The 51,206-nt window shown below is 68.7% G+C and carries 41 protein-coding genes and 1 pseudogene; 11 read left to right on the top strand and 31 right to left on the bottom strand.

Features of this window, described 5'->3' with window-relative positions:
- From ATO4_RS23535 to ATO4_RS23520, 4 genes and pseudogenes are all read right to left on the bottom strand, one after another.
- Nucleotides 1–1,202: pseudogene (locus tag ATO4_RS23535) on the bottom strand (hypothetical protein); the annotation flags it as partial.
- 397 nt (nucleotides 1,203–1,599) lie between these two features.
- A complete protein-coding gene (locus tag ATO4_RS23530) occupies nucleotides 1,600–3,465 on the bottom strand; it encodes a hypothetical protein (protein ID WP_083594214.1) in 1,866 nt (621 codons plus the stop codon).
- Between the two features lie 340 nt (nucleotides 3,466–3,805).
- Nucleotides 3,806–5,539, bottom strand: a complete 1,734-nt coding sequence (locus ATO4_RS23525) for a calcium-binding protein (protein ID WP_139802649.1) — start codon at nucleotides 5,537–5,539, stop codon at nucleotides 3,806–3,808.
- A 638-nt stretch (nucleotides 5,540–6,177) separates the two neighbouring features.
- Nucleotides 6,178–6,966 (bottom strand): ABC transporter ATP-binding protein, encoded by a 789-nt coding sequence (locus ATO4_RS23520; RefSeq protein ID WP_245308908.1) that lies wholly within the window; start codon nucleotides 6,964–6,966, stop codon nucleotides 6,178–6,180.
- A 68-nt stretch (nucleotides 6,967–7,034) separates the two neighbouring features.
- Between ATO4_RS23520 and ATO4_RS23515 the strand changes: the two genes are divergently transcribed.
- Both ATO4_RS23515 and ATO4_RS23510 read left to right on the top strand, forming a co-directional pair.
- Nucleotides 7,035–7,481, top strand: a complete 447-nt coding sequence (locus tag ATO4_RS23515) for a cupin domain-containing protein (protein ID WP_083594211.1) — start codon at nucleotides 7,035–7,037, stop codon at nucleotides 7,479–7,481.
- Between the two features lie 61 nt (nucleotides 7,482–7,542).
- A complete protein-coding gene (locus ATO4_RS23510) occupies nucleotides 7,543–7,770 on the top strand; it encodes a hypothetical protein (RefSeq protein WP_083594210.1) in 228 nt (75 codons plus the stop codon).
- A 12-nt stretch (nucleotides 7,771–7,782) separates the two neighbouring features.
- On the opposite strand, the gene ATO4_RS23505 is transcribed toward ATO4_RS23510, so the two are convergent.
- On the bottom strand, nucleotides 7,783–8,298 hold the full coding sequence (locus ATO4_RS23505) for an ankyrin repeat domain-containing protein (protein WP_083594209.1): 516 nt from the start codon (nucleotides 8,296–8,298) through the stop codon (nucleotides 7,783–7,785).
- Between the two features lie 281 nt (nucleotides 8,299–8,579).
- On the opposite strand from ATO4_RS23505, the gene ATO4_RS23500 reads away from it, so the two are divergent.
- The 3 genes from ATO4_RS23500 to ATO4_RS23490 are packed head-to-tail and all read left to right on the top strand — an operon-like array spanning nucleotide 8,580 to nucleotide 10,766.
- Nucleotides 8,580–9,497 carry a folate-binding protein YgfZ gene (locus ATO4_RS23500; protein WP_083594208.1) on the top strand — a complete coding sequence of 306 codons (918 nt, stop codon included), beginning with the start codon at nucleotides 8,580–8,582 and terminating at the stop codon, nucleotides 9,495–9,497.
- On the top strand, nucleotides 9,494–10,192 hold the full coding sequence (locus ATO4_RS23495) for an HD family hydrolase (protein WP_083594207.1): 699 nt from the start codon (nucleotides 9,494–9,496) through the stop codon (nucleotides 10,190–10,192). The genes ATO4_RS23500 and ATO4_RS23495 overlap by 4 nt, the downstream gene beginning before the upstream one ends.
- A gap of 58 nt (nucleotides 10,193–10,250) precedes the next feature.
- Nucleotides 10,251–10,766, top strand: coding sequence for a tyrosine protein phosphatase (locus ATO4_RS23490; protein WP_083594206.1), 516 nt, complete (start codon nucleotides 10,251–10,253; stop codon nucleotides 10,764–10,766).
- A 112-nt stretch (nucleotides 10,767–10,878) separates the two neighbouring features.
- Here the strand turns inward: ATO4_RS23490 and ATO4_RS23485 are convergent, their stop codons facing one another.
- The 8 genes from ATO4_RS23485 to ATO4_RS23450 all read right to left on the bottom strand — a co-directional run bounded on the left by ATO4_RS23485 (nucleotide 10,879) and on the right by ATO4_RS23450 (nucleotide 22,164).
- Nucleotides 10,879–12,108 (bottom strand): adenylate/guanylate cyclase domain-containing protein, encoded by a 1,230-nt coding sequence (locus ATO4_RS23485; RefSeq protein ID WP_083594205.1) that lies wholly within the window; start codon nucleotides 12,106–12,108, stop codon nucleotides 10,879–10,881.
- 107 nt (nucleotides 12,109–12,215) lie between these two features.
- Nucleotides 12,216–13,040, bottom strand: coding sequence for an MBL fold metallo-hydrolase (locus tag ATO4_RS23480; RefSeq protein WP_083594204.1), 825 nt, complete (start codon nucleotides 13,038–13,040; stop codon nucleotides 12,216–12,218).
- Nucleotides 13,037–13,507, bottom strand: coding sequence for a cyclic nucleotide-binding domain-containing protein (locus ATO4_RS23475; protein ID WP_083594203.1), 471 nt, complete (start codon nucleotides 13,505–13,507; stop codon nucleotides 13,037–13,039). Before ATO4_RS23475 ends, ATO4_RS23480 begins: the two co-directional genes overlap by 4 nt.
- Before the next feature lie 259 nt (nucleotides 13,508–13,766).
- Complete coding sequence (locus tag ATO4_RS23470; RefSeq protein WP_083594202.1) at nucleotides 13,767–16,469, bottom strand: ABC transporter transmembrane domain-containing protein; 2,703 nt, start codon at nucleotides 16,467–16,469, stop codon at nucleotides 13,767–13,769.
- On the bottom strand, nucleotides 16,466–18,475 hold the full coding sequence (locus ATO4_RS23465; protein ID WP_176223134.1) for an ABC transporter ATP-binding protein: 2,010 nt from the start codon (nucleotides 18,473–18,475) through the stop codon (nucleotides 16,466–16,468). The genes ATO4_RS23470 and ATO4_RS23465 overlap by 4 nt, the downstream gene beginning before the upstream one ends.
- Nucleotides 18,476–18,614: 139 nt before the next feature.
- Nucleotides 18,615–19,748, bottom strand: coding sequence for a glycosyltransferase (locus ATO4_RS23460; protein WP_083594200.1), 1,134 nt, complete (start codon nucleotides 19,746–19,748; stop codon nucleotides 18,615–18,617).
- Nucleotides 19,748–20,923 carry a glycosyltransferase family 4 protein gene (locus ATO4_RS23455; protein WP_083594199.1) on the bottom strand — a complete coding sequence of 392 codons (1,176 nt, stop codon included), beginning with the start codon at nucleotides 20,921–20,923 and terminating at the stop codon, nucleotides 19,748–19,750. The genes ATO4_RS23460 and ATO4_RS23455 overlap by 1 nt, the downstream gene beginning before the upstream one ends.
- Nucleotides 20,920–22,164: a glycosyltransferase gene (locus ATO4_RS23450; protein ID WP_083594198.1), complete on the bottom strand. Its 1,245-nt coding sequence runs from the start codon at nucleotides 22,162–22,164 to the stop codon at nucleotides 20,920–20,922. The genes ATO4_RS23455 and ATO4_RS23450 overlap by 4 nt, the downstream gene beginning before the upstream one ends.
- A gap of 348 nt (nucleotides 22,165–22,512) precedes the next feature.
- On the opposite strand from ATO4_RS23450, the gene ATO4_RS23445 reads away from it, so the two are divergent.
- Nucleotides 22,513–23,835, top strand: a complete 1,323-nt coding sequence (locus ATO4_RS23445) for an adenylate/guanylate cyclase domain-containing protein (RefSeq protein WP_176223133.1) — start codon at nucleotides 22,513–22,515, stop codon at nucleotides 23,833–23,835.
- 37 nt (nucleotides 23,836–23,872) lie between these two features.
- Here the strand turns inward: ATO4_RS23445 and ATO4_RS23440 are convergent, their stop codons facing one another.
- Complete coding sequence (locus ATO4_RS23440; protein WP_083594196.1) at nucleotides 23,873–24,874, bottom strand: GNAT family N-acetyltransferase; 1,002 nt, start codon at nucleotides 24,872–24,874, stop codon at nucleotides 23,873–23,875.
- 2 nt (nucleotides 24,875–24,876) lie between these two features.
- Nucleotides 24,877–25,686: a polysaccharide deacetylase family protein gene (locus ATO4_RS23435; RefSeq protein ID WP_083594219.1), complete on the bottom strand. Its 810-nt coding sequence runs from the start codon at nucleotides 25,684–25,686 to the stop codon at nucleotides 24,877–24,879.
- Nucleotides 25,687–25,985: 299 nt separating this feature from the next.
- Between ATO4_RS23435 and ATO4_RS27430 the strand changes: the two genes are divergently transcribed.
- The 5 genes from ATO4_RS27430 (at nucleotide 25,986) to ATO4_RS23415 (ending at nucleotide 33,356) form a co-directional block, all read left to right on the top strand.
- Complete coding sequence (locus ATO4_RS27430) at nucleotides 25,986–26,294, top strand: hypothetical protein (protein WP_139802648.1); 309 nt, start codon at nucleotides 25,986–25,988, stop codon at nucleotides 26,292–26,294.
- Between the two features lie 179 nt (nucleotides 26,295–26,473).
- On the top strand, nucleotides 26,474–28,201 hold the full coding sequence (locus tag ATO4_RS23430) for a DUF3369 domain-containing protein (protein ID WP_083594195.1): 1,728 nt from the start codon (nucleotides 26,474–26,476) through the stop codon (nucleotides 28,199–28,201).
- A 5-nt stretch (nucleotides 28,202–28,206) separates the two neighbouring features.
- Nucleotides 28,207–28,920 carry a response regulator gene (locus tag ATO4_RS23425; protein WP_083594218.1) on the top strand — a complete coding sequence of 238 codons (714 nt, stop codon included), beginning with the start codon at nucleotides 28,207–28,209 and terminating at the stop codon, nucleotides 28,918–28,920.
- A 250-nt stretch (nucleotides 28,921–29,170) separates the two neighbouring features.
- A complete protein-coding gene (locus ATO4_RS23420) occupies nucleotides 29,171–31,720 on the top strand; it encodes a HAMP domain-containing sensor histidine kinase (protein WP_139802647.1) in 2,550 nt (849 codons plus the stop codon).
- Between the two features lie 19 nt (nucleotides 31,721–31,739).
- Complete coding sequence (locus ATO4_RS23415) at nucleotides 31,740–33,356, top strand: ABC transporter substrate-binding protein (protein WP_176223132.1); 1,617 nt, start codon at nucleotides 31,740–31,742, stop codon at nucleotides 33,354–33,356.
- A gap of 25 nt (nucleotides 33,357–33,381) precedes the next feature.
- On the opposite strand, the gene ATO4_RS23410 is transcribed toward ATO4_RS23415, so the two are convergent.
- The 16 genes from ATO4_RS23410 to infB all read right to left on the bottom strand — a co-directional run bounded on the left by ATO4_RS23410 (nucleotide 33,382) and on the right by infB (nucleotide 50,974).
- Entirely contained in the window at nucleotides 33,382–34,368 is a 987-nt protein-coding gene (locus ATO4_RS23410; RefSeq protein WP_083594192.1) for a type II secretion system F family protein, read from the bottom strand.
- A 112-nt stretch (nucleotides 34,369–34,480) separates the two neighbouring features.
- Nucleotides 34,481–35,488 (bottom strand): type II secretion system F family protein, encoded by a 1,008-nt coding sequence (locus ATO4_RS23405; RefSeq protein ID WP_083594191.1) that lies wholly within the window; start codon nucleotides 35,486–35,488, stop codon nucleotides 34,481–34,483.
- A gap of 3 nt (nucleotides 35,489–35,491) precedes the next feature.
- On the bottom strand, nucleotides 35,492–36,958 hold the full coding sequence (locus tag ATO4_RS23400) for a CpaF family protein (RefSeq protein ID WP_083594190.1): 1,467 nt from the start codon (nucleotides 36,956–36,958) through the stop codon (nucleotides 35,492–35,494).
- A 24-nt stretch (nucleotides 36,959–36,982) separates the two neighbouring features.
- The gene (locus ATO4_RS23395; RefSeq protein ID WP_245308906.1) at nucleotides 36,983–38,245 is read right to left on the bottom strand and encodes a CpaE family protein; all 1,263 of its coding nucleotides are present in this window, start codon (nucleotides 38,243–38,245) and stop codon (nucleotides 36,983–36,985) included.
- A gap of 14 nt (nucleotides 38,246–38,259) precedes the next feature.
- Complete coding sequence (locus ATO4_RS23390; RefSeq protein WP_245308905.1) at nucleotides 38,260–38,997, bottom strand: CpaD family pilus assembly lipoprotein; 738 nt, start codon at nucleotides 38,995–38,997, stop codon at nucleotides 38,260–38,262.
- A 22-nt stretch (nucleotides 38,998–39,019) separates the two neighbouring features.
- A complete protein-coding gene (locus ATO4_RS23385) occupies nucleotides 39,020–40,621 on the bottom strand; it encodes a type II and III secretion system protein family protein (RefSeq protein ID WP_083594216.1) in 1,602 nt (533 codons plus the stop codon).
- Nucleotides 40,622–40,632: 11 nt separating this feature from the next.
- Nucleotides 40,633–41,454: a Flp pilus assembly protein CpaB gene (gene cpaB, locus ATO4_RS23380; RefSeq protein WP_083594188.1), complete on the bottom strand. Its 822-nt coding sequence runs from the start codon at nucleotides 41,452–41,454 to the stop codon at nucleotides 40,633–40,635.
- 342 nt (nucleotides 41,455–41,796) lie between these two features.
- On the bottom strand, nucleotides 41,797–43,167 hold the full coding sequence (locus ATO4_RS23375; protein WP_083594187.1) for an ammonium transporter: 1,371 nt from the start codon (nucleotides 43,165–43,167) through the stop codon (nucleotides 41,797–41,799).
- Between the two features lie 46 nt (nucleotides 43,168–43,213).
- Nucleotides 43,214–43,552: a P-II family nitrogen regulator gene (locus ATO4_RS23370; protein ID WP_083594186.1), complete on the bottom strand. Its 339-nt coding sequence runs from the start codon at nucleotides 43,550–43,552 to the stop codon at nucleotides 43,214–43,216.
- Nucleotides 43,500–43,787, bottom strand: coding sequence for a hypothetical protein (locus tag ATO4_RS27425; RefSeq protein ID WP_139802645.1), 288 nt, complete (start codon nucleotides 43,785–43,787; stop codon nucleotides 43,500–43,502). Before ATO4_RS27425 ends, ATO4_RS23370 begins: the two co-directional genes overlap by 53 nt.
- Before the next feature lie 48 nt (nucleotides 43,788–43,835).
- The gene (locus tag ATO4_RS23365) at nucleotides 43,836–44,810 is read right to left on the bottom strand and encodes an alpha/beta hydrolase (RefSeq protein WP_083594185.1); all 975 of its coding nucleotides are present in this window, start codon (nucleotides 44,808–44,810) and stop codon (nucleotides 43,836–43,838) included.
- Between the two features lie 4 nt (nucleotides 44,811–44,814).
- The gene (gene corA, locus ATO4_RS23360; RefSeq protein WP_083594184.1) at nucleotides 44,815–45,903 is read right to left on the bottom strand and encodes a magnesium/cobalt transporter CorA; all 1,089 of its coding nucleotides are present in this window, start codon (nucleotides 45,901–45,903) and stop codon (nucleotides 44,815–44,817) included.
- Nucleotides 45,904–46,005: 102 nt separating this feature from the next.
- Entirely contained in the window at nucleotides 46,006–46,992 is a 987-nt protein-coding gene (truB, locus tag ATO4_RS23355) for a tRNA pseudouridine(55) synthase TruB (protein WP_083594183.1), read from the bottom strand.
- Nucleotides 46,992–47,444 carry a 30S ribosome-binding factor RbfA gene (gene rbfA / locus ATO4_RS23350; RefSeq protein ID WP_083594182.1) on the bottom strand — a complete coding sequence of 151 codons (453 nt, stop codon included), beginning with the start codon at nucleotides 47,442–47,444 and terminating at the stop codon, nucleotides 46,992–46,994. The genes truB and rbfA overlap by 1 nt, the downstream gene beginning before the upstream one ends.
- Nucleotides 47,445–47,509: 65 nt before the next feature.
- Nucleotides 47,510–48,115: a malonic semialdehyde reductase gene (locus tag ATO4_RS23345; RefSeq protein WP_083594181.1), complete on the bottom strand. Its 606-nt coding sequence runs from the start codon at nucleotides 48,113–48,115 to the stop codon at nucleotides 47,510–47,512.
- A gap of 87 nt (nucleotides 48,116–48,202) precedes the next feature.
- The gene (gene infB, locus ATO4_RS23340; RefSeq protein ID WP_245308907.1) at nucleotides 48,203–50,974 is read right to left on the bottom strand and encodes a translation initiation factor IF-2; all 2,772 of its coding nucleotides are present in this window, start codon (nucleotides 50,972–50,974) and stop codon (nucleotides 48,203–48,205) included.
- Between the last annotated feature and the right edge of the window lie 232 nt (nucleotides 50,975–51,206).

The following is a 51,206-nucleotide window of genomic DNA, read 5'->3' as shown; positions in this document are numbered from 1 at the left end:
TCTGCCTGGGCCGCGCCGAAGAAGCTGTCGGAGAGATCGCCGCCGCGGAAGGTGTCGAAGCCCGCGCCGCCGTCGATCTTGCCGGTGACGACGCCGCTTCCGATGGAGGTGAAGACGTCGTTGCCGGTGCCGAGCGAGATGTTGCCGACGATGGTGCCGGCATTGGTCATCGTGTCGTTGCCGCCCTGCAGGAGCACGTCGCCCTGGACGTCGCCGGTGTTGGTGAAGACTTGGGCCTGCCCGGAAAAGTCCCAGACGGCGACGGCGGTGTTGGTGATCTCGGACACCGTGTCGGAAATCAGCGAGCCGTGATTGACGAGGGTGCTCGCGCCGCCGACGCCGTCGGCCGCGTCGCCGGCCTGGAAGGTCACCGCCGAGGTCAGGCCGCCGGCATCGCCGCCGCGCACGACGCCCGTCGTGCCGATGGTGATCTTGGCGCCGTCGCCGGTCGTGGAGATGCCGTTGAAGGCGCCGGCAACGCTCCCGTCGACCCGGACATCCAGGCCGTCACCGAAGGAATTGATGCCGTTCGACCGGGCCTCGACGTTGCCTGACACGGCCAGACGATTGTCATTGCCATTGAAACTGATGCCGTTCCCGTCGGCACTCACTGCGCCAGACACAGTGACCTCGTTGGCGTCGCCATCGACTTCGATGCCTTCATCATCGCCGCGGATGCTTCCGGAAACCGTGATGCGGTTCGCGCCCAGACCCCGGATGTCGATCCCGTCATCTGTGGTGGAAACGATGGTGCCCGAGACGGTGATCTCGTTTCCGCCCGCGTCGGCATCGATCCCCTCGTCTTCCGAGACGATGCTTCCGGAAACGCTGACGATGTCACCGCCCGCACCGTTCAGATCGATCCCCTGGTTACCGGCATTGATGCTGCCGGCCATGTCGATGGTGTTGTTCTCCCCGCCGGTGATGATTCCGTCACTGCCGGCGAAGATCGAACCCGATGCCGTGACAGTGACGGTGTCGCCCCCGTCCGAAACGAGGGTGTCGATGGCGTCCAGTCCCGATATGGCGAGGCCAGCGATGACGATCTCGGCGTCCTGGTCGACGAGGGTTTCGTTCACGACGATGAGGTCGCCGTCGGCGCTGCGGGCAACGCCCGGCGCCAGCACGAACGGACCGTCGGCAACGTTCGTATTGTCGATGGTACCGGTTCCGAGATCGCCGCCGGGGATGAAAGTCGTCATGGAAAGATCCTTTCCTTTGAGAGTGGTGTCCGTCTTGTCCAAGCCGTCCCGTCCAACCGGATGAAAAGGCGCGGTGCGGTGTGTCGATGGGACCGGTCGTCGACGCACGGCCCGTATGTGCCGGGATCCCGTGTCCTGCCGCGCCGTGTCGCCGGAGACAGCCTGACCCTAGGGCATTCGCCGCGAGACCACTGTGACGGAGGTCACACCCGGATCGGCCCCGACCGTCCGGCCATCGCCTGTCGCCGAGATCGCAAGGGTGGCGGGACGGCGCGGCGCGTCGGGCTGGCGGGAGCCGATGAAACCGGCCATCGATGCGACGGCCGATCTCGGGAGGTGATGATCCTCATGCGGCGCCGAACGGCCGCTCTCGAAGTGAACTTCGAAGGTTGCCCCGTCAGAAGACGAAGTCGCTCGCGTCGAGATCGGCGATCTGGACGTTGAGGATGGTGATGGTGTCGGCCCCGTCGATGATCACCGCACTGGTGCCGACCTGTGTCAGGTGGTTGGCCGCAAGATCGGCGAAGTCGATGATCTCGGTGACGCCGGCGAGATCGATCTTCTCGGAGTTGTTGAACTCGTCGAAGTCGGTGATCGTGTCCTTGCCGAAGCCGTTCGTGAAGACGAAGGTGTCGGCGTTGAAGTCGCCTGTGAGCCGGTCGTTGCCGGCGCCGCCCTCGATCCGGTCGAAGCCGGCAAAGCCGCGAATGGTATCGTTGCCATCGCCGCCCAGCAGCGTGTTGTTGCCGGTTCCCCCATCGATGACGTCGTTGCCGGCGCCCCCGTCCAGTCTCTGGGTCGACGCTGCGCCGATCAGGCTGTCGTCGCCGCGCCCGCCGGTGAGATTCTCGATGTTCTCCAGGCGGTCGACCCCGATGTCGGAGCCGAAGGCGAAGTTCAGCCCGAGATTGGCATTGATGCCGGCGACCGTCGTGACATAGCTGACATTGTCGATCCCCTCGCCGCCGTCATAGAGGTCGGCGACGCCATCGGCATCGCCGATGATGAGGTCGTTGCCGGCCTCGCCGAAGATCTCGTCGGACCCGCCGCCGCCGCGCATGTTGTCGGCCTGGTCGCCGCCGAAGAAGGTGTCGGCGAGATCGCCGCCGCGGAAGGTGTCGAAGCCCGCGCCGCCATCGATCTTGCCGGTGACGACGCCGGTTCCGATGGAGGTGAAGACGTCGTTGCCGGTGCCGAGCGAGATGTTGCCGACGATGGTGCCGGCATTGGTCATCGTGTCGTTGCCGCCCTGCAGCAAAACGTCGCCCTGGACGTCGCCGGTGTTGGTGAAGACTTGGGCCTGGCCGGAAAAGTCCCAGACGGCGACGGCGGTGTTGGTCACCGCCGACACCGTGTCGGAGATGATCGAGCCGTGATTGACGAGGGTGCTGGCGCCGCCGTCGATGCTGGCGATGACGTTCTGGAAGGTCACCGCAGAGGTCAGGCCGCCGGCGTCACCGCCGCGCACCACGCCCGTCGTGCCGATGGTGATCGTCGTTTCCTCGCCGGTGAGGGCGAGGCCGTTGTTGAAGCCGGAAACCGAACCGTCGACCCTGATGTCGTGCCCGTCGCCCTTGACCCCGATGCCGTCCGTTCGCGCCTCGAGCGTGCCGGTCACGGCGATCTGGCTGTTGTCGCCGGAGACGGAGATGCCGCGATCCAGATAGGAGACGATGTCGCCCGACACGCGGATCAGGGTTCCCTCGCCCGACACGGAGAGGCCGCTGGCGAGAGAGGTGACGCTTCCGGAGATGTCGACGAGGCTGCCGCTGCCGTCGATGTCCACGCCGTTGGCGAAGGCGGAGACGATCGCGCCCGACACCGTGACCCGGTTGGAATTGCCGTGCAATTGGAGACCGTCGTCATCGGCGGAGATGCTGCCGGACACGGTGACCTGGTTCTGGCCGGAACCGTTGAGGTCGATCCCCTGTTCGCCGGCTTCGATGCTGCCGGCGACGGTGACGAGGTTGCCGCCCTCTGCGGTAACGATTCCGTCGCTGCCGGCAAAGATCGAGCCGGAGGCGGTCAGGGTATAGGTGTCGGAACCGTCGGAGCCGGTGGCCTCGATGCCGTCCGCGCCGGCGACGGCGAGGCCGGCGAGGACGATCTGCGCATCGGCATCGGCGAGGCTTTCCGTCACCACGACGAGGTCGCCATCGCTGCTGCGGGCGACGCCTGGGGCGAGGACGATGGGATTGTCGCCGACCTGGGCATTGCCGACCGTGAAGGCGCCGAGATCGCCGCCGGAGATGAAGATCGTCATGGGATAGTACCTTTCTTGGGGGTGTGTTTGTGGATCCTTCAGCCGTGCGGTGGCTGCCGGCGGCCCCCGATGTGCGCAACCGTTCCGCTGCAAGGCCACGTCGGGTGATCCCGCGCGGCGACCGCGCGGGCCGGAGCCAGCCTCGGCGCAGGAAACGCCCGACTTCGGGTGACCGTGAATTGCGATGACGTTGGAGGGCCGACCGGTTTCGCTTCCATTCCGCGATCGGACTCAGTGTATTTGTCGGCAATCATGCGAAGAGGACACCGGCTGTCGGTGTGACGGCCGGTGTCCAGCCATGCTCATCGTCGCGGGAAACGGTCTCCCCGCGCCTGAAAACTCAGAAGATGAAGTCGTTGGAGTCGAGGCTGGTCGCCTGGACGCCGAGGAGGGTGATGGTGTCGACGCCGTCGGAGATCACCGCGTTGGCGCCCACCTGGGTGAGATGATTGAGGGCGAGATCGTTGAAGTCGGTGATGTTGGCGACCGCCGACAGGTCGATCTTCTCGGCCGAGTTGGATGAATCGAAGTCGGTGATGATGTCCTTGCCGAAGCCGTTGGCGAAGATGAAGGTGTCGGCATTGAAGGCGCCGGTCAGACGGTCGTTGCCGGTCCCGCCGGTGATCGTGTCGAAGCCGGCACCGCCGTTGATCGTATCGGCGCCGTCGCCGCCCAGAAGGACGTCGTTGCCCGACCCGGCGGAAAGGATGTCGTTGCCGGCGCCGCCACTGAACGTCCCTGCCGCAGTCGAACCGGTGAGACTGTCATCGCCGCTGCCGCCGGTGAGGCTCTCGACGCCGACGAGACGATCGACGCCGATCTCGCTGCCGAGTGCAAATTGCAGAGTGAGATTGGCCCGGACTGCCGATACAGCTTCCGCATAGCTGACCGTGTCGATCCCCGTGCCCCCGTCATAGAGGTCGTTCGCTCCGTCCGTGTCGCCGATGATGAGGTCGTTGCCGGCTTCTCCGAAGAGGCTGTCGATGCCAGCACCGCCGCGCATGTTGTCGGCCTGGTCGCCGCCGAAGAAGCTGTCGGAGAGATCGCCGCCGCGGAAGGTGTCGAAGCCCGCGCCGCCGTCGATCTTGCCGGTGACGGCGCCGGTTCCGATCGTGGTGAAGCTGTCGTTGCCGGTGCCGACCGAGATGTTGCCGATGATGATGCCGGCATTGGTCATGGTGTCGTCGCCGCCCTGCAGGAGCACGTCGCCCTGGACGTCGCCGGTGTTGGTGAAGACTTGGGCCTGGCCGGAAAAGTCCCAGACGGCGACGGCGGTGTTGGTGATCTCGGACACCGTGTCGGAAATCAGCGAGCCGTGATTGACGAGGGTGCTGGCGCCGCCGACGCCATCGGCCACGTCGCCGGCCTGGAAGGTCACCGCCGAGGTCAGGCCGCCATTGTCGCCGCCGCGCACGACGCCCGTCGTGCCGACGGTGATCTTGGCGCCGTCGCCGGTCAAAGCGACGCCGTTGTCGAGACCGCCGACCAGGCCGTCGATCTTGACGTTCTGGCCGTCGCCGACGAGCCGGATGCCGTCCAGCGTCCCCTCGACGCTGCCGGACACGACGACCGTGTTGGCATTGCCGTTGAACACCATGCCGTTCTGGCCGCCGGAGACGATGGCGCCCGAGACCGTCACCTTGTTCTGATTGCCGGCAGCCTCGATGCCGTCGAGGGCTGAGGAGATGATGCCGCTGAGCATGACGCGGTTGAGGCCGTCGCCGCCGAGAGCGACGCCGTCGCCATCCGCGGAGATCATGCCTGCGAGGGTGAGGGTGTTGTTTCCCGCGACCGTGCTGATCCCGTCTTCCGCCGCGAAGATGCCGCCGGTTGTGCCGAGGGTGATGCCCTCGCCGCCGTCGGACGAGGTGATCTCGACACCGTCGACCCCGCTGATCACCCGGCCATCGAGGATGAGCAAGGCGTCCGCATCGTCGCGATTCTCGTTGATGAGGATGGCCGAGACGGTATTGGTCGCGCGCACGTCCTCGGTTTCGAGGAAGAACGGGCCGTCCCGCACGTTCGAGTTGTTGATCTGGGCCTGGTTGCCTGACTGATCGAGGTCGACTGCCATGACGAATGATCCTTTGACCGGTGCGAAGCCTCGCTTCGCCGTGAAGATGAAAAGGCGCTCGCGCCGCACGTCGTCTGATCGCCATGGGCGAACGCCGGGTTTCGCGACGGATGCGTGGCCGTGAGAGGAGGCCGGGACAGGGGGTGCCGTCGCGCTTGCACTCTGTCCGCCGGACGCCGTCGAACCCTGTGACGCATGTCACACCGCAACCACAATTTTCATGATGGCCATTATTATCTGGGTTGATGACCAATCGAGATCTGGTCCCCGTCAGCAACCGGCATGACGCTCATCGAACGACGCCCGCGGTATTCTGGAATTCTTCCAGGGAACAGCGTGACGCTCCGGCGCCGGCTGCGGCTAAGCCTTTCCGCCGGCCGCAACGGGCCGAGAACCGCCATCCCTGACGTGTTCGCGATCAGACACTTGCTTGTCGGGATCGGCGCGTACGAGACCGGCCGTCATCGCGGCCAGTGACGGAACGTCAGCGGTCGGGACCGTGCGATGCGCCCACCGGGGGCTGGTCCATGTGCCGGATAATGATCCCCGACCCGGCGGGTCGTCACTTCGTGCGGATGGCTTATCACGTTCCCGTGATCGCGCGCGTGCCTTTGCCGACGGCTATCGGATGGGCTGGCTCAGTCGTAGCCGTGTCCGGCCCTGAGCCCCTCGCGCACCCGGTGGGCGATCGCCAGGAATTCCGGCGTGTCGCGGATGTCGAGCGGCCGGTCGGAGCCGAGGTCGCAGTCGATGATCTCGTGGATGCGGCCCGGCCGCGGGCTCATGACGACGATGCGGGTCGACAGGAACACCGCCTCGGGGATCGAGTGGGTGACGAAGACGATCGTCTTGTTCGTCTTCGCCCAGAGCTTCAGGAGTTCCTCGTTGAGATGATCGCGGACGATCTCGTCGAGGGCGCCGAAAGGCTCGTCCATGAGCAACAGGTCCGGATCAAAGGAGAGCGCCCGGGCGATCGAGGCGCGCTGCTGCATGCCGCCGGACAACTGCCAGGGAAACTTGCCGCCGAAGCCCGAGAGGCCGACGAGATCGAGGCCGTCGGCGACCCGCCTCGCCCTCTCCGCCGGCTCGACGCCCATGATCTCCAGCGGCAGGGCGACGTTCTTCTCGATGCTGCGCCAGGGATAGAGCGCGGCGGCCTGGAACACGTAGCCATAGGCGCGCCGGCGCCTGGCCTCGTCGGGGCTCATGCCGTTGACGCCGATCGTGCCGCCGGTCGGCCGCTCGAGATCGGCGATGACGCGCAGGAGCGTGGTCTTGCCGCAGCCCGACGGGCCGATCAGCGAGACGAACTCGCCGCGATGGACGGTGAGGTCGATGTCCTTCAATGCATGGACCGGAGCATCCGCCGTCGCAAAGACGAGGTCGAGGCCGCGCGCCGCGATGACCGGGGCACTGGTTCCCGCCAGCACTTTCGCGCTATTTTCCCCGGGCGGGAAAGCATGGTCTTCCCCCACCGACGACGGGAGATTTTTCGATGGACGCATCCTCGAACCCTCACACTGAATGCACCCTCATAAGGCCTGCTTCGACCTATGACGGCAAGCAGGGATTCCGCTATTTCGAGGGGATAGCCAGGGAGACGGTCGGTTCGACCGGCCTCTGCATGCACCTTCTGACGATCCCGCCGGGCGGCCGGGCGAAGGCGCATCTGCACGAGAGCCACGAGACGGCGATCTACGTGATCAGCGGCGTCTCCGGCACCTATTACGGCGAAAGGCTGGAGCACCACGCGACGGTCGCGGCGGGCGACCTGTTTTACATCCCCGCCGGCGTGCCGCATCTTCCCTATAATCCCGGCACGGAGCCGGTCGTCGCGGTGATCGCCCGGACCGATCCGAACGAGCAGGAGAGCGTGGTGCTGCGGCCCGATCTCGAGGCGCTGGTGCCCGATGTGCCCGGAGAGACCGCCCCGGCGTCGTGAGTCTCGATCTGGCTCCTGATCCGAGAGGCGGGCATGATGCAACCCATGGAAGGCAGAGCCAATGTCGACCACGCAGCTCGTGCTCTGGATCGCGCCGGGCGCCCTGCTCGTCCTGGCCGTGACGACGGTTGTCGCAAAGTTCGCCAGAAGCGATCGCCGCTTCACCGATGACGGCGAGGCTGCCGGCGACGGCGGCCTGTCCGGCTGGTTGGGCGGCTCGGACGATTCGTGTCACGCCGGCTCGGCCAGCGATGGCGGCGGGGGCGGCGATGGCGGCGGCGGCGACTGACCGCGAAGCGGCTCAGTCCGACAGCCGGGCCAGGTGGTCGGCGGCCCTTTGCGCCCCCATCGTCTCGGCGGCGGCGAGCGCCGTGCCCCCGTCGGCGGCTCTCGCTCCGACATCCGCGCCGCGCTCGACGAGAAGGTCGATCATCTCCACCCGGTCGAACATCGCGGCGATCATCAGCGCCGTGCGCCCGTCCTCGCCGGCTCCGTCGACGGCGGCGCCATGGTCGAGAAGCAGCCGGGCGATCGCCATCTCGCCCTTGAAGGCGGCACCCTGGAGCGGCGTCTGGCCGCGATCGTTGCGCCGCTCGGGATCGGCGCCGCGCTCCAGCAAGAGCCGAGTGGCCTCCAGATGCCCGTGATAGCTCGCCAGCATCAACAGGCTGTCGCCCTTGCCATTGGTGAGATTGGTCGGAATGCCGGCATCGAGATAACGCGCCAGTTCCCCGGCATCGCCGGCCCGCGCGATGTCGAAGACGCGGGTCGCGATCTCCTGGAAGGCGGCATATTCCTCGGGGGTGAGCTCGCTCATGACGCATGGCTCCTTTCGGTGCCAGGAGTTGGCGCAGAATTGCGCATCTGCAAGATGCCGCCAAGCGTCACTCACCAGATAAGGCGCCACTCGAGACGGCGGAGAAAGCTATCGTGTGAACGAGGCGGGGGCGAGTCAGCCCCCCGCAACCGGCTTGTCCTGTTCAGCTGATGGTCTTACGTAATTGCGACGCGTCCACTCAGCATGTCGGCCCGCACGGCTTGTTCCGCGGCGAAATCCGGCGAGGACAGCGCCAACTCGACCACAGACGAGCTCCCCCCATGCCCTTCACGCCCCTTCCCGATCGCGCCACGCTGCATCTGACCGGGGCCGAGACCGAAGAATTCCTGCAAGGGCTGGTCACCGCCGACGTCGGCGCCGTCAGTGCCGATGCGGCGAGCCCGGCGGCCCTGCTGACGCCGCAGGGCAAGGTGATGTTCGAGTTTCTCCTCAGCCGGCTCCCGGACGGCTTCCGGCTCGACACGCCCGCCGGCTTGCGGGCGGATCTGAAGAAGCGGCTGACGCTCTACCGGCTGCGGCTGAAGATCGCCATCGAGGCGAGCGAGGAGGCCGTCTTCGCCGTCTGGGGCGAGGATGGCGGCGCTGCCGGCGTCCTCGGCCTGACCGATCGCCGCTTTCCCGGCGAGCCGGTGCTCCGGGCCTATGGCGATGCGCCCGCCGGCGTCGGCGAGGCTCCGGCGGAGGAGTTTCGCACGCTGCGGATCGCCTCGGGCGTTGCCGAACTCGGGTCGGACTATCCGCCCTCGGAGGTGTTTCCTCACGACGTGCTGATGGATTATTCCGGCGGCCTGTCGTTCCGGAAGGGCTGCTTCGTCGGCCAGGAGGTCGTCTCGCGGATGCAGCATCGCGGCACCGCCCGGCGGCGGCTGATGCTGGTGAGCGCCGCGGCGCCGCTGGGTGAGGCCGGCGAGAACGGGATCAACAGCGAAAACACGACGAGCATCGAGATCCGGGCGGGCGACAAGGTCGTCGGCGAGATCCTGTCGACAAGGGACGATCGCGGCCTCGCCATCGTGCGGATCGACCGGCTGGCGAATGCGGCGGCGAGCGGCGAGGCGATCACCGCCGGCGGCGTGCCGGTGGCGCTGTCGATCCCCGCCTATGCCGGCTACACCCTGCCCGAGCGCCGCGACGGCGAGGCGGACACGGCCGGCGACCTGGCTGGCAACTCGGCATGAGCGAGCAACGTCCGATGCCTTCGCGCAAGGGCGCCAAGGCCGCGCCGCGCGTCTGGCAGCGCATGCTGTCGGGGCGCCGGCTCGACCTCCTCGATCCCTCGCCGCTGGACGTCGAGATATCCGACATCGCCCACGGCCTTGCCCGCGTCGCCCGCTGGAACGGCCAGACCCGCGGCGACTTCGCCTTTTCCGTCGCGCAGCATTCGCTGATCGTCGAGGAAATCGTGGCGGCGAAGGAGCCCGACCCGCGCTGGCGCATGGCGGCGCTTCTCCATGACGGGCCGGAATACGTCGTCGGCGACATGATCTCGCCGTTCAAGGCGGTGATGGGCGGCGACTACAAGGCGGTCGAGAAGCGGTTGCAGGCGGCGATCCATCTGCGCTTCGGCCTGCCGGGGCATCTGCCGCCCGCGGTGGAGAAGGCGATCAAGGCCGCCGACCGGATCTCGGCCTATTTCGAGGCGACGCTGCTGGCCGGCTTTGCGGCGAGGGAAGCGGCGAAGTTCTTCGGCGAGCCGGGAAACGCCGCCTGCGAGAGGGAGGCGTTCACGCCGCGCCCGGCCCGCGAGATGGAGGCGGCCTTCCTCGCCCGCTTCGCCGCCCTCGACGCCGAGCTCACCGGCGCCCGCGGCCCCGCCTGCCGGCTCGCGGATCAGCCGGACGCACAGGGATCGCCCGCCGCCTCGAAGTCGTGATCGCGCCGCCGCCGCCCCGGCTCTGGCCAGATGCGGCCGATCGACCTATAGCGGGACGATGAGCTATCTCGTCGTCTCCTCCCTCGCCGATATGCCGAAGACCGTCGCCGAACATGGCGCGCTCGATCTCGTCACGCTGATCAACGCCGAGACGGCGGTGGCGCGGCCGACGACGATCGAGGCGCCGCGCCACCTGTTCCTCGGCTTCAACGACATCGCCGAACCGATGGAGGGCTTCACCGCCCCCTCCAGCGACCATCTCGACCAGATGATCGCATTCGGCAGCCGCTGGAGCCGCGACACGCCGCTGGCGATCCACTGCTGGGCGGGGATCAGCCGCTCGACGGCGGCCGCCTACATCCTGGCGCTCGCCATCAATCCCGATCTCGGCGAAGAGGCGCTCGCCCGCGAGCTTCGCCGCCGCTCGCCCTCGGCGACGCCCAATCCCCGGCTGATCGCGCTCGCCGACGAACGGCTGCAGCGGGGCGGCCGGATGGTCGCGGCGATCCGGGCGATCGGGCGCGGCGAAGACGCCTTTGCGGGCCGATCCTTCGTGCTGCCGCTGACCCTCTGAAGCCTGGGTTTGCAGGTCCCGGCAAGCGTGTCGGGACCGTTTCGCCCGGCCTGTCGCCGGCCGGTCGTCCCCTGTCCTGTCGAAAGATTGCCCGAAGGCGAAGGCCGGGCGGCTATTCCGCCGCGGCCCTCAGGGCGGCCTCGTCGCTGCCGCGGGGGGTGAAGAGTTCCATCTTGGCGTCCACCCCGGCCAGCTCATGGGCTCCCACCGACGACCAGCGGCCGGGCAGGAGTTCGGCGACGCGAGCGGTGGCCAGCACCGCGACGCCCAGCGTCTTGGTCAGCTTCTCGATCCGCTCGACCTCGGTGACGCTGGAGCCGATGACGGTGAAGGCGAGACGCTCCGGCACGCCGATGTTGCCGAACACCACCTTGCCGACATTGAGGCCGATGCCGAAGGCGATCTCGGCCTCGCCGCGTTCCCGCCGCACGGCGTTCACGGCGTCCCGCATGGCGAAGGATTCGGCGGCGGCCTGCAGCACCTTCCCCGCCAGCTGCTCGCCCTCGGCCCGCGTCTCCATCGGAAAGACGATCAGGACGGCGTCGCCGATGAAGGCCAGCACCTCGCCACCGGCGGCGATCGCAGGGCGCGCGGCGCATTCGAAATAGTCGTTGAGAAGGGCGAGGAAGTCGTCGCTGGGAAGGGTCGCGGTCAGATGGGTCGAACCGCGCAGGTCGGAATACCAGACGAGGGCCTTGGTGGTCGCCCCGTCGCCGAGCCGGATGTTGCCTTCCAAAACGCTGCGGCCGGCCTCCCGGCCGAGATAGGTCTCGACGATGTTGGTGGTGATCTGCTGCTGGATGATCGACTTGCAGACGAGGGCGAGGCTGCGCTGGATCTCCTGCAGGATGGAGAGATCCTCCTCGGTGAAGCCGCTGTCGCGATCACAGGCCCAGATCACGATGATGCCGGTTCCGCGGAATTCGGTCCCCTTGCCGGGCTGCTTGAACTCGGTGCGCAGCGCCAGATAGTCGCTGAAGCCATCGGCCGACAGCTCCTCGAGGAGCTTGAAGTCGGTGAGCTTGCCCGGCCCGGTCAGGCGCCGGCGCAGGATCTTCAGGTCGTTCGCCAGCATGTGGCGCAACGGGCTGGCCTGCCAGGCCTCGGTATTGGAATCCTGGTGGTTGAAGTGGCCGAGCGTCGCCTCCCGCTCCTCGCGATCCCAGGAGATCATCTCGGCCCGGAACAGCGGGTGCAGCGTCGGCCAGTTCAGCCGCGCCCGGGAGATCGGCACGCCGATGCCCAGGAGCTTGATGCAGAGGCGGTAGAACAGCTGCTCGAGCTTCGGCTCGCCGAGCGCCTCGCTCAGGAGCCATTCGTTGACCTGGTCGGCGAGCCCCATGGGCGGCCCTTTCGCTAGGATCCTCGGAAGGCCCGGGGGACCGGTCCCCCGAGAGATGCATGCCCATCCGGCTACTTCAAGGCGGACTTTGCCGACGCCCGGACCGGTCAGATCGCGATCGTCAGCCCCGTGCGCGCCACCTGGGCGCCGGCAAACTCGGCTGCCGCCTCGGCCGCCAGTTCCTCCAGCCACATGTCGGTTCGCGACACGTCGTGGTGGTAGATGAGCAGTTGCGGAACCTTCGCCGCGCGGCAGAGGCGCACCCCCTGCTGCCAGGTCGAATGGCCGAAGCCGACGAAGCGCTCGAAATCCTCGTCCGTATAGGTGGAATCGTAGATCATCACCGCGGCCCCGGCGATGAATTCGACCAGCGCCGGGTCGATCGTGCCCGGCTGGTGCTCCGTGTCGGTGATGTAGCAGACGGCCCGGCCGTCATATTCCACCCGGTACCCCACCGCCCCGTTCGGATGATCGAGCCGGAAGGTCTTCACCGCGATGCCGTCGCCGAGATCGAGCGGCTGCGGCGGACGAAAGTCGCGATAGTCGATCTTCGCCGCGAACTGCTTCGGCTTCACCGGGAAGTAGGGCGGGCACATGAAGCCCTCGACCATCGCCTGGCAGGTGGTGTCGTCGAGGAAATGGCCGGCAAAGATCCGCGCCGAGACGTGATCCTTGTAGAGCGGGATCAGGAAGGGCAGGCCCATGATGTGGTCGAGATGGCAATGGGTGAAGAGGATGTCGAAGTCGCTGACCTTCTCCTCGTAGAGCTTGCGCCCGGCGGTGACGATGCCGGTTCCGGCATCGAGGAAGATCAGCCTGTCGCCGCAGCGCAGCTCCACGCAGCTGGTATCGCTGCCGAAGATCTGGTTCGCCGCCGCCGGCGCGGGGATCGAGCCGCGCGCGCCCCAGACGGTCAGCTCGAAGCGGTTCATCGTGGGCGCCCCTGCCCCGCGGCCAGATTGCGCGCCCGGACCAGCTCCTCGTTGGTGTGGGAGAGACGCTCGGCCAGTCCGCGCATCACCTCGGTGGCGATCTCCGGGAACTGCCGCACCAGCTGCAGGAAGGCCTCCTTGCGCACCCGGAGCGCCGAGAGCCTCGTCGTCGCCGTCACCGTCGCGGTGCGCGGCACGTCGCACAGGATCGAGATCTCGCCGACGACGTCGCCGGTCTTCAGCGTGGCGACGACGAAGTCGTCCGTCTCGGTGGCGATCGAGACGTCCGCCTCGCCCTCCATCAGCACAAAGGCCGCGTCGCCGGTCTCGCCCTGGCGGCAGAGCACCTGGCCCTGCCGGTAGGTGACGGTCTCGGCCGTATAGGCGATGAGCTTCAGCCGGCTCGGCTCGATCCCGGCGAACAACGGCACCGCCCTCAAAAGGTCGATTTCGGATTTCAGAAGCATCGTCCCCGACCCTTGCCTCTCGCAATCTCTCGGGCGCCCGCCAACGCCCGGTGCCCAGTCTCGTGCCCGGTCTTGCGCCCGGCGTGGTGCCCCGCGTCGTCGACCGCGGCGAGCGGATCGTCCGAAGCCAGCCCGCCGGACGGCTGGGAGCCCGTGCCCCGCGCACGTTCCGTCGGCAGAGCTTGGCACGTCTTTGCCGGCCGCATCAATAGCATGGCGCCCGGCCCGGCGCCCAGCGACCCGGCGAGAGGGTAAACGCTCACATCACCTCCTGCGGCGGCGAGGCCTCGCTCTCGCCCCCTTGCATGCGCCCTTCGCGGAATTCGACCACCCGGTCGAAGAGATCGGCGTGATCGGCAATGCCGAGGACCCACAGGATGGTCTGGCGCGGCGTTGCGAGCGTGTTCCGGGCCTCGATGACAGCGCCGGCGATCCGGCGCTGGGTCTCGCCGTCGAGCGCCGAGAGCGGGCGGTTGAGGACGAGGAGGTCGGGCCGTTTCACCAGCGCCCGGCCGAGAGTCAGCTTCTGCTGCTGGCCGGAGGAGAGGCGCTTGGCGCCGCTGCCGATGTCGAAGCCGAGGCCGAGGTCGAAGACCACCTCGAACAGGCCGGTCGCGTGCAGCGTTTCCGAGAGCACCGTGTTGATCCGCCCCGACGCCTCGGCGTAGCGGGTGACGATGCGGCCGAAGAGGATGTTGTCCTGCAGGCTGGCTGCCCGGTTGATGCCGGCCGCGTCGTGGCGGAACACCGATGTCGAAAGGTCGGGGCCGAGATCGTCGGCGAAGTGATCGCGCGCCGAGACGACCTGGCTCTTCAGCGTCTCGTCGAGCAGGCCGAGGCGGTGGCGCGGCTCGACATAGCCGAAGGCCAGCCGCTGGAAGGCCTGGCGATCCTTGTCGTCGCGCTTGCCGTCGCCGTCGGTCCGGCGCAGCGCCGCCCGGTAGAGCTCCACGTCGTCCGGCGACATCAGATCGATGTCGTCGAGCAGCGGGTTGTCGGCGGCCAGATCGCCGAAGATCTCGATCAGCGTCTCGGCGATCTGCCGACCCATCAGATAGAGCCGTTCGTCGAGACCGGAGGCCCGCAGCGCCGCCTGGACCGAGGCGCGGCCGGCCATCGGAGCCTCGGCCTCGGCGTCCGGGTCGGCGGTGCCGAAGACGAGGTTCTCGAACACCGTCGCGTAGTCGGAGTAGCGGCTCTTGTCGAAGCTCTCGAAATAGTCCTCGTCGCCGCCCTCGATCAAAAGCTGGCGAAACCGCGCGCGGGCGTCGAGAATCCGGTCGGGGACGCCGTCGGCCAGCCTCTCGGGAAGCTTGCCGCGCAGGCCGAGGCGCGCGATGTCGGACTTCAGCTCGACGATGTCGAGCACCTCGGCGAGCCGCGCGGCCAGGTCCTGCGGACCCTCGACGCCGGCGGCCTCGTAGTCGATCCAGTCGTCGCGGATGTCGAGGTCGAGATTGCCGGAGAGCCGCGCCTCCTCGAGGCGCATGACCTCGGCCCGGTCGGTGCGCTCGACATGGCGCGTCGGCACATGCTTGAGCCCATAGGTCAGGACATCCCGCACGCTCATCTGCGGCAGGTAGAGGCCCGAGGCCGAGTAGCCGAGCCGCCGGCCGGGAATGGCATCGGGCATCGTCTCCAGCGCCGAGCCGGCAAAGGCGATGCGCCCGCCCGCCGGCTGGATCAGCCGCACCAGCGCCTCGGCGAGATATTCGCCGCCGCCGCCCGGCGGCCCGACGACCGCCACCGTCTCGCCAGGCGCAAGCCTGAGCGTCGTCGGATAGAGGAGTTCGTTGCCGGAATCGTCGCTGACCTTCAGGCCCGATACCGCCACCTCGCCGTCCAGCTTCGGCGCCGCGTCGAAGCTCACCCTCTGCAGATCGGCCGGGACCAGATCCGGCATGACGAACTGCTCCCGGATCTGGAGATATTTCGACTGGACGTCGACCCGGTTCTGATCCCAGGCGATCAGTTCCTTCAGCGGCGCCGGCAGGTCCTTGTAGGCGGCGATGACGGCGACCAGCTGGCCGATGTCCAGCCGCCCGGTGATCACCAGATAGCCGCCGCCGAGATAGAAGATGAACGGCGTCATCTGGGCGATCAGGTTGTTGAGGAAGTTCACGAAGAACTTCCACTGGTAGAAGTCGTAGCGGATCTTCAGGATCTTGCCGAGCCGGTCGCCGAGCTCGGCCCGTTCCCAGTTCGACGTGTCGTTGGTGCGGATCGACGGGATCGCCTCGACCACCTCGCCGATGCGGCCCGACAACAGCCGCGCCGTCAGCTGGCGCGAGCGTGCGAGAACCACGAGCCGCCGGCGCATGCGGGGAATGAGGATGATCTGGAACAGAACGATGCCGCCGGCGACGAGGCCGAGCCAGAAGTTCTGCAGGACGATGAAGAACAGGGCCGTCAACGCCTGGCTCAGGAGAAGGGCCGGATCGGCGAAGGCACTGCCGCCGAAGCCGCCCACCGGCTCGGTCTCGTCCTTGATCATCGAGGCGATCTCGGAGCCGCGCACCTGCTTGAAACGGCCGGAGGGAAACCGCAGCACCCGGTCGACCAGCTGGAAGCGCAGGCGCCGCAGGAGCCGCTCGCCGAGCTTGCCCTTGTAGGTCGACAGATAGAACTTGAAGAGACCGTTGACGATGACGAAGAACAGGAAGGTCAGGGACAAGGCGATCAGCACCCCGAACCGGTCGAGATCGACGCCGTCGGAGATGCGCAGCTCGCCGCCGCCGAGAAACTCCGGCACGGGCAGGCTGAAACCGAACAGCGTCTGGGTCTGCCCGGGCTGCCAGTCGCCCGAAATCGGCCCGTTGACGATGCGCTTCGGCAGGTCGAGGGTCAGATAGTAGAGCGGCAGCGACATCGCGAGGACGGCGAACAGCCACAGCTGCTGGCTGCGGGTGTAGCGCCAGACATAGCGAAAGACGCTTTCGTCGAGCTCGTCCGAAGACGTCATGCCTGCGTCTCCAGCGCCGGCACGGCACTTTCGGCAACGGCACTTTCGGCAGGCGCGGCGCGGCGGCCGGGTGCGGGCCCGAGAAAACCGAGATCGGCGGCGCGGACGAAATGGCCGGGTCGGGCTTCCAGGAGCGGCGGCATCGACAGGCCGGGCCGGACGGTGAAGGGCGCCGGCCAGTCGCGGCGACCGATCAGTCCGGCCTCCGGCAGATGCGAGAAGTCCAGCGGCCGGGACAGATCGGCATGGGGCACCGCCTCGATCAAAAGGCGGGTGTAGGGATGCAGGGGCTCGCGGAAGAGATCGGCCCGCGGCGCCATCTCGACGACGGTGCCGTCGCACATCACCACGATCCGGTCGGCGATGTGGTTCACCACCGCGAGGTTGTGGGTGATGAAGACATAGGTCAGGCCCGACAGCCGCTGGAGATCGCGCAGGAGATTGAGGATCTGCGCCTGGACCGAGACGTCGAGGGCGGCGACCGGCTCGTCGCAGATGAGGATTTCCGGCTCCAGCGCGAGAGCCCGGGCGATGCCGATCCGCTGACGCTGGCCGCCGGAGAAGCTGTGCGGATAGCGCGCCGCGTGGCTCGGCTCCAGCCCGACCGCGGCGAGCAGCCGCTCCACCCTCGCCCGCCTTTCGCCCGCCTCGCAGAGGTCGTGGATCTCCAGCGGCTCCGACAGGATCGCGCCGACGGTCATGCGCGGATCGAGGGAGGAGAACGGATCCTGGAAGACGTATTGCATCCGCTTGCGGACCTTGAACATCGTGTCCCGGTCGGCGGAGACGAGGTCGACGGGTCCGTCCGCGCCGTTGATCACGATCGAGCCGGCATCGACCGTCACCGCCCGCATCAGGGCCCTGGCCAGCGTCGTCTTGCCGGAGCCGGATTCCCCGACGAGGCCGAGGCATTCGCCGCGCCGGACGGTGATCGACACGTCGTCGAGCGCCCGGATCACCTGCGCCGGCGCCCGCCCCACCAGCCTTCTGTCACCGCGCAGGGAGAAGCTCTTGGTCAGGCCCCGCGCCTCGACCAGCGGCTCGCCGACGGGGCCGCTCGCCTTCGGCCGGATCAGGACGTCGGCGTCGATCTTGATCTCGCGGATCGGCGTCAGCCGCCGGCGCTCCGAATCGGAGAAATCCGGCACCGCCTTCATCAGGGAGACCAGATAGGGATGGCTCGGCCGCGTGAAGATCGTCTCGACCGGTCCGGATTCGACGATCCGGCCGTGATGCATCACCACCACCTCTTCCGCCAGATTGGCGACGACGCCGAGATCGTGGGTGATCAGAAGCAGCGCCATGCCGAGCTCGGCCTGGAGATCCTTCAGGAGCTTCAGGATCTGCGCCTGGAGAGTGACGTCGAGGGCGGTGGTCGGCTCGTCGGCGATCAGGAGCGGCGGCCGGCACATCAGCGCCATGGCGATCATCGCCCGCTGGCGCAGGCCGCCGGACAGCTCGAAGGGATACATGCGCATCGCGCGCTGCGGTTCGGGAAAGCGCACCAGCCGCAGCGTCTCGGCCGTCAGCTCGGCGATCTCGGCCTTCGAGGCGCGGCGATGCACCGCCGCCATCTCGCCGATCTGGTCGCCGAGGGTGTGGAGCGGCGAAAACGCCGTCATCGGCTCCTGGAACACCATGGCGATCGAGCGACCGCGGATCGAGCGGAACTGCGGCGAGGCGCGGGGGATCGTCGCAAGATCCACCTCCCCCATCTCGCCGTCGCGAAACAGGATGCGGCCGGAGGTGATCACGCCGTTCTTCGGCAAAAGCCCGAGGATCGCCTGGGAGGTGACCGACTTGCCGGAGCCCGATTCGCCGACGAGGGCGACGGTGCGCCCCGGCGCGACCGCCATGGAGAGGCCGGCCACCGCCTTGGTGGTGCCGGCCATGGAGCGGAACTCCACAGACAGATCCTCGATCGACAGAAGCGCCGTCGCCGCCCGGTCGGCATCGACCGGAACCGCCTGCGATGCCGAGGACGAAAGCACCGCTGCGTCACTCATCGACCCGTTTCCCATTTGCGCCGTCGCACGGCTGAACGCCCTGCCTCTCTCTGCCGAGGCTTTCGTTGCATTATCACGACAGCGGCACCGCTTCGCCAGTGATTTCGTCGCGCATCGCCGTTGCGAGCAGACGCGGGCCTCATCCCCCGATCAGCCGGGCGATCGCCGCGGCCGTCGCCTCGGCGCCTTCGAGGTCGATCGCAGGAGCGGGGCGGTCGCGCCGCGCGTCGGCCCGGACCATCGCCGCCGCGAGACTGTCCGGCGACAGCGCCGCCCCCGGCACCACCTCGAGGAGACCCATCGCCTCCATCCTCGCCGAGCGGAACGCCTGCTCGGTCTCCTCGCCGTCGTCATAGGGCACGACGACCGCCGGGATCTGCGCCCGCATCAGGTTCATCACCGTATTGTAGCCGGCCTGGGAGACCGACAGGGCCGCGCCGTCGAGCAGCGCCTGGAAGCGGGGCGAGAAGCGCTCGACGATGGTCCGCTCATTCGCCAGACCGGCCAGCCGGGCGAGCTGCGCCTCGCTGGCCCGGGCGCCGGCGAGGAAATGCCACACCCGGTCGCGGATGTGCGGCGGCGCCAACTCGCGCGCCGCGACCGCGGTATCCAGCAGCGCGCCGGCGGCGGCACCGCCCCCCGCCGAGACCACGACCCGGTCGTTCCGCTCGACCGCGCCGCGCTCCGCCGCCTCGGTGACATAGCCGGTATAGGCGACGAGGTCGGCGATCTCGCCGGCATGGGGATAGGTCTCGCCGAAGGTGAAGAGGGCCGGATCGGAATGGACGAGCACGGCCGCAAGACGCTCGCGCGCCAGTTCGGCGGCGTATTTCGCCCGCTCCGGATGCTTGGTGGCGACGAGGATGTCGCGCACCGAGGTGACGCATTGCGCCCCGTCCCGCGTCGCCCGCTCGATCAGCGGCACGAGCTCGAACTTGAAGCGCCAGCGGCCGAAGGGGAACATCTCCATCAGGACGACGTCGGGCCGCACCCGCTCGTAGACGTCGAGCAGCGCCTGCGTCCGCCGCGCCTTCCACGCCTCGTCGATCGGCGCCCCGGCCTCGTCGTAGAGCACCTTGAAGTCGGCGCCCGCGATCGCGACCGGCGGCAGCTGGATCACCGCCGCGTCGGCAAACGGCATCTGCGGCACCGGATGGCCACCGAGCGCCACCGTCACCTCGATGCCGCGCGCCGCCATGGCGCGGGTGATCAGTTCGCCGCGGCGCAGATGCCCGACGCCGAGAAGATGCTGGACATGGAAGAGAACGCGCATCAGCCGGCCCTTTCGAATGGTGGTGTCGCCGCTTGCGCCGCAATGAAGCGCCGGCGCGTCTCGCCGAGCACCCGGTCGAGGACGGGAGCCGCGGCGCCGATGTCGTGGCGCTCGGCGACGTTTCGGCGCGCCGCCTCGGCGCCGGCCGCCCGCCGCAGCGGATCGAGCAGTTCGCGGACGGCCTCTGCAAAGGCGCCCGGATCGCCCTGCGGAACGAGCCGTCCCGTTTCGCCGTCCGCAACGACGGAGGCGACGCCGGGGCTCGTTCCGGCGACGACCGGCAGGCCCGCCGCCTGCGCCTCGATCAGCGCCATGCCGAAGGCCTCCTTCACCGCCGGCCAGACATAGAGATCGCAGGCGGCAAGAAGCCCCGGCACTTCGCCGGACGGAACCTGCCCGAGAAACGTCGCGGCAACCCCTCTTTCGGCAAATGCCGCCCGCACCGCGGGCTCGGCCGGTCCCGTGCCGGCGATCAGCAGCTCGAAGCTGTCAGGGGCAAGCCGGGACAGCGCCTCGGCAAGGACACGGTAGGAGGCAAGCTTCTGGTCCGCCCGCATCATCGCCGCCGCGACCAGCCAGGGCTTGCGGGGATCGAGGGAATGGCGGGCGGCGAGCGATGCCCGCTCAACCTTTCGCCCCGCCGCCGCTGCAAGGAACGGCGCGGCATCGACGAAGGGTGCCAGCGGCTCCATCGGCACGCCGGGCCGCAGATGCGGGGCGACCCCCGCCGCGTCGTTCGGGTTGAGGGTCAGGACGCAGTCGGCGCGAGCCAGCGCGGCAAGGCTTGCCCGGTAGCCCGGATCGAATCGCCCGCCCCGCTGCTTTTGCGCCACCGAGGCCTCGGCGACCACATAGGGAATGGCGAGCGCCGCCGCGACGGCGGGTCCGAGATGGTCCGGCGCCTTGTGATAGAGATGGTAGGTGAACCAGAGGTCCGGCCGCCTCGCCGGCTCGGCGAGGATGCGCCCCAGCCGCGCCGCGAGCCTTGCGCCGAGCCGGGCCAGCCGCGCCTGCCGCTCGCGATCGCCGCGGTCGTAGCTGCGAAAGCGCGAGACGAGGCCGACGTCGTGGCCGCTGCGCTCCAGCGCCGCGACGAGATTGCGCGCGACGAGGCGATCGCCGGAGGCGACCGGATCGTCAGGCGCCTTCATCGGCGCGTAGAAGGCGATCCTCACGGGCGCCCGGCGACGTGGCGCGGATCCTGGCGGCGGCCAAGCGAGCGCACGGCCCCCCGCCGTCCGTCGGCGACGATGTCGTCGACGAGGCGCCGGATCGTCTCGACGCCGCCGAGCAGCTTGTCGATGGCCGCGGCCTGGGGCCGGTTCTGGCCGGGCAGCGAGCGGATCGCCCCGGCCATGATCGCGGCGTTCTCCACCTCGTCGTCGAGCAGCATGCGGGCAAGCCCGAGATCCTCGGCCCGCGAGGCGCGGATGAACTGCTCGAGCCGCGGATGGCGCCGCGGCACGATGACCGCCGGCTTGTCGAAGGAGAGGATCTCGCAGAAGGTGTTGTAGCCGCCCATGGCGACGATGCCCTCGGCCCGCTCGAACAGCGGCTCGATCGAGGCGGCGAAGGTGATCAGGTCGACGCTGTCGAGCTTCCTGGCGCGGGCCTGGAAGTCGCTGGCAAAGCCGGTCTCCATGAACGGGCCGAGGACGATCTTCGCCCGGACCCCGATCGACGGATCGCTCTCATAGGCTCTCAGCACCCAGTCGACGAGGCGCGCGCCGTCGCCGCCGCCACCGGTCGTCACCAGCACGAAGGGCCGCTCGCCGATCCGGATCTGGTCCGGCAGCGCGCCGGACGGCTCGTCCGCCCGCGGCAGATAGCCGGTGAACACCGCCCGGTCCCGGACCCGCTGGGAGATCCCGATCCCCTCCAGGGGATCGCAGATGTCGGGCAGCCCGTAGATCCAGACGTCGTCGTAGAGATTTTCGACCGCGGCGAAGGCGCCCTTGCGGGTCCATTCGTCGGCGAGCCGCGACGGCTCGTCCATGATGTCGCGCAGGCCGAGCACCAACCGGCAGCCGGTGGACTTCAGGAAGGTCAGGCTCTCCTCGACCTCGCCGCGCATGCCCAGCGGCTCCTTGTCGACGAGGAAGATGTCGGGATCGAAGATCTCGGCGGTCTTCTTGATGATCGCCGAGCGGATCTCGGTCAGGTCCTCGATCGACAGCCCTGGATTGGACGGCGCGTAGCTCTCGGCGCCGAGCTTCACGACGCCGGGCACGCGGATGAAATCGACCTGGGGCGGAAAGCTGAAGGAGCCGACGACCGGCGATCCGGCGATGATCAGGATCGAGGTGTCCGGCCGGTGCGCGACGAGCGCCTGGGCGATCACCCGAGAGCGCCTCAGATGGCCGAGCCCGAAGGTATCGTGGCTGTAGATCAGGATGCGGGGAGAGCGAGACTGCATGACGACTCCTGGCGCAGCCCTGATTGTGATGCCGCAGACAGGCCGGGGACCCGTCTTCGACGCCCCCGACCGGCCGGACTGAACCTCGTCCGGCAGGTCCCGGTCGGCCGTCTGCCGATCCCTCGTGCAACGACCCACTCCGGTCGCCCTACCTATTGCGTCGCAACCGTTCGATCAAGCGATACGAAACGGAGCGCCGACGATGGCCGCAGCGTCCCGGTCGATCGACGAGCCTTTCCCGCGTCACATACAGTTGACGTAATGGAAGCGTTTCGTGGACCATGATCGCAGCGAAGGCCGCACGAGATGGATGATGGTTCGTCCGGGAGCCGGCGGGAGGAAATGCCGATGGCCTTTTGGGCAATGCGTTCGCCGGGCCCCCTGCCGCCGCAGGTTGCCGCCGATATCCTGCGTTTCGACGCGGCGAGCGAGAGGCTGACCGGCTGGGTGCAGTTCGCCCTCGGCGGCTTCATTCTGGCCCTCTACCTGATCGCTCCGAAGCCGGTCGATTCGATATCGAGGAGCCTCGTCCCCCTCGGCCTTGCCGCCTATCTCGGCCTGACGCTCATCCGGCTCTATTTCTCCTACCGGGCGCCGCTGCCGAAGAGTTTTCTGTTCGGCTCGCTGATCGTCGACGTCGCCCTCCTCTACGCCCTGATCTGGTCGTTCCATCTGCAATACGAGCAGTCGCAGGCCTTCTCCCTGAAGGCGCCGACCATCCTCTATGTCTTCGTCTTCATCGCGCTCAGGGCGCTGCGCTTCGACCCGATCTGGGTGCTGTTGACCGGCCTCGTCGCCGCGCTGGGCTGGGTGATCATGGTCATCAACGCCATCGCCCAGGACGGCAGGGACGCCATTACCCGGAGCTTCGTCGAATATATCGACGGGGCCCGGATCCTGATCGGCGCCGAGGTCGACAAGATCGTCGTGATGGTCGTGGTCTCGGCCATTCTCGCCATCGCCGTGGCGCGGGCGCAGAAGCTCGTGCTGCGCACCGCCCGCGAGCAGATGGAACGCGCCGAGATCCGCCGGTTCCTGCCCGCGCCGGTGGAAGCGGCGATCACCGGCGCCGACAAGGCGATCGTCGCCGGCGACGGCGTCGAGCGCAACGCCGCGATGCTGATCCTCGACATTCGCGGCTTTTCGGCCTTTGCCGCCCGCCAGGACCCGAAGGACGTCGTCGCCGCCCTCGTCTCCCTGCATGCGATCGTCGTGCCGATCATCGAGAAGCACGGCGGCATCGTCGACAAATATCTCGGCGACGGCATGCTGGCGACCTTCGGCGCCGCGCGAGCGAGCGAGACGCCGGCCGCCGACGCCCTGAAGGCGCTCGGCGAGATCGTCGAGACGGCCACCCGCTGGACCGACGAGCACAGCGGCGAGACGGGCCTGCGCCTGTCGCTGAACGGGGCGGTGACGGCGGGACCGGTGATCTTCGCCGCCCTCGGCGACACGGCGCGGCTCGAATATACGGTGATCGGCGAGGCGGTGAACCTCGCCGCCAAGCTCGAGAAGCACAACAAGGCCGAGGGGACGGCGGCGCTGACCACGGCCGCGACGCTGGAGGCTGCGATCCTGCAAGGGTTTCGCCCCGAATGCCGGGTGACCCATCTTCCCGCCCGGCGCGTCGCCGGCGTCGCCGAGCCGCTGGGGCTGGTGGCGCTGGCGTGAGCGGGATGGCGCCGTGCAGCCGCCCGGGCCGCTCGGATCAAGGCAGCTTCTGGTCGAGGAGCAGCACTTCCGAATAGAGATGACCGACGTCGCGCGGGGCGACGTCGGGCGAGCGGTACCAGCGCGGCAGCGGGATGGTCTCGACCTCGCCCGGATCGTCGCCCGCGTTCATCATCCGCGTGTCGATCGCCAGCACCGCCTTCTCGCCGACCGTGACCAGAGCGGCGATCTCGGCCGCATTGGCCGAGAGGAAATCGGCATTCGAGGCGTGCAGCACCTCGTGATAGGCGACGGCGTCGCCCTTCAGCTTCCTCTGCCAGACCAGCCAGGTGCCACCGCCACCACCGCCACTCCGGCGCACCGCCTCGTGCGGCGGGCCTTGCGCACCGGCGAGGCGGGCCGGGCCCGCGCCATCCGCGCCGCCGGGTATGATGACGGCATGATGGATGTCGAGGGCGTGGTGATCGTCGAGCATCTGCCGTTCGGCCGCCGAAAGCCGTTCCCGGATCTCGGCCGGGTCGCGGATCAGCTTCAGGTCGGCGCCGTTCTCCCGCCCCCCGCTGCTGCCGACGCCATTGCCGCCGGGATGTCCCCCGCCGTTGCCCCCGTGGTGGCCCGGCCGGAAGAGGCTGCGGGTGTCGTCGAGGACGGAAAAGCCGAGCGCCCGGATCTTGCGGCCGGTGGCGCGGCGCGCGGTCATCGTCTGGTAGGTGACGCCGGGCTTGGCCATGCCGGATCGCAGCAGCTCGTCGCCGACGCCGGTGCCGCGATAGTCGGCCATCAGGTACCAGGAGGAAAGGTCGCAGAAGCGGCGGGTTCCGGCGGCCGTCGGGCGGTCCGAATAGATCGTGCCCATGAAGCCGACGATCCGGCCGGCATCCTCGACCAGCCAGCCCCGCTCGCTCCCCTCGGGGCGCCAGGGATAGTCGAGCAGCAGCCGCCAGGTCTCGGCCGGGATGCGGCGGTTCATCTTCTCGTGCAGCAGCGCCGCCACCGCATCGACGTCGCCCTCTCCGGCCGGCCGGACCCGCGCCGCCATCGTCAGCGCACCGGGCTCTCGGTGAGGAGCGTCGTGATCGGCAGGAAGCGGATGGCCGGATGCGCGCCGACCCGGCCGAGCAGCCGCTCGAGGAACGACCAGGTCGCCTCGTCGTGGTCGAGATGGTGGGTCAGGATGCCGAGCGGCTCGTCCGGATCGGTCAGGCCCAGCCGGCGATCGCGAAGCCGCTCGGCCAGGAGCCGGATCAGCTTCTCGGCCCCGGCGAAGGCCGGTCCGCCCTTCCAGGTCAGAAGGTCGAGATGGGCGTTGATCGCGGCGAGGCGCGGCGGCAGGACGAGCGGCGCGTCCTCTGTGGAGCCCTCGCCGCCCGGTCCCTGATAATGCCGGGGCCCGAAGCCCGACAGGCCGAGATAGCCCTGTTGCGGCAGGGCCGCCGCCACCGCCGGGTCGATGCGGTTCCACGGCGGCACCAGGAAGGGCAGGAAACTCGCACCGAAGGTCCGCATCAGGATGCGCATGCCGTCGCCGAGCTCGGCGAGCACCGTCTCGAGCGGCCGCTCGCCGCCGCATTCGACGGCGCGCCTGCCGGGGCCGGCATGATTGGTGTGGGCGTAGCCGTGCTGCAGCACCGTGATGCCGGGAGCGGCCAGCGCCCCGACGAGATCGGCCGTCATCGCCGCCGGCACCGCGGCGATGGCGATCGGCAAACGGTGGCGCCGCGCCGCGCCGACCAGCCGGGCGAGCTGCGGCGTCGCGGCCGCCGCGTCGTCGTCCCGCCACCACAGCGAGGCCGCCCGGCCGGCGGCCGCCCACTGGTCGAGTTCCTCGTCGAGAAGGTCGAATGACTGCATCGTTTCGGTGACGGACCGGTCGCTCCCGCGCGATCGCTGGAATACCCGGCCGCCGTCTCCCTCGTTGGTGTTCCGCCGCCGGGCGACGCCGAGCCGGCTCTGGGTTTTCCAATGTCGCAAGGCCGGCGCTGCCGCAAGGCCGGGCCGTCGCAAGGCCGGCTCCGTTCCAGCGACGGTGCCGGCTTCCGGGACGCCGGCGGCGCAAGCCGTCGCCGCACCGCCCCTCGAACCTCGAACCGGCTCGCGCCGTCTGCCCTGATCGCGATCACCACCGGGGCTGCCACACATTGGATACCGCCATGACGTCGTTTTGCGAACCCCTTTCCGCCTGCCTGCCCCCCTGCCCGCCCGTCGCGGCGTCGAGGCCCGTCGCCGCGCCGCTTCGCCGGCGCCCCGCCACCGCCCTCGCCACCGCGCTTGCCCGTGCCCTCCTCGGCCCCTCCCGCCGGCGCCTCCAGAACATCGAGGACATCGATCCCGGCATCCTCGCCGACCTCGGTCTCGGCGGGTTTGCCGGCGGCTCGCGGCTGCCGGCCGGCGAGCGCGCGCGCCGCCAGGCGGACATGGCCCGGGAATTCGCCTCGCGGGGCCGCCCGGCCAAGCGTTGAGGCGAGCGCCATGCGAGGATCGGAGCCCCGCCGGCCGCGCAACGCCCAGGCCGGCAGGGATTTGCAACCGGAACTGCTGGTCCCTGATCTTACGCTCGGGTATGATGAAGGATGTCCATGCGCCGAAGGAACGGATTCCATCGACCAGCTGAACGGGCTAGACGACGGCCGACGCAACAATGACGAGTGATTTCCTGGAGTTCGCCGAACCGGACGAGACCGTCGAGGAGCCTTCCTCCCGGCCGGGCTGGAAGCTTGCGGTCATCGACGACGACGAGGCGGTCCACGAGGGCACGCGATTCGCGCTGCGGCACTTTGCGCTGCATGGCTGGAGCCTCGAGATCATCGGCGCCCGCTCGGCGCGCGAGGGGCTTAAGCTGCTCAAGGCCCATCCCGACACCGCGGTCGTCCTCCTCGACGTCGTCATGGAGAGCGACGATGCCGGGCTGAAGCTCGCCAAGGCGATCCGCGAGGAGCTGAAGAACGACCTCGTGCGGATCATCCTGCGCACCGGCCAGCCGGGCCAGGCGCCCGAGCGGCAGGTCGTCGTCGACTACGACATCAACGACTACAAGGCCAAGACCGAGCTCACCGCCGACCGCCTGTTCACCACCCTGACGGCGGCGCTGCGCGGCTACGACCAGCTGAAGCGGCTCGACGACACCCGCGTCGGCCTCGAAATGATCGTCGCGGCCTCGGCGTCGCTGTTCGACGACCGGTCCCTGAAGACCCTGGCGCATGGCGTGTTGATCCAGATCAGCGCGCTTCTGGAGATCGAGACCGACGGCATCCTGATCATGCGCGAGACCAATGGCGCCGATCCGATGGTGCTCGCCGGCCTCGGCAAGTTCGAGAGGCCGGAGGAGACCGGGATCGACCGGAGCGAGCTGTTCGCCGCCGCCGCGACGGTGGAGATCGGCCGCCCGGTCCGGCACGACGGTCTCGTCTGCCTGTTCGTCAAGACCGGCAGCGGCGCCGAGATCCTGGTGGCGCTGGCGACGGCCAGCGAACTCACCGAGACCCAGGCCTCGCTGGTGTCGGTGTTCTCCGCCAAGCTCGCCATCGCCTTCGACAATGCCCGGCTCTACGACGAATTGCGGATCGCCAACGAGGAACTCGAGGCGCGGGTGGCCCGGCGGACGCTGGAGCTGGCCAACGCCAACGAGCGGCTGAACGCGCAAGGGGCGCAGTTGAAGCGGGTGAACGCCTTCAAGAACGAGATCCTCGGCACCATCGCCCACGACCTGAAGAATCCCATCGCGGTGATCCTCGGGCGCAGCGAGATGATGACCAGCATGATGGAGCAGCTGGACGAGGCGATGCGCGAGCGCTTCGCCAAGCAGGTGGGCCACATCAGGAATTCCGCCGAGCGCATGACCCGGATCGTCGACATGTCGATCGCCGACGCCCTTGCCGACGCCCTCGACATCACCGTCGAGCGGAGCCCCGTCGACCTGTCCGCGATCACCGCGGCGACCGCCGAACTCAGCCGCGCCCTCGCCGAGAACAAGCGGCAGACCCTGACCGTCGCCGCCGACGCGCCCCTCGAGGTCGAGGGCGACCCGGACCGGCTCGCCGAGGCGATCGACAATCTCGTCAGCAACGCGATGAAATACGCCCCGGTCGGTGGCGAGATCCGGGTCGAGGCGGCGCGCCACGGCAACCAAGCCAAGGTGACGGTCTCCGATTCCGGGCCCGGCCTCAACCAGCAGGACATCGTCCGCCTGTTCGGCCGGTTCCAGCGGCTCTCGGCCCAGCCGACGGCGGGCGAAAGCTCGACCGGCCTCGGCCTGTCGATCGTGCGCAAGATCGTCGAGCTGCATCACGGGGAGATCGTCGTCGAGGAGAGCGGACCCTTGGGCGGCGCCTCCTTCGCGATTCTCCTGCCGGTTCTGGAGCCCCGATGACCGCCATGGCAGAACCCCGGATCTTCGTCGTCGACGACGAGGCCGAGACGCGAGAACTCATCGGCGACTATCTCGTCATGCACGGCTTCTGCGTGCGGCTGCTCGAGGATGGCGCCCGGATGCGCGAACAGATGGCGATCGAGCGGCCGGACCTGATCCTCCTCGACCTCAACATGCCGGGCGAGGACGGGCTGTCGATCGTGCGCAGCCTCAAGGCGGTCACCGACGTGCCGGTGATCATGCTGACGGCGACGGCGAGCCTGGTCGACCGGGTCGTCGGGCTCGAACTCGGGGCCGACGACTATCTCGCCAAGCCCTGCGAGCTGCGCGAGCTCCTCGCGCGCATCCGCTCGGTGATGCGGCGCGCCGGCGGCAAGCCGGCCGCCCGCGCCGACGAGCCGGCCCAGCCGCGCCGCGAGATCCGTTTCGGAACCAAGTGGCTCGATCTCGACGCCCAGTCGCTGCGGAGCGACGACGGCGACGAGCAGCCGCTGGTGCACAGCGAGTTCTCGCTGCTCAAGGCCTTCGCCGAGAACCCGCGCCGGGTGCTGTCGCGCGAACGGCTGCTGGATCTCGCCAGCGCCAGGGACTCCGAGCCCTTCGACCGCGCCGTCGACGTTCGGATCACCCGCATCCGCAAGAAGATCGAGCCCGATCCGGCGCGGCCGACGGTGATCCGCACCGTGCGCGGCGCCGGCTACATGTTCTCGCCGGACTGAACGGCACGCCTCCGGCCCGACAACAGCTTGCGGCACCAAGGCTTTCCCCGGCGCCCGGCGCCGCCTGGCCCGATTTGGCCGCGGCGACGAAACCCCGAAGAAACGCTGACGAAACACGGATCGCCTATGAGGCGGGATGTGCCATGACGACCGGGACGGATCCGGATCTTCGCGGCATTCGGCTTTACGAGCACGGCTGAATCGATAGGATGATCACCGTTCGTTTTCACGCGGGTCGGCGGCTTGCGCCGTGCGCGTCGGTGGCGTTCGCGCCGGGGCGGCGGTGGTGCATCACGACCTGACCCTCCCACGCGAGCCCTTGCCGGCGCCCTTCGACATTGCGTCATCGGGAAAGGGCGGCGGCATCTTCCGGCTCTCGATCACCCGCAGGGTCTTCCTCGTCGGTGCGATGCCGATCGTCCTCGCGGTGCTGCTCGGCGTCGGCTCCATCGTCCTGTTCGACCGGGCCGACGAGGCGCGCCGCGGCGCCCTCACCGTCTCCGCCGTCTTCCGCAACGTGGTCTCGGCGATGAGCGCCCGGGACGATTTCATCGCCGCCGATCCGTCCAGCCGCGACACCCCTCTCGGCGCCTTCATGGCCAATATCGGGGCGGCGACCGCGGGCCTGTCCGAGATCGGCACCGAAACCAGCGACGGCGACGTCAGCGATGCGGTGACCGCGACGATCGGCTCGCTGGAGCGCTTTCGCCGGGCGATGGGCGAGCTGCAGATCGCCATCGAGCAGAACGACGCCCGCAGGCAGGCGATGAGCGCCCGCCTCGACCGGTTGATCGCCCTGGCGCAGGAGGCGAGCGGCCGCCAGCAGGCGGCCAATGCCGGCGTCGTGGCGCAATTGCGCCAGAGCGACCGGGCGATGCGCGAGGCGCTCGATCTGACCTCGGCAGTGATCGCCATGCGCGGAGCGGTCATCGACAGCTGGCTGCGCCGCCTGAGAGCCAACCCGGCGGCTGCCTCGAACGCCCGCCCGCCATCTCCGCAGTCCCTGCCGGAACCGACGCCGGGCCAAGCCGCAACCGCCGGCCAGGCCGGCGCGCAACAGCCGATTTCCGGCAGTTCGGCCACCGGCGTCGCGGCCAGCGAGGACAGCCTTGCCGCCGCCCGCCTCGCCAATGCCGCCGACGGCCTGCGCACCGCCTTTCGGGCCGCGGGACGGGCATCGCAGATCGCGCAATTCGAGGCCGAACTCGCCGGCTTTCGCGCCGATGGCTGGCCCGAGCGGCTGCTGACATCCCTCAGCCGCTCCCTGAAGATCGACGGCAGCGCCGTCAGGGCCGCCGAGGAGTCCTTCGCCGGCCTCCTCGACAATGCGGTGGCAGCCCAGACGACGGAGGAGCGGGCGCAGGACATCACCGTCGAGACGATCCGGCTCGGCGAGAAGACCCGCGAAGCCATGCGCCTGCGCGACAGCGACGAGATTGCCCGGATGATCGAGCGCAACACCAGCCTGCGCGAGGCGATCGCCGGACTGCCGATCTCGCCGATCGTCCAGTCCGAGATGCTCGACGCGCTGGATTCCTGGCGGCGCGAACTCGCTGCCGCCCATGACGGGCTGGCCGCCCAGAACGCCATCCTGCGGCGCATGGCGGTCGCCTCGACCGGCATCGTCTTCGAGGTCTCCAACCTCAACTCGTCCCTGTCGACGAACGCCGACGACATCGGTACTGCGGCGCGTCGGATCCTGATCGTCAGCGCCGTCCTCTGCCTCCTCGTCGCGATGGCCTTCGGTCTCGGGGTCGCACGCTCGATCACCCTGCCGCTGAAGCGTCTCGAGCAGGGCATGCTGGTGCGGGCGGCCGATCCCACCCTCGGCCCCCTGCCGGAAGCTCAGCGCACCGACGAGATCGGCCGGATGACGCGGGCGACCAATCATTTCCTCGACGAGCTCACCAAGCGCGAGGCGGCGCTGCTGCTCGCCAAGGACGAGACCGACCGGGCGCTCGCGGAACTCAAGCGGACCCAGAGGGACCTCATCCAGAGCGAGAAGCTCGCCTCCCTCGGCCAGCTCGTCGCCGGCGTCGCCCACGAGATCAACACGCCCCTCGGCGTCGCTCTGACCACCTCGACCGTGATGCGCCAGGAGACCGAGAAGTTCCGCCGGGCGACCAGCGAGGGCAAGGTCACCCGGCAGGCCTTCGACGACTTCATCGAGCGCACCGGCGAAGGCACGGCCCTCGTCGACGCCAATCTGTCGCGCGCCGCCGGCCTCGTCGTCAGCTTCAAGCAGGTGGCGGCCGATCAGGCCAGCGGCGAGCGGCGGGCCTTCCGGATGGACGAGTTCATCGAGGATCTCTTCCGCAGCCTCGGGCCGATGCGCCGGCGCGCCGGACACGAGCTGGAGATCGACTGCGAGGGCGGAATCGCCATGGTCTCCTATCCCGGCGCCCTGTCCCAGGTGCTGACCAACCTCCTGACCAACGCCTATGCCCACGCCTTCGAGGAGGGCGAGACCGGCCGCATCGAGGTCCGGGTGCGCGGCAAGGGGCCGGACCGCGTCGAGATCGTCTTCTCCGACGACGGGCGCGGCATCGCGGCCGGCAATCTCGCCCGCATCTTCGACCCGTTCTTCACCACCGGCCGCGCGTCCGGATCCACCGGGCTCGGCCTGCACATCGTCCACAACCTCGTCACCGCCACCCTCGGCGGATCGATCGAGACCGTCAGCGCGCTCGGCGGCGGCACGAGCTTCGTCATCGACATCCCGCGCGTTTCCAAAGATGCCTCGGCTGCCGCTCACGACCCCGCCGGCAACGGCTCGCGCGAGCCGGCCCTCAACGCCTGAAGTCGCAGAAAGGAGACCCTTGCCCGTCCGTTTGCCCGTTCTTTCGTCTGCCCGTATCCGCGGTCTCGGTCTCGGTCTCGCACTCGCCGTCGCCGCAGCCGTGCCGGCGACGGCGGCGACGGCCGCCAAGACGCTGGTCTTCTGCTCGCAGGACAGCCCGGAGACCCTGTCGCCGCCGCTGGCCGCCTCCAGCGTCGCCATGGATGCGATCCGGCCGGTCTTCGACACGCTCGTCGCCTTCGCGCCGGGAACGACCGACATCGTCCCGTCGCTGGCGACGCACTGGTCGATCTCGCCGGACGGGCGGGACTACACCTTCCACCTGCGCGAAGACGTCGCCTTCCAGGCGAGCGAGGCGTTCACGCCGACAAGGGCGATGGACGCCGCCGACGTGATCTTCAGCTTCGGCGGATCGGCGGGCGGCGAGCGCGGCGCGGACTACGAGGAGTTTCGCGATCCCGGCCTTGCCGGCCTCCTCGAATCGGTGACGCCGCTGGACGACCACACGGTGCGGTTCCGCCTGAAGCGGTCGGACGCGGCGCTGCTTGCCCAGCTCGCGATGCCGGTGAATTCGATCCTCTCGGCCGAGTACCGCCACCGGATGGTGCAGCAGGGCACGCCGGAGCGTTTCGACGAACGGCCGATCGGCACCGGCCCGTTCCGCTTCCTCGACTTCAGGCAAGGCGTCGCGATCCGCTACCAGGCCTTCGAAGACCATTGGCGCGGCCGGCCGAAACTCGACACGCTGGTGTTCTCGATCACGCCCACGGCCTCGGCGCGGTTGCAGAAGCTGAAGGCGGGCGAATGCCAGGTCTCGGCGACGCCCAATCCAGGCGAGATCGCCGAGATCGCCGCCGACCCTTCGCTGAGGCTCTTTGCGATTTCCGGTCTCAGCATCGGCTATCTCGCCATCAACACGACCCGCAAGCCGTTCGACGACGTGCGCGTGCGCCGCGCCCTCAACATGGCGATCGACCGCGAGGCGATCCTTTCGGCGATCTATCCCGGCATGGGCACGCGGGCCGACACGCCGCTGCCGTCGGCGTCCTGGGCGAGTGCCGGCGCAGCGCAAGCCTATCCCTACGCTCCCGAGGAAGCCCGCCGGCTGCTGATCGAGGCCGGCGTCACCGACGGCCTGAAGGTCGATCTCTGGTATCCGCCGGACGACCGGTCCTACAATCCCGATGCGCGGCGGATGGCCCGCATGATCGCCTCGGATCTCGAACCGCTCGGGATCAAGGTCGTCCGCAATTCCGCTCCCTGGGAGACCTACTGGCGCAAGCTGATGAACGGCGAGACGACCCTCGCCCTCGCCGGCTGGATCGGCGACAATGGCGATCCGGACAACTTCATGGCGACGCTGCTTTCCTGTGCCGGCGCGGCCAGGGGCGGCCACAACGTCGCGCGCTGGTGCGACGCCGGCTACGACACGCTGATCGAACGGGCGCGGCAGGTCACCGACCGGACGGCGCGGGCGAGGATCTACGCCGACGCCCAGGCGATCTTCCATGAACAAGCGCCCTGGGTGCCGATCGCCAGCCCCCGCTTTCTGGTGGCGGCGCGGGCGACCGTCATGAACTTCGTCATGAACCCGCTCGGCTTCCACGACTTTTCGGCCGTCGACCTCGCCGAATAGCGCCCGCCCCCGCCCCGCAGGCGGTTCAGTCGAGACCGATGACGCGGATGACCGCCGGCCCCAGGATGACGGCGAACAGCACCGGCAGGAAGAACACGATCATCGGCACCGTCAGCTTCGGCGGCAGGGCGGCGGCCTTCTTCTCGGCCGCGTTCATGCGGATGTCGCGGTTCTCCTGGGCCATGACGCGCAGCGCCTGGCCGAGCGGCGTGCCGTAGCGCTCGGCCTGGATCAGCGCGGTGCAGACCGCCTTCACGCCGTCGAGGCCGGTGCGCGTCACGAGGTTCTCATAGGCGAGCTTGCGGTCCGGCAGGAAGGACAGTTCGGCGGTGAGCAGGATCAGCTCCTCGGCGAGCGGGATCGACTGGATGCCGATCTCCTCGGCCACCCGGCGGAACGCCGCCTCGATGGAATTGCCGGATTCGACGCAGATCAACAGGAGATCGAGCGCGTCCGGCCAGGCCCGCATGATCGACTGCTTGCGCTTGGAGGCGGTGTTCTTGACCAGGATCACCGGAATGTAGAAGCCGACCCAGCCGGCGACGAGAAAAACCAGGATACGGGCGGAGATCGGCCAGGCGGCGAGGAAGCCGAGGCCGAAGATGTAGAAGGCGGCGATGGCGAAGAAGACCAGCGGGATCGTCACCCGGGCGAACAGGAACATCGTCAGCGGTCGCTGGCCACGATAGCCGGCCGCCCTGAGGGTGGCGAGCGTCTTGTCGTCGACCAGCGCCTTGCGCAGGTTCAGCTGCTCGACGACGAGGCCGGCGATGCCGCGATTGTCCTCCTGGCGCAGGCCCCGGCTGCGCTCCTTCTCGGAGGCGAGCCGCGCCCTCTCGCGGGCGCGGATCTGATCGCGCTCCAGCGCCACGGCCTTCATGCGGCCCTTCAGCTTGTCGCCGCCCATCGCCGGCAGCGCGACGGCGAGGAGCGAGGTGAACACCCCGATCGCCACGATCGCGCTGAGGACGATCTGGCTCGACAGGCCGATGGCTTGCAACATGTCTTCCATGGCGCGCGGAACCTTCTGGAGCGCTGGAGCGGAATGGCAGCGCGCCGGTCGCGTGCCATCCGTTCGTCTTTGCATCATCGCGGCGGGTGGGCGGGCCGGCGGACCCGACCGATCAGAAGTCGAAGTTGATCATGTTCTTCATCACGACGACGCCGATCAGCATCCAGAAGGCGCTGATGCCCATCAGGATCTGGCCGTAGATGTTGGTGTAGAGCAGGCTGATGTAGTCGGGGTTGGTCAGCGTCACCAGCGCGAACACCACCACCGGCAGGGCGCCGATGATGCCGGCCGAGGCCTTGGCCTCCATCGAGACGGCCTGGATCTTGTCGCGCATCTTCTTGCGTTCGCGCAGCACCTTGGAAAGGTTGCCGAGCGCCTCGGACAGATTGCCGCCGGCCTGGGCCTGGATGCCGATGACGATGGCGAAGAAGTTGGATTCCGCCGTCGGGATGTTGCGGTAGAGCCGTTCGACGGCGTCGGTGATCGACATGCCGAGCTGCTGGCTCTCGACGATGCGGCGGAACTCCGAACGCACCGGCTCGGAGGTCTCGCTGGCGATCATCTTCAGGGTGTCGTTCAGCGGCAGGCCGGATTTGACGCCGCGCACGATCAGGTCGATCGCGGTGGGAAATTCCTGGGTGAAGGCGGCGAAGCGCTTCTTGCGGGCGCGGGCGAGGAAGAACCGCGGCAGCCCGAGACCGGCGATCAGGCCGATGCCGAGGGCGATGACGAGCGGGGCGCCGAAGACCAGGCTGATCAGGGCCGCAAACAGCCCGAGGCCGGCGCCGATCAGCCAGAACAGGCGCACGCTCATCGTCCAGCCGGCCTGTTCCATCCGCCGGTCGAGGGAGACCTTCGCGACATGCTTGTCGCGTTCCTTCTGGCGGGCTTCGAGGTCCTTCAGCGAATTCTGGATGGTCTTGCGCCGCTTGACCTGCTCCTGCAGCCGGTCGCGCGTGGCCTTGTGGGCCAGGCGGTCGGTCTCGTTGCGGCTGACGAGGCTGCGCCGCTGCTGGGTCTTCTTCTCGTTGTCGATCCGCGGCTGCAGCACCGCGAAGGCGAGGCCGCCGGCGGCGATGGTGGAGAGCACGACGAAGAGGAGGACTGCGCCGATGTCCATGGCTCAGCGTCCCGTTTCCAGCTTGTCGACGGAACTGTCGTCGAGCGCCCGGGCGAGCCGGTTCTCCTCGTTGTAGTAGCGGGCCCTATCCCAGAAAGCGGGACGGCCGATGCCGGTCGAGCGGTGCTTGCCGATGATGCGCCCGTTCGCGTCCTCGCCGACCATCTCGTAGACGAAGAGATCCTGGGTGGTGATGACGTCGCCCTCCATCCCGAGGACCTCGGTGATGTGGGTGATGCGGCGCGAGCCGTCGCGCAGGCGCGCCGCCTGGACGATGACGTCGACCGAGCCGGTGATGATCTCCTTCACCGTGCGCGACGGCAGCGAATAGCCGCCCATGGCGATCATCGATTCCATGCGGTTGAGGCACTCGCGCGGCGAATTGGAGTGGATCGTGCCCATCGAGCCGTCATGGCCGGTGTTCATCGCCTGGAGGAGATCGAACACCTCCGGTCCGCGCACCTCGCCGACGATGATCCGCTCGGGGCGCATGCGCAGGCAGTTCTTGACGAGGTCGCGCATGGTGATCTCGCCCTCGCCCTCGATGTTGGGCGGCCGGGTCTCGAGCCGCACCACGTGGGGCTGCTGCAATTGCAGCTCGGCCGAGTCCTCGCAGGTGATGATGCGCTCGTCCTCGTCGATGTAGCGGGTCAGGCAGTTGAGCAGCGTCGTCTTGCCCGAGCCGGTGCCGCCCGAGATGACGACGTTGCAGCGCACCCGGCCGATGATCTGCAGGATGTCGGCGCCGGCCGGCGATATCGCCCCGAACTGCACGAGCTGGTCGAGGGTCAGCTTGTCCTTCTTGAACTTTCGGATCGTCAGCGCCGTGCCGTCGATGGCCAGCGGCGGCGCGATGACGTTGACGCGCGAGCCGTCCGGCAGGCGCGCGTCGCAGATCGGCGAGGTCTCGTCGACCCTTCGGCCGACCTGGCTGACGATGCGCTGGCAGATGTTGAGGAGCTGCTGGTTGTCGCGGAAGCGCACCGTCGTCTTCTGCACCTTGCCGGCGACTTCGATGAAGGTGTCGCGGGCGCCGTTGACCATGATGTCGGCGATGTCGTCGCGGGCCAGCAGCGGCTCCAGCGGGCCGTAGCCGAGCACATCGTTGCAGATGTCGGAGAGCAGTTCCTCCTGCTCGGCGATCGACATCGCGAAGTTCTTGATCGCGATGATGTCGTTGACGATGTCGCGGATTTCCTCGCGGGCGGCGTCCTGCTCCATGCCGGCGAGCTGCGACAGGTCGATCGTGTCGATCAGCGCGGCGAAGACCTGGCTCTTGCGGTCGTAATATTCGGGCGTGCGCTCGGGCGCCGCCCGCGGCACGGCGGCCGGAGCCGGCTGGCTCGTCCGTTGCGGCGCCGGCGCGGCGACCGGCCTCGGCGCGGGAGCCGGCTGTTGCGGCTCGACCGGCCGCGGCATGGTCGCGACGTTGCCCGAGGACGCCTTCTCGTTTCCGCGCTTGCCGAACATGGTCTGGTTCCCGATTCCCGATGCTTACGATTTCAGCCGGAGCCGGCCGAAGAGGCCCGGCTTCTTCGGCTTTCTCGCCTCGCCCCGGCCCGTCAGGACATGGGCGATGTGGTGGAAGACCGCGATCGAGGGGTGCTTGACGTCGGTCTCCCCGATCATCCGGCCACTGTTGGCGGCATTGCCGAAGGTGCCCGGATCGAAGGCGATCTCGCCCAGCGGATGCAGGCCGAGCGGCTCGGTGAACTCGGAGGCCGAGATCTCCGGCCGCTTCGGCATGGCGAGCTGGTTGAGGATCAGATAGGGGGGCGCGTCGTTCGGCCGGACCTTGGCGAGGGTGTCGACGAGGTTCTTGGCGTTGCGCAGGTTGGCAAGGTCCGGCGCGGCGGTGATCACCACCTGGTCGGCGCGGGCCAAGACGGTGCGCGTCCACTCGTTCCAGACATGCGGCACGTCGAGCAGCACCGCCGGGGCGCCGCGCTGGGCGGTCTCGATCAGCGCGTTGAAGGCGTCGCCCTCGAAATCATAGGTGCGGTCGAGCATCGAGGGCGCGGCGAGCAGCGACAGGTGCTCGGCGCACTGGGCGAGCAGGCGGTCGAGATAGACGTCGTCGATGCGGTCGGCGGACTGCAGCGCCTCGGCGATCCCCTGGGCCGGATCCTGGTCGAAATTGATGTTGGCGGTGCCGAAGGCGAGATCGAGATCGGCGAGCACCACGTCGGTGGAGAACAGCTTGGAGATCGACCAGGCGACGTTGTGGGCGAGCGTCGAGGAGCCGACGCCGCCCTTGGCGCCGACGAAGGCGATGGTGCGGCCGAGCGGCTCGGCGCCTTCGGCGAGGAACAATTCGCCGATCACCGTCATCACGTCGCCGAGCGAGATCGGCGCCACCAGATATTCGGAAATGCCCCGGTGGATCAGGTCGCGGTAGAGCGCCACGTCGTTGTGATGGCCGATGATCACGACCTTCGAGCCGGGATCGCAGAAGTCGGCGAGGACGTCGAGCTCGGAGACCAGCTCGAGGGGCGTGAGGCGCGATTCCAGGATGACGAGATTGGGTGTCGGCGCCGTCTGGAAGTGCTCGGTGGCGGCCTTGATGCCGCCCATCTGCACCTTCAGGTGGGCCTTCGCCATGCGCCGGTCGCTGCCGGCCTTCTCGATCGGGACGGCGACGCCCTCGGTCTCGCAGAAGGCCTGGATCGAGATCCGCGGGATCGGGCGAACCTTGTCGATCTGCTGGCGATCCTGCGGCGTGAACGCCCCGGATCCGGTGGCGAGCGTCTGTTCCATCGACATGTTCCCCATCACCACTCGTAGTCGGACTCGGCGTCCATCGGATCGGCGCTCGTGACCTTGCCGTTGCGATATTTGTCGATCACGTTCGTGCGGCGCTGGGCATCGGACGGATCCATGCCGCGCGGCGCGAGCAGATCGCGCGGGTCGGCGATCTGCGCCGCGATGTTCTGCTGACTGGCGCAGCCGAAATTGTAGTAGTTCTTGTTCTCTTGGGTTTCCCCGAGATCCTCGGGCCAGCGGCCGCAGGGCCCGGTCTCGGCGACGAGGGTGGAATAGGCCAGCCGGATCGGCGTCGGCCCGGTGTCGCCGACCGCCGAATAGGGCATGATCAGGATCCGCTTGCGATCGACGCGCTGCTTCTGCAGCGTCTTGACGACATCCCGCGAGACCGCGTCGGCGGCCCGTTCGTTGGCCGATCCGTAGGGCACCAGGACGCGGATCGTGTCGATCCGGTCGGCATTGAAGCGGCTGGCGAACTCCTCGACGCGGCTGCGGCTGGACAGCGTCAGCCGGGCTTCCGAGGAGGAGACCGGGATGTCGATCGCCGTCTCGGCCTGCGACACGACGATCGGATGCCGGGTGCGGTAGTCGTCGGGAATGGCTCCGACCTCGACGTGCTGGACGTTGCCGCAGCCGGCGAGCAGCGACATGGCGAGAAGCGCGAGGACGCGGCGGGCGCCCAGCCCCGGTCCGGCGGTGCCGGCCTTTGCGGAAGATCGACGCGAAAAGAGAGGATGCTGTGTCACGGTCGTACGATCCCTCGAGCGCTCACTTGTAGATGAAGCCGACGACGCCGTAGTAGCGGCCCGGCGGAAGCTTGGTTTCCATGTGCCCGTAGACCCGGTTCAGCCGGCCGAGGAAGTTGGCCGAGCCGTCGCTCGAGAGGGCGAAGCCGTCGTCGGGCCGCGCCAGCGCCTGGCGGGCGACGGGGCGCACGAGATAGGGCGTGACGATGACCACCAGTTCGGTCTCGTAGCGCTGGAAGTCGCGGCTGCGGAACAGGGAGCCGATCACCGGGATCTTGCCGAGGCCGGGAATGCCGGAGACGACCTGGCGCACCTCGTCGCGCACGAGGCCGGCGATGACCAGCGAGCCGCCGGACGGCATCTCGACGGTGGTGTCGGCCAGCCGCTTCCTGAGGCCGATGTTGTTGACGGCCGGCGCGACGCCGCGCGGAATGTTGAAGGGGCTCTCGAAGGTCGGCTCGGAGACGCTCGTGCGGATCTTCAGGTTGATCCGGCCCGCCGAGAGCACGACCGGCGTGAAGTCGAGGCCGATGCCGTAGTCGATTTCCTTGCTCTCGTAGACGACGCTCGCCGGCTCGATGTCGTAGCCGACGATGTTGCCGGCCGAGTTGAGGATGGGCGTGCGGGTCTCGGCCTTCTCGGTCTTGCCGTTGCTGACGCTGAAGCTGCCGCCGACCTTGAAGCTCGCCTTCTCGCCGGAGATCGCGGTCAGGCTCGGCTCGGCCAGCGTGCGCATGACGCCCGCCTGTTCGAGGGCGGAGAGCTCCGCATCGATCGAGGTCGTGCCGATGGTGCCCTGGGCCAGCCCGCCGCTGCCCGAGAGCGCCTTGCCGAGGCCGAAGGGGTTGTCGCTGACGACGCCGAAGGTCATGCCGTCGATCGCCGAGGACAGGGAGCCGTTGAGGCCGAGCTGCTTGACGATCGAGCGCTGCACCTCGGCGACGGTCACCTTCAGCGTCACCTGGTCGTCGCCGGCGATCTGCAGGAGGTTGACGATCTGGCTGGAGCGCCGGTTCTCCTGGGCGAAGGCGACGTCGGCGCCGCTGCCCGCGCCGCTGCCGGTGGCGGCGGCCGACTGGATGTACTGGCCGGTGGTGCCCTCGCCGCCGGTGACGAACAGATTGGCCAGCCGCTCGACCCTGGCGGCATCCTGCGGCGTCAGGACCTGGCCGGTCAGGACGACGTTGTCGTTGATCATCTCGACGGTGACCTTCGAATCCGGCACGTATTTGCGGATCGAGGCCTCCAGACCGGTGATGTCACGCTCGATCTCGATGTCGATGGCGGCGATCTGCCGGCCGCGAGCGTCGAAGACGACGACGTTGGTCTGGCCGATCTGCTTGCCGAAGACGTAGATGCGCCGGGCATCCCGGGTCACCGCGTCGGCCACCGCCGGATTGGCGACGAGGATGTCGTGGGCGTCGGCCGAAAGGACGATCACCTTCGACTTGTTGAGGCCGAGCTTGATCGTCTGGCGGGCCTGGCTGACGTTGACGACCGCCTGGTCGGCCGCCGCCGGCGCGATCTGGAAGACCGGGCCGAGGCCCGTCGCGGTCGCGGCGAGGCCGACGACGGCGTTGCGCAGCGCGATCTTGAGGGCATGCAAGCTAAAACGGGTCGCCATCTGTTCCACCCTCACTGCGCCGTGGTGACTTCGTCGATGCGGCCGTAGCGCACGACGCGGATCTTGTTGTTCTGGGCCTTTTCCTGCTCGAGCAGGAAGCGGGCGTAGCCGGGCGAGCCGGGGACCGAGTCGGCGAGCGAGCGCAGCGACAGCACCAGCCGGTCGGCGATCTGCTGGGCCGCCGTCAGGGCCTCGGCCTGGGACGGGTCGACCTCGAGCGTCGCGGTCTGGCCGACGACGACCTGCTGGCCGTTCTGCTCCTGCACCGACTGGTCGATGGCGAGGACGCGCAGGTTGCGCAGCACGGTTTCGGTGGAGAGCCGCGGCGGCCGGCCGTCGGTGGTTTCGGCGCGGCGGGTCATGATCACGTCGACATGGTCGTTCGGCAGGATGAAGCCGCCGGCCGCCGTCTCCGCCGAGATGCGGATCGCCACCGCCCGCTTGCCCTCGTCGAGGATGGCGGAAAGGAAACCGTGGTCGGGACGGATCAGCTTGGATTCGCGCACCGGCTCGCCGGCGAAGAAGGACTGCCGCGCGATCGCGCCGTTGAATTCCTCGACCGCATTGGGTTTGGACGACTTCAGGACGAGGTCGGGGCCGATGCCGTCTTCCGGCCACTTCTGCCAGCCGAGGGTGCCGGCGATCGTGGAGCCCATCGGCACTTCGCTCTTGGTGACGAGCACGTCGACGAGGCGGATGGGTGGCTGGGCCGGAGCGGCGGAAATGATCACCGGCTCCTGCGGCTTCGACTGCGACAAACTGAGGGCCAGCAGTCCGGCGCCGATGGCGGCCATCGTCGCCACGCCAATCACCGCGATCCTTGCAAGGCTCATCCGACAACTCCCGTAAACCGGGCCGGCGTTCCGGCTGTTCACGCTGTTATCGTCCGCAAAACCTCAATGTATGGTTAACGAAACCTATCCGGGTGAGAGAATTCGTAAATCTTTCCCCGATCCCAGTCTTTCCCTGGTTTTCTCAGGGGAAGGTCGGCGCCAGCCGCCGCGCAGGAGGCGGCTGCGAGCCCGAGCCGCCGCGGCGGAAGAAGGGCCGGGATGCGCGCGCTGTCCCGCCAGCCACCCGGCCCTGCCACCAAACGACAGCGGCCCCGCCCGAGGGGCGAGGCCGCGTGTTTCGAACGGGGGCTCGCCGGAGCCCCCGCGATGGATTGGCTGCGATCAGACCCGACCGACCGCGAACTCCGGATAGGCCTCCACGCCGATCTCGGTGCGGTCGAGGCCGAGCGCCTCTTCCTCCGCCGAGACGCGGATGCCCATCGTGACCTTGAGAAGACCCCAGACGACGAGGCTGGCGACGAAGGCGAAGACGCCATAGGCGGCGATGCCGATCAGCTGCACGCCGAAGCTCGCATCCGCATTGGTGAGCGGCACGGCGAGGGTGCCCCAGATGCCGGCGAAGAGATGCACCGGGATCGCGCCGACGACGTCGTCGATCTTCAGCTTGTCGAGGAGCGGCACCGTGAAGACCACGATCACGCCGCCGACGGCGCCGATCAGGATCGCCGCGAGCGGCGACGGCTGGAGCGGCTCGGCGGTGATCGAGACGAGGCCGGCAAGCGCGCCGTTGAGCACCATGGTCACGTCGACCCGGCGATAGATCACCTGCAACAGGATCAGCGCCGCGACGACACCGCCCGCCGCGGCGAGGTTGGTGTTGGCGAAGATGCGCGAGACGTCGGACGCGTCGTTGATCGTGCCCATGGCGAGCTGGGACGCGCCGTTGAAGCCGAACCAGCCGAGCCAGAGGATGAAGGTGCCGAGCGTCGCCAGCGGGATCGACGAGCCGGGCATCGCGACGCCGCGTCCGTCAGGGGCGAAGCGGCCGGTGCGCGCGCCGAGGAGGAGCACGCCGGCAAGCGCCGCCCAGCCGCCGACAGAGTGGACGAGGGTCGAACCGGCGAAATCCTGGAAGCCCATCTCCTGCAGCCAGCCGGCGCCCCATTTCCACGAGCCGGCGATCGGGTAGATGAAGCCGGTGAGGACGACGGTGAAGGCGAGGAACGGCCAGAGCTTGATGCGCTCGGCGAGGGTGCCGGAGACGATCGAGGCGGCGGTGGCGACGAAGACCATCTGGAAGAACCAGTCGGAGGCCGTCGAATAGCCGGTGTCCAGCGCATTGCCGCCGACGGGATCGAAGGCATAGGGCGCGAAGGTGCCGATATAGCCGCCGTCGACGCCCGTATACATCAGGCTGTAGCCGACGATCCAGTACATGATGCCGGCGATCGAATAGAGCGCGATGTTCTTCAGGCACTGCATCGAGACGTTCTTGGAGCGCACGAGGCCCGCCTCGAGCATGGCGAAGCCCGCCGCCATCCACATCACGAGGAAGCCGCCCACGAGGAACAGCAGCGTGTTGAAGATGTAGGCGACCTCGGGGCTGGGCGCTGCGGAGACCGCAGCCGCCGCCGCTTCCGATCCCTGTCCGGCCGCCTCGGCGGCGGCCGGGGCGGCATCCTGGGCGAAGGCCGCGGTCGCGGCCATGCCGGCCATCAGGCCGGCGCAGAAAATGGCTTTCTTCAATCGCATCAGTCGATCGTTCTCCTTGAGGAATCTGAATCGCTTCTCGTCCGCGTCACAGCGCGTTGGCGTCGGTCTCACCGGTGCGGATGCGCACGGCGGAATCGATGCCGAAGACGAAGATCTTGCCGTCGCCGATCTGGCCGGTCTTGGCCGCCTGCTGGATCGCGTCGACCGCCCGGTCGACCATGTCCAGCGGCACCGCGACCTCGATCTTCAGCTTGGGCAGGAAACTGACGGCATATTCGGTGCCGCGATAGATTTCCGTGTGCCCCTTCTGGCGGCCATAGCCCTTGACCTCGGTGACGGTCAGCCCCTGGATCCCGACGCCGGTCAGCGCTTCACGCACCTCGTCCAGCTTGAATGGCTTGATGATCGCCATCACGATTTTCATGTGCACCTCGAACCTTGGGCGGCGCCGCCAGGGACGCCGTGTTGAACCGTTGCCCGATCGCGACCATCGGTGCGCGGGGGAACGACAGGATGAGAATCAAGGAACGTGCCAAACGGCCCGAGGCCTGCGACTTTTCCGGGAGATGGCGGATTTGCCCGGTCAGGAGGCGAAACCAGCGGGTGTGGATCGCCTCGAAAACTGCCGCAATGCACACAATTGCGGCAGTTGCCCACATGATAGGCGTCCGGCCTGCACGACGGCCCGGCGATGAGGCGACCGGTCGCTACGCCAGGAACCGCGCCACCGTCTGGCGCAGGGCCACGGCTTCCCCGATCCAGCCGTCCATCTGCAGGAAGCCGTGGATCATCCCGTCGAAGCGCTGGGTGACGGTCGCAACGCCCACCTCCTCGAGCCGGCGTGCGAAGGCCTCGCCCTCGTCGCGCAGGGGATCGTTCTCGCAGGTGACGAGCAGCGTCTCGGGAAGGCCGGAGAGGTCGGATGCGAGGAGCGGCGAGACGACGGGATCGGCCCGGCCTGCGGGATCCGGCACGAACAGGCCATTCTCGTAGGCGAGCGAGGCCTCCGTCATGACGTTGCCGGCCTCGCTCTCCAGCGAGGCGAAGCGCCGATCGGGCCGCAGATCGGTGTTCGGATAGAGCATCACCAGCTTCTCCGGCATCGCCTCGCCGGCATCGCGCAGCGCCAGCGCCACCACCGCGGCGAACAGCCCGCCGATGGAATCGCCGCCGATCGCCACGCGGCGCGGGTCGCAGCCGAGCTCGCGCGCCCGTCCGATCAGCGCCCGCGTCGCGGCGATGCAGTCCTCCTGCGGGGCTGGCGAGACGTGCTCGGGGGCGAGGCGGTAATCCACCGAGGCGAGAAGTCGCCCGGTCGTCGCCGACAGCTGCCGCAGCGCGACGTCGTGGCCGTCGAGGGAGCCGGCCATCGCGCCGCCGCCGTGATACCAGACGAGCAGGCCCTGATGCGGCGCTGCCGGCCGGTAGAGGCGGACCGGGATCGGCCCGGCGGCCGTCTTGCCGCTACTGCCGCCTCTCGTCTCGTCCTGACTTCCTGCAAGCCGCTCCACCACGATGTCCTCGCTGGCGACCCCCGTCGGGGCCTCGCCGGAATAGTCCTTGAGGGATCCGGTCATCGCCCGCGCCTGGGCGAGCTCCTGCTCGGCGTCCTCTGGCTCCGTCTGGACCGCCTTCTTGCGGGCGAGATCGGCGAGGACGGCTTGCGCTTGCGGGTTCGGCATCGGGTCAGATCCACCGTTTCTTCTTGAACAGCAGGAACAGGGCGATGCCGATGATCCCCATCGCGGCGAGCGCCACCGGATATCCGTAGGGGTGCTGGGTCAGCGGCATGTTCCACCAGGAGACGTCCGGGTTGAAGTTCATGCCCCAGATGCCGGCGAGAAAGGTCAGGGGGATGAAGATGGCCGAGATGATGGTGAGGAGGTTGATCACCGCGTTGGTCCTGGCCGCCGACAGCGTCATGTGGAGATCGATCATCCCGGCCGCCGTCTCGCGATAGGTGTCGTTGAGGTCGACCAGCTGGTCGCAATGATCCTGAACGTCGGCGAAGTAGATCCTCGTCTCCTCCGACAGGAACGGCCGCTCCATCCGCAGGACGACGCCGAGGGCGTCCCGCGTCGGCCGCAGATAGCGGCGCATGGTGAAGAGCTCGCGGCGCATGGCGTGGAGCTCCTGCACCTGCACGGCGTCGACGTCGTCGAAGATCGCGTCCTCGATCGCGTCGAGGCGCGTGCCATGGTGATCCACCACCGGGAAATAGGCGTCGACCACCGCGTCGATCAGCGCATAGGCGAGATAGTCCGCCCCGCCGTCGTGGAGTCGCGGGGCGCCCCGGGCGATGCGGTCGCGCACCGGATCGAAGGCATCGCCCGCCCGCTCCTGGAAGGTGATCACGAACCCCTCCCCGAAGAACAGGGACAACTGCTCGCTGTCCTCGCCGGAGAGCATGCGGATGACGATGAAGGCATAGGCCCCGTAGGCCTCGCATTTCGGCCGCTGGTCGGTGTTGACCACGTCCTCGAGGGTCAGGGGGTGGAGGCCGAAGGCCGCGCCGATGCGGCCGATCAGGTCGACGTCGGCAAGTCCGGTACAGTCGAGCCAGACCTTGTGGCAGGAGCCGCGCAAGGCCAGCGCCTCCTCCAGCGTGCAGCCCTCGAGCCGCTTCGTCTCGCCGCCGCCGAGGCCCGTCGCGGTCAGGCGCGAGCGGGTGGCTTGCGGATCGGCGACGAGCTGGCCGGGCGGCGCGCCGATCGCCGAGCGCTTGGCCTTCTCGCGCTTGTGTCTGCTCTTCCTGCGCCCGGTCAGATTGATCATTCCCGTCCTTGCTTCTGCCTGTCCATCGTGTGGGCATCGCAACGCCCGTGAGGAAAGGGATCAGATCGCCGGGACGTTCCCGATCTCGAGGCAATTGCTCCGTCAGCCCTTGCCGCCGAAGACCCGTTTCGGCTTGAAGGCGCCCTCCTCGATGGCGCCGAGCGCGATCAGCCGGCCGTGGCCCGTGGCGAAGGCCTCCTCGCAGAAGACCGGGGCGTCGCGGCCGCGCAGGATCACCGGATTGCCCGAGAGGACCCGGCTCGCCTGCTCGTCGGTGAGCATCACCTCGTAGAGATCGGCGAGCGCCGCTTCCGGCGCGATGACATATTCGTCGAGCGGCTTGAAGTCGACGACCCGGGCGGTGGCGCCGGATTCGATCGCCTCCGCGTCCAGCGTCTCGCGCCCCTCGTCGGCGGCTTCCAGAAGCTCGTCGAGCGGCACCATGTCGTCCTCGCCGAACGCCCCGACCGAGGTGCGGCGCAGGTCGACCACATGGCCGAAACAGCCGAGGTCGCGGCCGAGGTCGCGGGCGATGGCGCGCACATAGGTGCCCTTGCCGCATTCGGCCTCGAACACCGTGGTGTCGGCGTCGGGCTGGTCGACGATCTCGAGGCGCAGCACCTCGACCGTGCGGGGCGCGATCTCGACGACCTCGCCCTCGCGGGCCAGATCATAGGCGCGCTCGCCGGCGATCTTCACCGCCGAGAAGTCCGGCGGCACCTGGGTGATCTCGCCGATGTAGTTCGGCAGGAGCGCCTCGATCGCCTCGCGGTCCGGCCGGTCCCCGGACGACTTCGTCACCGGCCCCTCGGTGTCGTCGGTGGTCGTCTCGGCGCCCCAGCGCACGGAAAAGCGATAGACCTTGCGTCCGTCCATGACGAAGGGAACGGTCTTGGTGGCGTCGCCGAACGCGATCGGCAGCATGCCCGAGGCGAGCGGGTCGAGCGTGCCGGCATGGCCGGCCTTCTGGGCGAAATACAGCCATTTCAGCTTGCCCACCGCATCGGTCGAGCCCATCCCCTTCGGCTTGTCGAGGACGACCCAGCCGTTGATCGGCCGTCCCTTGGGCTTCTTGCCGCGCCGCGCCATCAGTTCCTGTCTCCGTTGGTCTTGCCGGCCCGCGCCGCGTCCTCGTCCGCCTCGCCCGCGTCGTCGCCATCGAGGTCGCGCTGGACCTCGGGCGACTTCAGGATCGCGTCGATGCGGGCGAAATTGTCGAAGGAGGTGTCGGTCCTGAACCGCACCTCCGGCATGTATTTCATCTGCTTGAGCGCCGGCGCCATGCGGCCCCTGATGAATTTGGCATTCTTGTTCAGCGCCGCGACGAAGGGAGCGGTGTCTTCCTGGCCGAGAATGGTGACGAAGGCCGTCCCGATCTTCAGATCCGGCGACATCCTGACCTCCGAAACCGAGACGAGCGCCTTTTCGAGCAGCGGATCCATGATCTCGCCGCGCTGGAAAACCTCGGTCAAAGCGTGGCGCACCTTCTCGCCAACGGAGAGCATGCGCTGGGACGGCGCGGATGTGGTTGCGCGGGCCATTGGAACCCCTTTGCGGTGTCGGCGCCCCGCGGCGCCGAGACTGGCGGCGGGGCTCGTTGAAAATTCTACAGAATGACGCAGGCGCTGTCGAAACCCAGCCGCGGCAGCCGGTCGAAGGTGGCGCCGGCGCCGTGGCCGATGTTGCAGGCCCAGTTGGTGCGCCAGGTCTGGCGCTGCGGGTCGTTCAGAAAGAACGCCTCGTCGATGCCCCTGGCGTCGATGCCGGACATCGGGCCGATGTCGAGGCCGAGGGCCCGCGCCGCCAGCATCAGATAGGCGCCCTGCAGCGTGCCGTTCCTGAAGGCGTGGATCTCGGCCGCCTCGGGCCTGTCGCGCAGGCCCGAAAACATGTCGGGCCGCTGCGGGAAGAGTTCGGGCATCTTGTCGGCGAAGGCAAGGTCGTAGGCGATGACGACAACCCAGGGTGCCGCCGCCGTCTTCTCGCGGTTGCCCTCGGAGATCAGCGGCAACAGCTTCTCGCGCGCCTCGCCCTTGGGAAAGAAGACGAAGCGGGCGGGAGAGGAATTGCCGCTGGTCGGTCCCATGCGGGCCAGATCGTAGGTGGCGCGGATCAGCGCTTCGGGGACGGCTTCCCCGGTCCAGGCGTTCTCGCTGCGGGCGTCGCGGAACAGGCGGTCGAGCGCCGCATCGTTGATGGGCTGGTGGGTCATGATCGAATTTCCAAGGCAATGGCCGAACGAAAGGCAGGGCGGGGGATATCCCCCGCCCTGCCCGATAGATGACGGTCTCTGGCTGGATTACAGCGTCCGCGCCACATGCTCGACGCGGAAGCACTCGATGATGTCGCCCTGGCGGATGTCCTCGTAGCGCTCGAACGCCATGCCGCATTCCTGGCCGCTGATGACCTTCTGCACTTCGTCCTTGAAGCGCTTGAGCGTCTTGAGCGTGCCCTCGTGGATGACGACGTTGTCGCGGATGAGGCGGACGCCCGCACCGCGCTCGACCTCGCCCTCGGTGACGAGACAGCCGGCGACCTTGCCGACCTTGGTGATGTTGAAGACCTCCCGGATCTCGGCATTGCCGAGGAAGGTCTCGCGCCGCTCCGGCGACAACAGGCCCGACATCGCGTCCTTCACGTCATCCACCAGGTCGTAGATGATGTTGTAGTAGCGGATCTCGATGCCCTCGCGCTCGGCCGCCTCGCGCGCCTGCTTGTTGGCACGGACGTTGAAGCCGATGATCGCCGCGTTCGATGCGGCGGCCAGCGAGATGTCGGACTCGGTGATCGCGCCGGCGCCCGAATGGACGATGAGAGCGCGCACCTCGTCGGTGGAGATGGCGTCGAGCGAGCCGGTGATCGCCTCGATCGAACCCTGCACGTCGCCCTTGATGAGCAGCGGGAAGTCCTTGAGGCCGGTATCCTGCAGCTGCGACATCATCTGCTCGAGCGAGCCGCGCTGGCCGGCGGACTTGGCCACCTGCTTCTCGCGGGCGAGACGCTGGCGGTACTCGGAGATCTCGCGGGCCTTGGACTCGTTCTCGACCACCGCGAAGCGATCGCCGGCATGGGGCGTGCCCTGCATGCCGAGGATCTCGACCGGCAAGGACGGCGGGGCTTCCTTGAGCTGCTCGCCCTTGTCGTTGATCAGCGCGCGCACCCGGCCCCATTCGTCGCCGGTGACGACGATGTCGCCGACCTTGAGCGTTCCGGTCTGGACGAGGACGGTCGCGACCGGGCCGCGGCCCTTGTCGAGCTGCGCCTCGATGACCACGCCCTCGGCGGTACGCGTCGGATCGGCCTTCAGGTCGAGGAGTTCGGCCTGCAGGAGGATCGCCTCGAGCAGCTTGTCGAGGCCGGTGCCCTTGATCGCCGAAACCTCGACGTCGAGCACTTCACCGCCCATGGATTCGACGAACACCTCGTGCTGCAGCAGCCCGCTGCGCACCTTGGCCGGATCGGCGCCCGGCTTGTCGATCTTGTTGATCGCCACGACGATCGGAACGCCCGCCGCCTTGGCATGACGGATCGATTCGATGGTCTGCGGCATGACGCTGTCGTCGGCCGCCACCACCAGCACCGCGATGTCCGTCGCCTGGGCGCCGCGGGCCCGCATCGCCGTGAAGGCGGCGTGGCCCGGGGTGTCGATGAACGAGATCTTGTGACCGTTCTGCTCGACCTGGTAGGCGCCGATATGCTGGGTGATCCCGCCGGCCTCGCCGGACACCACCTTGGTGTGGCGGATGGCGTCGAGCAGCGAGGTCTTGCCGTGGTCGACATGGCCCATGATGGTGACCACGGGCGGCCGCGACACCAGCTTCTCGGGATTGTCCTCGACACCGAAGATGCCGGTCTCGACGTCGGATTCGGCGACGCGGTTGACCGTGTGGCCGAATTCCGACGCGATGATCTCGGCGAGATCGGCCTCGATGATGTCGCCCGGCTTCATCATCTGTCCCTCTTTCATGAGGAACTTGATGACGTCGACGGAACGCTCCGACATGCGGTTGGCGAGTTCCTGGATCGTGATCGTCTCTGGCAGTATCACTTCGCGTATGATCTTCTCTCGCGGCTGGTTCTGCTGCGAGCGTTTGAATTTCTCCTGACGGCGGCGGATCGACGACAGCGAGCGGCCACGGCCGCCCTCTTCGGCGGTCAGCGCCTTGTCGAGGGTCAGCTTGCCGCTGCGGCGGCCTTCGTCGCGAGCCGGACGAGCCGGCTTCGCCGCCTCGGCGGGCGCTCCGCCACGGGGGCTGCGACGCGGGGCGCTGGCGCCGCGGCGCGCGGTCTCCTCGTCGTCGGCGATGCTGCGGCGGCGTCCCTCGCCCTTCTCGGCGCGCTGGGCAGCCGCCTCCGCGTCGGCCGGCGACAGCGGTGCCGCTTCCTTGGCGACCGGCGCCGGCTTGTTGCCGCGGCGGGTGGCGGCGTCGGCCTCGGCCTTGCGCTTGGCCTCGGCCTCGGCCTCGAGACGCGCCTGCTCCTCGGCCTGGCGGCGCTCGGATTCCTCGCGCTCGGCCCGGCGACGCTCGTCCTCGGCGATGCGGCGCGCCTCGTCCTCCTGGAACAGGCGACGCGCCTCGACCTCGCGCTGCTTGGCGAGCTCGAGCGCCCGGCGGCGGGCGTCCATCTCCCGCGAGGAGAGATCGGACAGCACCGCGCCGCGCGGCTGGCGCTGGCCGGGAGCGGCGGCCGCCTGCGGACGGCGATCGTCGCGCCCGCCACTGCCGGGGCGGTTGTTGGCACCGCCGCGGTTGTCCGGGCGGTTGTCGCTGCGCGGGCCACGTCCGCCGTCGCGGTTGCCGCCATCGCGGTTGCCACCATAGCCGTCACGGCCGCCGCGCCCGGCGGGCGCCTGCGACTGGCCGGGACGCGCCTGGCTCGGTGCGGAGGGCGAAGCGGCGGGGCGCGGCTGGGGCGTGGCGGCTGGCGTCGGAGCGGCGGCTCGGGGAGCCTCCTGCGGCGCAGCGGCAGCGGGAGCCTGAGCGGCAGGAGCCTCGGCCGCCGGCGTCGCAGCGGCCGGAGCGGACGCCTCGGCCGGGGCGGCGGCTGGCGCCTGGGCCGGAAGCTCCACAGCCTTGGCCTCGACGGGCGCGGGCGCAGCCTCGGCGGCCGGCGCGGTCTCCGCGGCCGGCGTCGCGGCTGCTGGCTCGGCCGGCGTCGCAGCCGCCGGCTCGGCAGGCGTCGGCGCAGCCTCGGCGGCGGGCGCAGGCGCAGGTGCGGGCCGCGGCGCGAACTCGATCTGCTTGGGCTTGCCGCCCGGATTGAGCGGCTGCGGCGCCGGCGTCACCTTCTGCGGCGCGCTG

Origin of the sequence: Aurantimonas sp. 22II-16-19i (assembly GCF_002088275.1) — a bacterium.
Classification (GTDB): domain Bacteria; phylum Pseudomonadota; class Alphaproteobacteria; order Rhizobiales; family Rhizobiaceae; genus Jiella.
Note: the sequence above shows the minus strand (reverse complement) of the source record. Positions and strands in the feature narration are given on the sequence as shown.

What these genes read in the sequence shown, in the direction of transcription:
- ATO4_RS23365 (WP_083594185.1), bottom strand. Translation starts at nt 44,810, where the DNA reads ATGCCGAACCCGCAAGCGCAAGCCGTCCTCGCCGATCTCGCCCGCAAG.
- ATO4_RS23450 (WP_083594198.1), bottom strand. Translation starts at nt 22,164, where the DNA reads ATGCAGTCTCGCTCTCCCCGCATCCTGATCTACAGCCACGATACCTTC.
- ATO4_RS23465 (WP_176223134.1), bottom strand. Translation starts at nt 18,475, where the DNA reads ATGAGTGACGCAGCGGTGCTTTCGTCCTCGGCATCGCAGGCGGTTCCG.
- ATO4_RS23440 (WP_083594196.1), bottom strand. Translation starts at nt 24,874, where the DNA reads ATGGCGGCGCGGGTCCGGCCGGCCGGAGAGGGCGACGTCGATGCGGTG.
- ATO4_RS23445 (WP_176223133.1), top strand. Translation starts at nt 22,513, where the DNA reads ATGGCCTTTTGGGCAATGCGTTCGCCGGGCCCCCTGCCGCCGCAGGTT.
- ATO4_RS23345 (WP_083594181.1), bottom strand. Translation starts at nt 48,115, where the DNA reads ATGACCCACCAGCCCATCAACGATGCGGCGCTCGACCGCCTGTTCCGC.
- ATO4_RS23460 (WP_083594200.1), bottom strand. Translation starts at nt 19,748, where the DNA reads ATGCGCGTTCTCTTCCATGTCCAGCATCTTCTCGGCGTCGGGCATCTG.
- rbfA (WP_083594182.1), bottom strand. Translation starts at nt 47,444, where the DNA reads ATGGCCCGCGCAACCACATCCGCGCCGTCCCAGCGCATGCTCTCCGTT.
- ATO4_RS23525 (WP_139802649.1), bottom strand. Translation starts at nt 5,539, where the DNA reads ATGGCAGTCGACCTCGATCAGTCAGGCAACCAGGCCCAGATCAACAAC.
- ATO4_RS27425 (WP_139802645.1), bottom strand. Translation starts at nt 43,787, where the DNA reads ATGTGGGCAACTGCCGCAATTGTGTGCATTGCGGCAGTTTTCGAGGCG.
- ATO4_RS23510 (WP_083594210.1), top strand. Translation starts at nt 7,543, where the DNA reads ATGTCGACCACGCAGCTCGTGCTCTGGATCGCGCCGGGCGCCCTGCTC.
- ATO4_RS23435 (WP_083594219.1), bottom strand. Translation starts at nt 25,686, where the DNA reads ATGCAGTCATTCGACCTTCTCGACGAGGAACTCGACCAGTGGGCGGCC.
- ATO4_RS23490 (WP_083594206.1), top strand. Translation starts at nt 10,251, where the DNA reads ATGAGCTATCTCGTCGTCTCCTCCCTCGCCGATATGCCGAAGACCGTC.
- ATO4_RS27430 (WP_139802648.1), top strand. Translation starts at nt 25,986, where the DNA reads ATGACGTCGTTTTGCGAACCCCTTTCCGCCTGCCTGCCCCCCTGCCCG.
- ATO4_RS23475 (WP_083594203.1), bottom strand. Translation starts at nt 13,507, where the DNA reads ATGCTTCTGAAATCCGAAATCGACCTTTTGAGGGCGGTGCCGTTGTTC.
- ATO4_RS23480 (WP_083594204.1), bottom strand. Translation starts at nt 13,040, where the DNA reads ATGAACCGCTTCGAGCTGACCGTCTGGGGCGCGCGCGGCTCGATCCCC.
- ATO4_RS23405 (WP_083594191.1), bottom strand. Translation starts at nt 35,488, where the DNA reads ATGGACATCGGCGCAGTCCTCCTCTTCGTCGTGCTCTCCACCATCGCC.
- ATO4_RS23370 (WP_083594186.1), bottom strand. Translation starts at nt 43,552, where the DNA reads ATGAAAATCGTGATGGCGATCATCAAGCCATTCAAGCTGGACGAGGTG.
- ATO4_RS23500 (WP_083594208.1), top strand. Translation starts at nt 8,580, where the DNA reads ATGCCCTTCACGCCCCTTCCCGATCGCGCCACGCTGCATCTGACCGGG.
- ATO4_RS23375 (WP_083594187.1), bottom strand. Translation starts at nt 43,167, where the DNA reads ATGCGATTGAAGAAAGCCATTTTCTGCGCCGGCCTGATGGCCGGCATG.
- ATO4_RS23485 (WP_083594205.1), bottom strand. Translation starts at nt 12,108, where the DNA reads ATGGGGCTCGCCGACCAGGTCAACGAATGGCTCCTGAGCGAGGCGCTC.
- ATO4_RS23515 (WP_083594211.1), top strand. Translation starts at nt 7,035, where the DNA reads ATGGACGCATCCTCGAACCCTCACACTGAATGCACCCTCATAAGGCCT.
- ATO4_RS23410 (WP_083594192.1), bottom strand. Translation starts at nt 34,368, where the DNA reads ATGGAAGACATGTTGCAAGCCATCGGCCTGTCGAGCCAGATCGTCCTC.
- corA (WP_083594184.1), bottom strand. Translation starts at nt 45,903, where the DNA reads ATGATCAATCTGACCGGGCGCAGGAAGAGCAGACACAAGCGCGAGAAG.
- ATO4_RS23530 (WP_083594214.1), bottom strand. Translation starts at nt 3,465, where the DNA reads ATGACGATCTTCATCTCCGGCGGCGATCTCGGCGCCTTCACGGTCGGC.
- cpaB (WP_083594188.1), bottom strand. Translation starts at nt 41,454, where the DNA reads ATGAGCCTTGCAAGGATCGCGGTGATTGGCGTGGCGACGATGGCCGCC.
- ATO4_RS23395 (WP_245308906.1), bottom strand. Translation starts at nt 38,245, where the DNA reads ATGGAACAGACGCTCGCCACCGGATCCGGGGCGTTCACGCCGCAGGAT.
- ATO4_RS23495 (WP_083594207.1), top strand. Translation starts at nt 9,494, where the DNA reads ATGAGCGAGCAACGTCCGATGCCTTCGCGCAAGGGCGCCAAGGCCGCG.
- truB (WP_083594183.1), bottom strand. Translation starts at nt 46,992, where the DNA reads ATGGCGCGGCGCGGCAAGAAGCCCAAGGGACGGCCGATCAACGGCTGG.
- ATO4_RS23385 (WP_083594216.1), bottom strand. Translation starts at nt 40,621, where the DNA reads ATGGCGACCCGTTTTAGCTTGCATGCCCTCAAGATCGCGCTGCGCAAC.
- ATO4_RS23400 (WP_083594190.1), bottom strand. Translation starts at nt 36,958, where the DNA reads ATGTTCGGCAAGCGCGGAAACGAGAAGGCGTCCTCGGGCAACGTCGCG.
- ATO4_RS23425 (WP_083594218.1), top strand. Translation starts at nt 28,207, where the DNA reads ATGGCAGAACCCCGGATCTTCGTCGTCGACGACGAGGCCGAGACGCGA.
- ATO4_RS23430 (WP_083594195.1), top strand. Translation starts at nt 26,474, where the DNA reads ATGACGAGTGATTTCCTGGAGTTCGCCGAACCGGACGAGACCGTCGAG.
- ATO4_RS23505 (WP_083594209.1), bottom strand. Translation starts at nt 8,298, where the DNA reads ATGAGCGAGCTCACCCCCGAGGAATATGCCGCCTTCCAGGAGATCGCG.
- ATO4_RS23470 (WP_083594202.1), bottom strand. Translation starts at nt 16,469, where the DNA reads ATGACGTCTTCGGACGAGCTCGACGAAAGCGTCTTTCGCTATGTCTGG.